The sequence below is a fragment of the Pseudomonas sp. P4795 genome (assembly GCF_048822895.1).
Taxonomy (GTDB): Bacteria; Pseudomonadota; Gammaproteobacteria; order Pseudomonadales; family Pseudomonadaceae; genus Aquipseudomonas.
Genome location: NZ_JBMFBT010000006.1, coordinates 115343 through 173013, shown reverse-complemented (window position 1 = coordinate 173013; position 57671 = coordinate 115343). Strand labels below are relative to the sequence as shown.

General features: G+C 60.9%; 46 protein-coding genes and 4 pseudogenes (2 of these 50 running past the window's edge). 23 read left to right on the top strand and 27 right to left on the bottom strand.

What is annotated here, in order from left to right; translation table 11 throughout:
* Positions 1-502, bottom strand: the 5' end (the start) of a protein-coding gene (locus ACOI8A_RS18760; RefSeq protein ID WP_420650161.1) for an AI-2E family transporter. The gene continues 563 nt to the left of window position 1, outside the view; only the first 502 of its 1065 coding nucleotides appear in the window; its start codon is at positions 500-502; its stop codon lies beyond the left edge, outside the window.
* Between the two features lie 156 nt (positions 503-658).
* On the opposite strand from ACOI8A_RS18760, the gene yegQ reads away from it, so the two are divergent.
* The gene (gene yegQ, locus ACOI8A_RS18755; protein ID WP_420650162.1) at positions 659-1987 is read left to right on the top strand and encodes a tRNA 5-hydroxyuridine modification protein YegQ; all 1329 of its coding nucleotides are present in this window, start codon (positions 659-661) and stop codon (positions 1985-1987) included.
* Positions 1988-2182: 195 nt separating this feature from the next.
* On the opposite strand, the gene ACOI8A_RS18750 is transcribed toward yegQ, so the two are convergent.
* Both ACOI8A_RS18750 and ACOI8A_RS18745 read right to left on the bottom strand, forming a co-directional pair.
* Entirely contained in the window at positions 2183-2413 is a 231-nt protein-coding gene (locus tag ACOI8A_RS18750; protein ID WP_420650163.1) for a hypothetical protein, read from the bottom strand.
* A 93-nt stretch (positions 2414-2506) separates the two neighbouring features.
* The gene (locus ACOI8A_RS18745; protein WP_420650164.1) at positions 2507-3220 is read right to left on the bottom strand and encodes a FadR/GntR family transcriptional regulator; all 714 of its coding nucleotides are present in this window, start codon (positions 3218-3220) and stop codon (positions 2507-2509) included.
* 363 nt (positions 3221-3583) lie between these two features.
* Here ACOI8A_RS18745 and ACOI8A_RS18740 point away from each other — a divergent pair, with 363 nt between their 5' ends.
* Both ACOI8A_RS18740 and gudD read left to right on the top strand, forming a co-directional pair.
* The gene (locus tag ACOI8A_RS18740; RefSeq protein ID WP_420650165.1) at positions 3584-4930 is read left to right on the top strand and encodes an MFS transporter; all 1347 of its coding nucleotides are present in this window, start codon (positions 3584-3586) and stop codon (positions 4928-4930) included.
* Between the two features lie 26 nt (positions 4931-4956).
* A complete protein-coding gene (gudD, locus tag ACOI8A_RS18735) occupies positions 4957-6300 on the top strand; it encodes a glucarate dehydratase (RefSeq protein ID WP_420650166.1) in 1344 nt (447 codons plus the stop codon).
* 608 nt (positions 6301-6908) lie between these two features.
* Here gudD and ACOI8A_RS18730 read toward each other — a convergent pair.
* On the bottom strand, positions 6909-7787 hold the full coding sequence (locus tag ACOI8A_RS18730) for a LysR family transcriptional regulator (protein ID WP_420650167.1): 879 nt from the start codon (positions 7785-7787) through the stop codon (positions 6909-6911).
* A 232-nt stretch (positions 7788-8019) separates the two neighbouring features.
* Between ACOI8A_RS18730 and ampC the strand changes: the two genes are divergently transcribed.
* The gene (ampC, locus tag ACOI8A_RS18725; protein WP_420650168.1) at positions 8020-9114 is read left to right on the top strand and encodes a class C beta-lactamase; all 1095 of its coding nucleotides are present in this window, start codon (positions 8020-8022) and stop codon (positions 9112-9114) included.
* A gap of 71 nt (positions 9115-9185) precedes the next feature.
* Here the strand turns inward: ampC and ACOI8A_RS18720 are convergent, their stop codons facing one another.
* The 5 genes and pseudogenes from ACOI8A_RS18720 to ACOI8A_RS18700 all read right to left on the bottom strand — a co-directional run bounded on the left by ACOI8A_RS18720 (position 9186) and on the right by ACOI8A_RS18700 (position 13188).
* Positions 9186-9752, bottom strand: coding sequence for a DUF4174 domain-containing protein (locus ACOI8A_RS18720; RefSeq protein ID WP_420651439.1), 567 nt, complete (start codon positions 9750-9752; stop codon positions 9186-9188).
* 186 nt (positions 9753-9938) lie between these two features.
* A complete protein-coding gene (locus ACOI8A_RS18715) occupies positions 9939-10262 on the bottom strand; it encodes a hypothetical protein (RefSeq protein WP_420650170.1) in 324 nt (107 codons plus the stop codon).
* 13 nt (positions 10263-10275) lie between these two features.
* A complete protein-coding gene (locus ACOI8A_RS18710; protein WP_420650171.1) occupies positions 10276-11061 on the bottom strand; it encodes a sulfite exporter TauE/SafE family protein in 786 nt (261 codons plus the stop codon).
* Positions 11062-11160: 99 nt separating this feature from the next.
* Positions 11161-12358 (bottom strand): annotated as a pseudogene (locus ACOI8A_RS18705) (MFS transporter).
* 80 nt (positions 12359-12438) lie between these two features.
* A complete protein-coding gene (locus ACOI8A_RS18700) occupies positions 12439-13188 on the bottom strand; it encodes a hypothetical protein (RefSeq protein ID WP_420650173.1) in 750 nt (249 codons plus the stop codon).
* Between the two features lie 246 nt (positions 13189-13434).
* Here ACOI8A_RS18700 and ACOI8A_RS18695 point away from each other — a divergent pair, with 246 nt between their 5' ends.
* The 3 genes from ACOI8A_RS18695 to ACOI8A_RS18685 all read left to right on the top strand — a co-directional run bounded on the left by ACOI8A_RS18695 (position 13435) and on the right by ACOI8A_RS18685 (position 16089).
* Positions 13435-14583 (top strand): aldose epimerase family protein, encoded by a 1149-nt coding sequence (locus ACOI8A_RS18695; protein ID WP_420650174.1) that lies wholly within the window; start codon positions 13435-13437, stop codon positions 14581-14583.
* 184 nt (positions 14584-14767) lie between these two features.
* Entirely contained in the window at positions 14768-15589 is an 822-nt protein-coding gene (locus ACOI8A_RS18690; protein ID WP_420650175.1) for an aldo/keto reductase, read from the top strand.
* A gap of 29 nt (positions 15590-15618) precedes the next feature.
* On the top strand, positions 15619-16089 hold the full coding sequence (locus tag ACOI8A_RS18685; protein WP_420650176.1) for a DUF1810 domain-containing protein: 471 nt from the start codon (positions 15619-15621) through the stop codon (positions 16087-16089).
* On the opposite strand, the gene ACOI8A_RS18680 is transcribed toward ACOI8A_RS18685, so the two are convergent.
* On the bottom strand, positions 16054-18414 hold the full coding sequence (locus ACOI8A_RS18680; RefSeq protein ID WP_420650177.1) for a DNA polymerase II: 2361 nt from the start codon (positions 18412-18414) through the stop codon (positions 16054-16056). The two genes, ACOI8A_RS18685 and ACOI8A_RS18680, sit on opposite strands and share 36 nt — an antisense overlap.
* Before the next feature lie 326 nt (positions 18415-18740).
* On the opposite strand from ACOI8A_RS18680, the gene ACOI8A_RS18675 reads away from it, so the two are divergent.
* Positions 18741-19181: a CBS domain-containing protein gene (locus tag ACOI8A_RS18675; protein WP_420650178.1), complete on the top strand. Its 441-nt coding sequence runs from the start codon at positions 18741-18743 to the stop codon at positions 19179-19181.
* Here ACOI8A_RS18675 and ACOI8A_RS18670 read toward each other — a convergent pair whose 3' ends face one another.
* A complete protein-coding gene (locus ACOI8A_RS18670) occupies positions 19182-19805 on the bottom strand; it encodes a glutathione S-transferase (RefSeq protein WP_420650179.1) in 624 nt (207 codons plus the stop codon).
* Positions 19806-20008: 203 nt separating this feature from the next.
* Here ACOI8A_RS18670 and ACOI8A_RS18665 point away from each other — a divergent pair, with 203 nt between their 5' ends.
* The 4 genes from ACOI8A_RS18665 to ACOI8A_RS18650 all read left to right on the top strand — a co-directional run bounded on the left by ACOI8A_RS18665 (position 20009) and on the right by ACOI8A_RS18650 (position 22215).
* Positions 20009-20530, top strand: coding sequence for a DUF3455 domain-containing protein (locus tag ACOI8A_RS18665; RefSeq protein WP_420650180.1), 522 nt, complete (start codon positions 20009-20011; stop codon positions 20528-20530).
* 97 nt (positions 20531-20627) lie between these two features.
* Complete coding sequence (locus ACOI8A_RS18660) at positions 20628-21161, top strand: sigma-70 family RNA polymerase sigma factor (protein ID WP_420650181.1); 534 nt, start codon at positions 20628-20630, stop codon at positions 21159-21161.
* A complete protein-coding gene (locus ACOI8A_RS18655) occupies positions 21158-21859 on the top strand; it encodes an anti-sigma factor (RefSeq protein ID WP_420650182.1) in 702 nt (233 codons plus the stop codon). Before ACOI8A_RS18660 ends, ACOI8A_RS18655 begins: the two co-directional genes overlap by 4 nt.
* Positions 21860-21972: 113 nt before the next feature.
* The gene (locus tag ACOI8A_RS18650; protein ID WP_420650183.1) at positions 21973-22215 is read left to right on the top strand and encodes a hypothetical protein; all 243 of its coding nucleotides are present in this window, start codon (positions 21973-21975) and stop codon (positions 22213-22215) included.
* A gap of 76 nt (positions 22216-22291) precedes the next feature.
* Here ACOI8A_RS18650 and ACOI8A_RS18645 read toward each other — a convergent pair whose 3' ends face one another.
* Entirely contained in the window at positions 22292-23380 is a 1089-nt protein-coding gene (locus ACOI8A_RS18645; RefSeq protein WP_420650184.1) for a DUF1615 domain-containing protein, read from the bottom strand.
* Positions 23381-23702: 322 nt separating this feature from the next.
* Here ACOI8A_RS18645 and ACOI8A_RS18640 point away from each other — a divergent pair, with 322 nt between their 5' ends.
* Positions 23703-25238: an FAD-dependent monooxygenase gene (locus ACOI8A_RS18640; RefSeq protein ID WP_420650185.1), complete on the top strand. Its 1536-nt coding sequence runs from the start codon at positions 23703-23705 to the stop codon at positions 25236-25238.
* 7 nt (positions 25239-25245) lie between these two features.
* On the opposite strand, the gene hemB is transcribed toward ACOI8A_RS18640, so the two are convergent.
* Together hemB and ACOI8A_RS18630 are read right to left on the bottom strand one after the other, a co-directional pair.
* Positions 25246-26220, bottom strand: coding sequence for a porphobilinogen synthase (gene hemB, locus ACOI8A_RS18635; protein ID WP_420650186.1), 975 nt, complete (start codon positions 26218-26220; stop codon positions 25246-25248).
* Between the two features lie 145 nt (positions 26221-26365).
* Positions 26366-27064 carry a glutathione binding-like protein gene (locus ACOI8A_RS18630; protein ID WP_420650187.1) on the bottom strand — a complete coding sequence of 233 codons (699 nt, stop codon included), beginning with the start codon at positions 27062-27064 and terminating at the stop codon, positions 26366-26368.
* Positions 27065-27388: 324 nt separating this feature from the next.
* Between ACOI8A_RS18630 and ACOI8A_RS18625 the strand changes: the two genes are divergently transcribed.
* Positions 27389-28063 (top strand): histidine phosphatase family protein, encoded by a 675-nt coding sequence (locus ACOI8A_RS18625; RefSeq protein WP_420650188.1) that lies wholly within the window; start codon positions 27389-27391, stop codon positions 28061-28063.
* Positions 28064-28196: 133 nt separating this feature from the next.
* Here ACOI8A_RS18625 and mnmH read toward each other — a convergent pair whose 3' ends face one another.
* The 3 genes from mnmH to ACOI8A_RS18610 form a co-directional block, all read right to left on the bottom strand.
* Positions 28197-29300: a tRNA 2-selenouridine(34) synthase MnmH gene (mnmH, locus tag ACOI8A_RS18620; protein WP_420650189.1), complete on the bottom strand. Its 1104-nt coding sequence runs from the start codon at positions 29298-29300 to the stop codon at positions 28197-28199.
* Complete coding sequence (gene selD, locus ACOI8A_RS18615) at positions 29300-30334, bottom strand: selenide, water dikinase SelD (RefSeq protein WP_420650190.1); 1035 nt, start codon at positions 30332-30334, stop codon at positions 29300-29302. Before selD ends, mnmH begins: the two co-directional genes overlap by 1 nt.
* Before the next feature lie 150 nt (positions 30335-30484).
* Positions 30485-41008, bottom strand: a complete 10524-nt coding sequence (locus ACOI8A_RS18610) for an autotransporter-associated beta strand repeat-containing protein (RefSeq protein ID WP_420657791.1) — start codon at positions 41006-41008, stop codon at positions 30485-30487.
* Positions 41009-41438: 430 nt separating this feature from the next.
* Between ACOI8A_RS18610 and ACOI8A_RS18605 the strand changes: the two genes are divergently transcribed.
* The 3 genes from ACOI8A_RS18605 (at position 41439) to ACOI8A_RS18595 (ending at position 43105) form a co-directional block, all read left to right on the top strand.
* Positions 41439-42398: a nucleoside-specific channel-forming protein Tsx gene (locus ACOI8A_RS18605; RefSeq protein WP_420650192.1), complete on the top strand. Its 960-nt coding sequence runs from the start codon at positions 41439-41441 to the stop codon at positions 42396-42398.
* 174 nt (positions 42399-42572) lie between these two features.
* Positions 42573-42800, top strand: a complete 228-nt coding sequence (locus ACOI8A_RS18600; protein ID WP_420651437.1) for a DUF6555 family protein — start codon at positions 42573-42575, stop codon at positions 42798-42800.
* 38 nt (positions 42801-42838) lie between these two features.
* The gene (locus ACOI8A_RS18595; protein WP_420650194.1) at positions 42839-43105 is read left to right on the top strand and encodes a hypothetical protein; all 267 of its coding nucleotides are present in this window, start codon (positions 42839-42841) and stop codon (positions 43103-43105) included.
* A 12-nt stretch (positions 43106-43117) separates the two neighbouring features.
* On the opposite strand, the gene ACOI8A_RS18590 is transcribed toward ACOI8A_RS18595, so the two are convergent.
* From ACOI8A_RS18590 to ACOI8A_RS18580, 3 genes are all read right to left on the bottom strand, one after another.
* Positions 43118-43279 (bottom strand): metallothionein, encoded by a 162-nt coding sequence (locus ACOI8A_RS18590; RefSeq protein ID WP_420650195.1) that lies wholly within the window; start codon positions 43277-43279, stop codon positions 43118-43120.
* A 911-nt stretch (positions 43280-44190) separates the two neighbouring features.
* Positions 44191-44646 carry a DMT family transporter gene (locus ACOI8A_RS18585; protein WP_420650196.1) on the bottom strand — a complete coding sequence of 152 codons (456 nt, stop codon included), beginning with the start codon at positions 44644-44646 and terminating at the stop codon, positions 44191-44193.
* Positions 44647-44648: 2 nt separating this feature from the next.
* Positions 44649-45134: a DMT family transporter gene (locus ACOI8A_RS18580; protein ID WP_420650197.1), complete on the bottom strand. Its 486-nt coding sequence runs from the start codon at positions 45132-45134 to the stop codon at positions 44649-44651.
* 111 nt (positions 45135-45245) lie between these two features.
* Here ACOI8A_RS18580 and ACOI8A_RS18575 point away from each other — a divergent pair, with 111 nt between their 5' ends.
* Positions 45246-46190 carry a LysR family transcriptional regulator gene (locus ACOI8A_RS18575; protein ID WP_420650198.1) on the top strand — a complete coding sequence of 315 codons (945 nt, stop codon included), beginning with the start codon at positions 45246-45248 and terminating at the stop codon, positions 46188-46190.
* Positions 46191-46389: 199 nt separating this feature from the next.
* On the opposite strand, the pseudogene ACOI8A_RS18570 reads toward ACOI8A_RS18575, so the two are convergent.
* The 3 genes and pseudogenes from ACOI8A_RS18570 to ACOI8A_RS18560 all read right to left on the bottom strand — a co-directional run.
* Positions 46390-46983: pseudogene (locus tag ACOI8A_RS18570) on the bottom strand (methyl-accepting chemotaxis protein); the annotation flags it as partial.
* A gap of 312 nt (positions 46984-47295) precedes the next feature.
* Positions 47296-48072, bottom strand: a pseudogene (locus tag ACOI8A_RS18565) (cache domain-containing protein); the annotation flags it as partial.
* 170 nt (positions 48073-48242) lie between these two features.
* Complete coding sequence (locus ACOI8A_RS18560; RefSeq protein WP_420650199.1) at positions 48243-49559, bottom strand: Na+/H+ antiporter family protein; 1317 nt, start codon at positions 49557-49559, stop codon at positions 48243-48245.
* A gap of 321 nt (positions 49560-49880) precedes the next feature.
* On the opposite strand from ACOI8A_RS18560, the pseudogene ACOI8A_RS18555 reads away from it, so the two are divergent.
* Both ACOI8A_RS18555 and ACOI8A_RS18550 read left to right on the top strand, forming a co-directional pair.
* Positions 49881-51170 (top strand): annotated as a pseudogene (locus ACOI8A_RS18555) (HAMP domain-containing protein); the annotation flags it as partial.
* A 102-nt stretch (positions 51171-51272) separates the two neighbouring features.
* On the top strand, positions 51273-52028 hold the full coding sequence (locus ACOI8A_RS18550) for a methyl-accepting chemotaxis protein (RefSeq protein WP_420650224.1): 756 nt from the start codon (positions 51273-51275) through the stop codon (positions 52026-52028).
* A gap of 199 nt (positions 52029-52227) precedes the next feature.
* Here ACOI8A_RS18550 and ACOI8A_RS18545 read toward each other — a convergent pair whose 3' ends face one another.
* From ACOI8A_RS18545 to ACOI8A_RS18530, 4 genes are read right to left on the bottom strand one after another with little or no spacing between them, the layout of a single operon-like run.
* Positions 52228-53541, bottom strand: coding sequence for a sensor histidine kinase (locus tag ACOI8A_RS18545; protein ID WP_420650200.1), 1314 nt, complete (start codon positions 53539-53541; stop codon positions 52228-52230).
* Positions 53538-54206, bottom strand: a complete 669-nt coding sequence (locus ACOI8A_RS18540; protein WP_420650201.1) for a response regulator transcription factor — start codon at positions 54204-54206, stop codon at positions 53538-53540. Before ACOI8A_RS18540 ends, ACOI8A_RS18545 begins: the two co-directional genes overlap by 4 nt.
* A gap of 3 nt (positions 54207-54209) precedes the next feature.
* A complete protein-coding gene (locus ACOI8A_RS18535; protein WP_420650202.1) occupies positions 54210-54536 on the bottom strand; it encodes a PepSY domain-containing protein in 327 nt (108 codons plus the stop codon).
* Complete coding sequence (locus ACOI8A_RS18530; protein WP_420650203.1) at positions 54536-54847, bottom strand: PepSY domain-containing protein; 312 nt, start codon at positions 54845-54847, stop codon at positions 54536-54538. Before ACOI8A_RS18530 ends, ACOI8A_RS18535 begins: the two co-directional genes overlap by 1 nt.
* A 156-nt stretch (positions 54848-55003) precedes the next feature.
* On the opposite strand from ACOI8A_RS18530, the gene ACOI8A_RS18525 reads away from it, so the two are divergent.
* The 3 genes from ACOI8A_RS18525 to codB all read left to right on the top strand — a co-directional run.
* Positions 55004-56083 carry a patatin-like phospholipase family protein gene (locus ACOI8A_RS18525; protein WP_420650204.1) on the top strand — a complete coding sequence of 360 codons (1080 nt, stop codon included), beginning with the start codon at positions 55004-55006 and terminating at the stop codon, positions 56081-56083.
* 95 nt (positions 56084-56178) lie between these two features.
* Positions 56179-56535, top strand: coding sequence for a 6-carboxytetrahydropterin synthase QueD (gene queD, locus ACOI8A_RS18520; protein WP_420650205.1), 357 nt, complete (start codon positions 56179-56181; stop codon positions 56533-56535).
* Positions 56536-56813: 278 nt separating this feature from the next.
* Positions 56814-57671: the 5' portion of a cytosine permease gene (gene codB, locus ACOI8A_RS18515; RefSeq protein WP_420650206.1), read on the top strand. It continues 414 nt past the right edge of the window; the window shows 858 of its 1272 coding nt (coding positions 1-858); the start codon lies at positions 56814-56816; its stop codon lies off the right edge, out of view.

Sequence of the window (57671 nt, the reverse complement as noted above, 5' to 3'; positions counted from 1 at the left end):
TGATGAAAAAACTCACCACAAACTCGAACGTGCCCTGGCCGAAACTGAACGCCTGAGTCGCCAGCACCTGACTGCCCTGCATTGCGCTTTTGACGATTTTCTCGCGCAAACCATTCAGCTCGCCCAAGCCGAATCGATCAAGCAGGTTCTGGAAGTACGGCGGCAGACTGTGCTTGAACTGCGCCAGATAGGCGCCAATGTCGAGTTTGCCGCTTTCGATGTTGTTGTAGACCGTGGCCCCTTCCTGCACCAGCAGCACGCTGATGACGATCACCGGCAAAATCGCAATCACCAGGCAGATGCTCAGGGTGCACAGTGACGTCAGGTTGCGCTGCCAGCCGAATTTGAACTGCAATTTGCGCTGCATCGGCGCAAACACGATGCCCAGAATTACCGCCCAGAACACCGCGCCGTAGAACGGCAGCAAGATCCAGATAAAGGCGACCGTCACCAGCACGAGCAGCACGGTGAGGGATTTGAATTGCAGACTCTTTTGGTTCATGTCCAGTCCATGTCAGTCAGGCGCCACACGCGCCCGCCCAACTTAGTCAGCCCGCGGCGGCCCAAGTGCCATCAATCTTTAATGAGCATAGATGCAGATCAATAAAGCCTTGGCCCAACTGCTCTACCCTGCCGCGCTTTTGCGATTGATACCGCCATGACGCCCTCCTTGACCCCGGAACTGCTGGCCCCCGCCGGCACCCTGAAAAACATGCGTTACGCCTTCGCCTACGGCGCCGATGCGGTTTACGCCGGCCAGCCGCGCTATAGCCTGCGCGTGCGCAACAACGAATTCGATCACGCCAACCTCGCCCTTGGCATTCAGGAGGCCCAGGCCCAGGGCAAGCGTTTCTATGTGGTGGTCAACATCGCCCCGCACAACGCCAAGCTGAAAACCTTCCTCAAGGATCTGGCGCCAGTGATCGAGATGGCGCCGGACGCGCTGATCATGTCCGACCCGGGCTTGATCATGCTGGTGCGCCGGCACTTCCCGCAGATGCCGATCCACCTTTCGGTGCAGGCCAACACGGTGAACTGGGCGAGCGTCGAGTTCTGGCAACAGCAAGGCCTGACCCGGATCATTCTGTCGCGGGAACTGTCGCTCGAGGAAATCAGCGAAATTCGCGAACAAGTGCCGGGCATGGAGCTGGAAGTGTTCGTGCATGGCGCGTTGTGCATGGCCTACTCCGGACACTGTTTGCTGTCGGGTTACATGAACAAGCGCGATGCCAATCAGGGCAGTTGCACCAATGCCTGCCGCTGGAAATATTCGGCGCAGGAGGCCACTGAGAATCAGCTCGGCGAGATCGTGCAGACCTGCGAACCACAGCCGACCCTCGGGATTGGCGCACCGACCGAGCAGGTGTTCCTGTTGCAGGAAGCCAATCGCCCCGACGAATCGATGCCAGCGTTCGAAGACGAACACGGCACTTACATCATGAACGCAAAGGACCTGCGCGCAGTGCAACACGTCGAGCGCTTGACCCGGATGGGCGTGCATTCATTGAAGATCGAGGGCCGTACCAAGTCGCACTTCTACTGCGCGCGCACCACGCAGGTGTATCGCCGGGCGATTGATGATGCAGTGGCCGGACGCGCATTTGATCGCAGCCTGATGACGGATCTGGAATCGTTGGCGCAACGCGGATACACCGAGGGTTTTCTGCGCCGGCATGTGCATGACGAATATCAGAACTATCAGAACGGCAGCTCGGTGTCGGAGCGTCAGCAGTTTGTCGGCGAGTTGACCGGGGAGCGGCGTGATGGCTTGGCTGAGGTCAAGGTAAAGAATCGTTTTGCGTTGGGCGACCATTTGGAGCTTATGACGCCGGTGGGCAATTTTCAGTTTGATCTGCAGCAGTTGCTGAGTGTGAAAGGTGAGGCGATCGAGGTAGCGCCGGGAGATGGGCATACGGTTTATTTGCGGGTGCCGGATGGGGTGGAGCTGCAGTTCGGGTTACTGATGCGGGATATCGGCGCCTGCTAGAAGGCCCTCACCCTAGCCCTCTCCCAAAGGGAGAGGGGACTGAATGGGAGATGCTTCAGATTAACGCCGACCTGATCAATCAGCTGTGAATCCATAATCGACGCGGCTTTTCAGGTCGATGTACCACGCCAGACACCTCGGTAGGCTCCCTCTCCCTCCGGGAGAGGGCTGGGGTGAGGGGCCGCTCTTTTACGATCAGCGTTGATCATCCGACAGCGGCGTAGGCTCATCCGCCGGTGGCATATCTTCGTCAGCCGGTGGATCTTGCCAGTCGTCCGGACGGTCGGCATCACTCAACGGATCGCGGCCGGGATTCATTCCTGGAGGCACATCGTGATCGGCCAGTGTCGGTTCGTCCATGCCGGGCATTGCGCGGGTTGGATCGGTCGGAGCAGTTCCACCCTGAAACAGCGTGTCGTCAGCCATGATGCACCTCACAAAAGGAGGCCCGGAACATCCGGGTCGTACACGTTGGAAATGTCCCCGCGCACAGCGTGCTATCGAACAGACCAACGGTGATCAACCCTGCGCAGAAAACCGGTCACGGCTGTTGGTCAGGTGCAGCCACATCGCGGCACGGGCCGCATCCGCGTCCTGACGCTTGATCGCATTGAGGATCGCCTCGTGCTCCAGATTGGCCAGTTGCCCGAGCTTGCTTAAATCGGTCGCGCCGCGTTCAGCAGCATTCACCCGAGTACGAGGAATCATTGCGCTGCCCAGGTGCTGCATGATTTCGGTGAAGCACACGTTACCGGTAGCCTCGGCGATCAATAGATGAAAGCGCCGGTCAGCCTCGACACAACTGTCGTTGTTGGCCAGCAGCCGCTGATAGTCATCGAGTGCCTGACGCATCTGCAGCAGTTGCTGCTCGCTACGGCGATGCGCAGCCAGCGCCGCTGCCTGTGTTTCCAGCCCCATGCGCAATTCAAGAATGCTGCGCACCCCCAGCGCGGTGTCGACATTCAGGCGCAGGCCCTGCTCCGGCGCGCGCTCGATCACAAAGGTGCCGATGCCGTGGCGCGTTTCCACCAGACCGGACGCCTGCAACTTGGAAATCGCCTCGCGCACCACGGTGCGGCTGACCCCGTATTCCTGAACGATCGAGTTCTCCGACGGCAACTTGTCACCGGGCAGCATCTGGCCGAGCAGGATGCTCTGCGTGAGTTTCTCCACCAGATCGTGGGCCAGGTTGTGCGCGCGTTTGCGGGTGGGAGCGTCGAGGTCTTCGTGCATGGTCGATTCCGGTGTCGGGGCTTGTGGATCGTAGCACTGTGGTGCTGAGGGCCTGAGCAAAATCTTCCATAAACGCTGCCATACTTGTATGACAACACTCATTCTATCTGGTTATTAATTCATCCCTAGGAAGCGCAACAGCCTCCAGACTGGGTTCATGAGATCGAAAAATCCGGTCCAAAAACGCCGATAAACCCAATAGATACGGAAACCGCATTGAATAAAAGGCATAAAAAATTTTTTAAAAGATGATTTTGATTGCTTGCCGCACTTGTAGGACAAAAAAATCTAGTTGTATGATGTCTATCAACAAGCAACGTCCAGCAACACCCCGCATAAAAATAACGAGTGGGAGAAAATCCAGTGAAAACATCCATCGCCGGGATGCATGAGGGCGCCGATTCAGTGCTGTCCTCAGCCATTTCCAAAGTCAAACGCCACGTCCTGCCGCTGTTCGTGATCATGTTCATCGTCAATTACATTGATCGGGTGAACATCGGTTTCGTGCGCACGCACATGGAACACGATCTGGGCATCGGTGCCGCCGCTTACGGTTTCGGTGCCGGGCTGTTCTTCATCGGCTACGCGCTGTTCGAAGTCCCGTCGAACATGCTTCTGCAAAAAGTCGGCGCACGAATCTGGCTGACCCGCATCATGTTCACCTGGGGCCTGGTCGCCGCCGGCATGGCGTTCATCCAGAACGAAACCCACTTCTATATCCTCAGATTTCTGCTCGGCGTGGCCGAAGCCGGATTCTTCCCAGGCGTGATTTACTACTTCACCCGCTGGCTGCCGGGCGCCGAGCGCGGCAAGGCGATTGCGATTTTCCTCAGCGGTTCGGCCGTGGCCTCGCTGATCTCCGGCCCATTGTCCGGCCTGCTGCTGCAAATCAACGGCTTGGGAATGCACGGCTGGCAGTGGATGTATTTCATTGAAGGGATGTTCTCGGTCGGGCTGTGCGTGTTCGTCTGGTTCTGGCTCGACGCCAAACCCCATGACGCCAAATGGCTGAGCCGCGCCGAACAGGACGCGCTGGTCAAAGCCATCGACGACGAGCAACTGGCCCGCGAAGCGGCGACGCCGATCAAACCGTCACTGGGCAAATTGCTCAAGGACCGGCAGATCATTCTGTTCTGCCTGATCTACTTCTTCATCCAGTTGACGATCTACGCCGCGACGTTCTGGCTGCCAAGCATCATCAAAAAAATGGGCGAGATGAGTGACCTGCAGGTCGGCCTGTTCAACTCGATTCCGTGGTTGCTGTCGATCATCGGAATGTACGCCTTCGCGACTTTCTCGGCCAAGTGGAAGCACCAACAGGCTTGGGTTGCCACGGCGTTGTTGATTGCCGCAGCGGGGATGTTCATGTCCACCACCGGCGGGCCGATCTTCGCATTCGTCGCGATTTGCTTTGCCGCGCTCGGCTTCAAGTCTGCGTCGTCGCTGTTCTGGCCGATTCCCCAGGCTTATCTCGATGCGCGCATCGCGGCGGCGGTGATCGCGTTGATCAACTCGGTCGGCAATCTCGGCGGCTTCGTCGCACCGACCACGTTCGGCCTGCTCGAAGAACACACCGGTTCGATCCAGGGCGGCCTGTATGGCCTGGCCGCGACTTCGATCATCGCAGCGATCATCGTGTTCTTCGCCCGAACCCAACCGAAATCCGTAGCTGATGCCGGCGCACAAATTTCCACGCCGAAGCACGCCTGAATTCTGCATTTATAAGGACAACAAAAATGACCGCACACGACATCGCCAAAGCCCCGATCATCACCGACATGCAAGTCATCCCGGTGGCCGGCCACGACGGCATGCTGCTCAACCTGAGCGGCGCGCACGGGCCGTTTTTCACCCGCAACATCGTCATTCTGAAAGACAACGCCGGCCACACCGGCGTCGGTGAAGTGCCGGGCGGCGAACGGATCCGCCAGACCCTCGAAGACGCGCGCAGCCTGGTGATCGGCAGCCCGATCGGCACTTATCAGAAGATCCTCAACCAGGTTCGCCAGACCTTTGCCGACCGCGACGCTGGCGGCCGTGGCCTGCAGACCTTCGATCTGCGCATCACCATCCACGCTGTCACGGGCCTTGAAGCCGCCCTGCTCGACCTGCTCGGCCAGCATCTCGACATACCGGTGGCCGCATTGCTCGGTGAAGGTCAGCAGCGTGATCAAGTGAAGATGCTCGGCTATCTGTTTTATGTCGGTGATCAGCGCGAAACCGACCTCGCTTACCGCAGCGAGCCGGATGCCGACAACGACTGGTTCCGCGTACGTCACGAAAAAGCCATGACCGCCGAGGCCGTGGTGCGCCTCGCAGAAGCGGCGCATCAGCGCTACGGCTTCAAGGATTTCAAACTCAAGGGCGGCGTACTCAGCGGCGATGCGGAAATAGAAGCCGTCACTGCACTGGCCGAACGCTTCCCCGATGCGCGCATCACCCTCGATCCGAACGGCGCGTGGTCACTCAAGGAAGCCATCCGTCTGTGCCGCGATCAGCATCATGTACTCGCATACGCCGAAGATCCGTGCGGCGCAGAGAACGGCTATTCGGGCCGTGAAGTGATGGCCGAATTCCGCCGCGCCACCGGGCTGAAAACCGCGACCAACATGATCGCCACCGACTGGCGCGAGATGGGCCACGCGATTCAGTTGCAATCGGTCGACATCCCGCTGGCCGACCCGCACTTCTGGACCATGCAGGGTTCGGTGCGCGTGGCGCAAATGTGCCACGAATGGGGCCTGACCTGGGGCTCGCACTCGAACAATCACTTCGACATTTCGCTGGCGATGTTCACCCACGTCGCCGCCGCTGCGCCGGGCGACATCACCGCCATCGACACCCACTGGATCTGGCAGGACGGCCAGCGCCTGACCAAAGCGCCGCTGCAAATCGTCGACGGTTGCGTGCAAGTGCCGCAGAAACCGGGGCTGGGCGTGGAGCTGGACATGGATCAGCTGGCCAAGGCGCACGAACTGTATAAAGGCATGGGACTCGGCGCGCGCGATGACAGCGTGGCGATGCAGTTTCTGATTCCGGGATGGAAATTCGATAACAAGCGGCCGTGTCTGGTGCGCTGACCCTGTACTGAAAACACCACAAAACCTGTGAGAGCCGGGCTTGCCCGCGATGACGTCCGGTCAGTCGAAGCAAATGTTGACTGTGCCGGCCTCATCGCTGGCAAGTCGAATCGTCGCACCGCAGCTCCCACAGTTTTGATATCCACCCGAGAACCGCACTTCGCTTCCAACCACTCAACCCGATGAGCGTTAGCTCGAGTGCAGCTCTTGATCGCAAGCGCCCGTCGGCAGGCTGAGTGGAGGGATTGATCCGGGGAGGGAGCGAAGCGACGTTTGGCGCAGCCAAACACATCGAGAGGAGGTGCAGCGCAGCAAACCGGAGGCGATGCCCCCGGAACAATCCCGGAGCGAAGGAACCCGAGCCTAAGCGAGGGCCGAACGTCAGGGTAAAGCCTTTTTGGTTACTTTTTCGGCGTCTGGAAAAAGTGACCCGCCGTCAGGGCGGAACCCCAAGAAGCCGTTATCGCAGCAACGGATATGTACACCGCAAAAAAACCATCGCCTGCCCCGACGCCATCGCTGGCAAGCCAGCTCCCACAGGTTTTGAGTACTTCCGCAACAGCATCAGCGCCTCAGAGATAGCCATCACCAGCAGGCTCCCACAGGATTCAGTGTTGATCCGAGGCTTGCAGCAACCAGTTTTTGAACGCCATCATCGCGGCCGACTCCTGTCGCGATTGCAACCGCGTCAGCCAGTAACTGCCCGTGGTGATCTCAATCGCAAACGGCTGGCGAATCAAGTCTGCCGCCAGTTGCCGGGCAAACATCAGCGGCGGCGCCAACGCGACTCCACTGCCCTGCAACGCCGCCTCCATCATCGCCAATGACGAATCGAAAACGATGCTCTGCGGCGGCGCGGCATGGGTCGCCAGTCCTGCGGCGTGAAACCATTCCGGCCACTCATCGGTGCGATATGAACGCAACAAGCGCTGCTGAAGAAGATCTCCCGGCGTGTGCAATTGCCGAGCGATTTCCGGAACGCACAACACCGACAACGGCGCATCGAGCACGCGGGTCGCCTCAATGCCGTGCCACGCCCCGGCGCCAAAACGAATCGCGTAATCCAGGCCCTCAGCCGCCACATCCACCCGGTTGTTGTTAGTCGACAGCCGTAAATCTATTAGCGGATGTTTCGCCTGAAAGTCTGCCAACCTCGGCAGCAGCCAGCCGACAGCAAAAGTACCCACCGCGCCAACCGTCAACGTGTCGCGATATTGCCCGCCCGCCAGACGCTCGAGCATCTGCGCGATATGATCGAACGAAGTGGTGAGCACCGGCAGCAGGGTTTCGCCTTCACTGGTCAGCATCAGCCCACGGGGCAGGCGTTTGAACAGGGTGACATTGAGTTGCGCTTCGAGGCTTTTCACCTGATGGCTGACGGCTGCCTGCGTCACGCACAATTCCACGGCGGCGCGGGTGAAGCTTAGATGTCGGGCAGACGCTTCGAAGGCGCGCAGCGCATTGAGGGGTAATTGTGGTCGGATCATGCCCAGTCCCAAATTTTTCTAATGGCTCGTGCGAGATTTCATCGTTTGCCGGCAGGCGCCGAACTGCCTAGATTGGCGGCGCTGCTCGGCAGGCCAGTGGCGAAATTGCCCGCAGTCTAGCGGGATAAGACAATCAGCACTCATGGAGAGTGGTTCATTTATGTTTCCAATTAATCTGCAGAATGTGGCTGTTTGCAGCGCTTTCGGACTTTTTTTCAGTGCAGCAAACTGCATGGCTGCGCCGTCGTCCGACGATCAACTGCAAGCGCTGGTCAAGAATGCCGTCACGCCCGTGATGCAGCAACAGAACATCCACGGCTTGGCGGTGGCAATCACCATTGATGGCCAGCCGCATTACTTTAACTACGGCGTCGCCGACCAGAGCACCGGTCAGACCGTCAGCGAAAACACCCTGTTTGAAATCGGCTCGGTAAGCAAAACCTACACCGCCACCCTCGGCGGCTACGCACAGGCCAGCGGCAAACTGGATTTTTCCGCGAAGGCGAGCAAGGTCTGGCCCGAATTGCGCGCCAGTGCGTTCGACACCATCAGCGTGCTGCAACTGGGCACCTACAGCGCTGGCGGACTGCCGCTGCAATTCCCGGATGCTGCAGATTCTTCCGACAAGATGCTCGGCTATTTCCAACAGTGGAAACCGACTTATCCGGCCGGCAACCATCGCCAATATTCCAACCCGAGTATTGGACTGTTCGGCTATCTGGCAGCAAAAAGCCTCGGCCAGCCGTTCGATCAGGCCATGACCGAAACCCTGCTACCGAAATTCGGACTCAAGCACACCTTCCTTTCGGTCCCCGCGTCTGAGGAGAAGCTGTACGCCCAAGGCTATGACAAGAACAACCAAGCGGTGCACGTCAGCCCCGGCGCACTGGATGCGGAAGCCTATGGCGTGAAGACCAGCGCCGCAGATCTGCTCAAATTTGTCGACGCCAACCTGAACTCCGCGCCACTCGAAGCCCCCCTGCAAAAAGCCATCGCCCTCACCCACACCGGCTACTACAGCGTCGGCGACATGACCCAGGGCCTGGGCTGGGAACGCTACACCTACCCGATCAGCCTCGAGCGCCTGCTGGCCGGCAACTCCACGGCGATGGTCATGGAAGCGCACAAGGTCAAATGGCTTAATCCGCCGCAGCCTGCATCGACGGATATGTTGCTGAACAAGACGGGCTCGACCGGTGGCTTCGGTGCTTATGTTGCGTTCGTGCCGGCGAAGAAGGTCGGCATCGTGATTCTGGCGAACAAGAATTACCCGAATGCCGAACGGGTGAAGATTGCGCATGGGATTTTGGCTGAGCTGACCAAGTAATCGGGCAATAAAAAATGGCGAACGCTTTAAACCGTTCGCCATTTTTTTCAACTCAGCCCCGCAGCCGCCAATCAATCATCCGGCATTTCCGGTGGCTTGCTCGGTTTGGCAGGCTTCACCGGTTTGCTGCCCTTGGCACCTTTGGCCGGCGCCGGTTCAGTCGCTGCTGGCGGAGTCACAACCGCTGCCGCAGCTTCTTTTTCAGCCATCGGCATGGCATCGATCGTGTCGAAGATTTTCTTCAGGTCCACCGCCTTCGCTTCATCACCCGAGGCTGCCAATTTGGTCTCGCCGTCCTTGCCCACCAGGAAGATTTTCGGATAAGCCCCGGCGCCGAGTTTCAGCGAACGCAGCAGCGCCATGGTGTCTTGCTGGCCCAGATCCTTGCCGTCGAGTTGACCGGACATGCTCAGGATGGTGTAGACCTTGAGCTTGCGGTCGGCGATGCCTTGCTTGTTGGCCGGGTCCTCCAGCGACTTTTTCAGGCCGACCCAGACCGGGTCCACCGTACTGTTGGCGATCACGATCAAAGGGCGGTAGTTGCCTTTGTCGACGTCCAGCGGTGAATCGTTGTCGCCAGCGAACGAGGGGCCGGCAATCGCCAGCAAGAGTGTCAGGGTCAGTGACCTGATGAGCATGCGCATCTCCTTTTGATATCCACGCTCTAATGATTGCGCATCGCGGCGATTGTTCCGGGGGCTGCCCGGCAAATGTGCGTCGCCTTGCCCAAAGCTTAGGTCAGGGCCGTCATTGCGCAACCGGGGTTGGACGTGTTGTCAGTGACAGTGATGAAGCGCGCTCCTGGAATAAGAGTCCTTCAGGACTTAGCGCAAAGCCGCGTCGAGAGCTGACTCCAGCATTGCGGGATCCACGCACCGCCCCTCAAGCCTGAGCAGTCCGTCATCGAGCCTGATGCTCAACATTACAGGTTGTCGATCACCGGGATACTTGCGCAGCAGCAGCGTAATTTCACCGGGCGTATCGTCTGTAATAGTAATCAGATCCCACAAGCTGTCGCTCAGGTCCACCAGCGTCCGCTGCTGCTGATCCACTACCCGCGGCGCGTACAGCCAATGGCTCATGCGCATTTCGCGGGGTTCGACGGTGATGGCTATGCGGCCATCGCAGTGATAAGTGGTTTCGCTCATGGCCGTCTGCGGCTCAAAAAGCCAACTTATAACCAATCAACACCAGCATCGTCGCCAGGCACGGGCGCAGCACTTCATCGGAGATGCGTCCGGTCAGGTGGCTGCCGAGCCAGATCCCCGGCAGCGAGCCGATCAGCAGGAAACCCAGCACGCCCCAATCCATGTTGCCCATGCTCGCGTGGCCGAGGCCGGCGACCAGGGTCAGCGGTACGGCGTGAGCGATTTCGGTGCCGACCAAGCGGCGGGTGGGCAGCAGCGGATAGAGGATGAACAGTGCGACAGTGCCGAGGGCGCCGGCGCCAATGGAGGTCAGGGCAACCATGGTGCCGAGGATAAGACCGGTGAGCACGGTCATGGCATTCAGGCGCGGACCGCTGGGGTTGTAGTTGCCGCCGGCACGTTTGTGGGCGAAATCCAGCAGGCGTTTCTTGAAGAAAATCGCCAGCGCCGTGGCGAACAGCACGAAGCCCAGCGCTTGCTTGATGATCGCGTTCATTGCATCTGGTGCGGTGTGCAGCGTGCTGAGGAACCACAACGTCATCGCCACCGCCGGCACGCTGCCGAGGGTCAGCCATCCGGTGATGGCCCAGTCGATGTTGTTGTTTTTGCGGTGCACCAGCACGCCACTGGATTTGGTGATGGCGGCGTATAGCAGGTCAGTGCCCACCGCCGTGGCCGGGTTGATGCCGAACCAGAGCAGGATCGGCGTCATCAACGAACCGCCGCCGACACCGGTCATGCCGACAATAAAACCCACCACCAGCCCGGCGATCACCAGGCCGAAATTTGCCAATTCCATTAAGACGTCCAGAAAAACGACAGGAAAAACTGGCCCGCAGCATAGCGATTTTTCTTATAACCTCCTATATCGATCCGATCTATCGTTATGCCTTTGCGCTCAATGCAGACGACGTCCCGGCTTGAAACTGTGATTGCTGTTGAGCCACACCGTCGCCAGAGCAATCAACGACAAGATCAGCAGCGCCCACGGAAACGACATCGCCCCGGCCCGATCCAGCAGCAACCCGCCGAACAATCCGCCGCCGGCAATTGCCACGTTCCACGAAGTGGTAAGCATTGCCTGCACCACGTCGACATGCTCACCCGCCGAGTCCGCCGCCGCGGTCAGCAACAACGTCGCCGAGCCGCCGAACGACAAGCCCCAGACCGCCATGCACACGTAGATCAGCCATGGCGAGGTCGTGGCCAGCGCCAGCACCAGGGCGGTCACGGCGAACACCGCGAGGCTGATCAGCGTCAGCCAGCGCAACCAGCGATCCACCAGCATGCCGATGATCCAGATCCCCACCAGCGAACACAGACCGAACACCAGCAGCACCAGATCGACGCGCTCAGCCAGCCCGGCCTGCATCAGGAACGGTGAGATATAGGTGTAGAGAATGTTGTGGCCGAGCATCCACGTCAGCACCACGAACAACACCGGGCGCACGCCGGGCATGCGCAACGCATGCAGCAGCGGCAGGCGTTCAGCGCTGGCCTGGCCGGGGCGATCCGGCACGGCGACGACAATCCACGCGGCGAGCACCAGCGCCAGCGCCGACATGATGCCGAACGACGCACGCCAGCCGATCAGATGACCCAGCCAGGTGCCGGCCGGCGTGCCCAGCGACAGCGCCACCGGCGTGCCGAGCATGGCAATCGCCAGCGCCCGGCCTTGCAGATGCACCGGCACAATCCCGCGCGCATACCCGGCCATGATCCCCCACGACAGCCCCGCCGCCATCCCGGCGAGAAACCGCGAGGCCAGAGTCAGTCCGTAATGGCCGGAAAACGTGGTGATGGTGTTGAACAACAGAAACCCGCCCACCGTCATCAGCAGCACACGCTTGCGTCCCCAGCCACGGGTGGCGACGGTCAGCGGAATCGCCGCGACAATCGAGCCCAGCGCATACAGCCAGCACTTCGCTGACGTTCAGCCCGGCGCTGATCTGTGGCAACAGTCCAGCTGGCAGAGTCTCGGTAAGGATCGCGATGAAGCCGGTCATGGCGAACGCCAGCAGCGCGGCGTAGGGCAATTTGTCTGTGCGGGTGGCACGCTCGAGGCTGGCGAAATCGGCGCTTGCGGGGTCGATCATGACGGGTGCAGCTCCCTTTGAGTCAATATGACGGCGGATTGTATACAAACCTCGCCGTCGGCCACTCTACCTGAGCGGGCTCACTGCACCGGTAAAAAATTCAAAAACAGCAGACTTTGTGCGTAATTCAGGCCAATTCTTCGATAGCGCTCGTCGAGCATTTGCGTCAGCAGATCGAGGCGCGCGACGACTTTGCCGAACTCGGTGGCGAAACTCAGGTTGCTGCCCTCCTCCGAGATTTCATTGGAGAACAGCAGCGGCTGGCCTTCCTTGTTCTGCCGCTGCGCGAGAATCCACGTGGCTTTTTCGATGTTGCGCGCGGCGTTGTTGACGAAGGTCGGGTCGATGGCATCGGTCATGTAGAACTCGGTGCGATTGCCGTGGGCAGTCACCAGCATGCTGCCGATAGCGTAGATGAACGCGCCAACACGGTCGCCGAGGAACTCCGGGCTCATGGCGTAGCTCAGCGCCGCCAGATCTTTTTTGCCACCCAATTGCGGCAAGGGTTGCTGCTGCTCGATGGCCAGGCGCACCTGTTTGACCGCTGTGTTGACGTTGAGGAACCCCGACTTGCGCAGCTCGTCTGGATTGCGCAAGTACAGTTTGCCCATCAACCGATAGAGGCTGTCGAGGTTGTCGCGCATCGCCAGAGTCGCCATACGGTCGACGCTGGTCTGCAGGAATTCCTGCGGCCGGCCCTCGCGCATCTGATTGAAAAAATTATTGCCTTCCTGATGGCTGCAGCCACCGAGCAACAACGTCGACAGACACGCCAGCAACAGGCACGGGCGGTAAATGAAAGCAGCGATCTGGCGGAAAACTCTCGGCATGTATGTTTGACGGACACGTTCCTGTGCGACGGGAGTCACCGCAACCTTGGCCATGGATAGAGCCAAAGATTGCGAAAAAGTGCAGTGTCGGGCGCACACAGCCGACCTTCGGCGCATCGCCCACTGCAAATTAGTCCGACTTTATCTTTGCAATAAACCTTTAATCCGCTATAAATTTTCACTCAAGCATCAATTAGCATGACTATTTGTCGATTCTGAAAACAACAACAAAAAGGAAAGTCAACCATGCTTCAATCCCGACACCTGCTCTCCGGCCTCGGACTGTCTCTGATGATCGCCACCCTCTCCGCTCAAGCCGCTGGCCTGACCAGCGAACACAAAGCTTTCGGCAAGACCAATGACGGCACGCCTGTCGAGCAATACATCCTGCGCAACAGCCACGGCATGCAAGCCACGGTCATCACCTACGGCGGCACCCTGCAATCGCTGCTGGTGCCGGACAAGAACGGCAAACTCGACGACATCGTGCTCGGCTTCGACGATGTGCAGGGGTACCAGAAAGGCACCGCGTACTTCGGTGCGACCATAGGTCGCTTCGGCAATCGTCTGGCGGACGGTGCGTTCGAACTCGACGGCAAGCGCTATCAAGTGCCGCAGAACGACAAGAGCAACGCCTTGCACGGCGGCACGCAGGGTTTCGACAAGAAGGTCTGGAAAGCCCAGGAAACCAAGGACGCAGACTCGGTCGGCGTGACCCTGAGTTATCTGTCGACGGACGGTGAAATGGGTTTCCCCGGCAACCTCACTACAGAGGTCACCTATCGCCTCACCGACAACAACGAGCTGCGCATCGACTACAAGGCCAGCACCGACAAGCCGACCGTGCTCAATCTGACCAACCACAGCTACTTCAACCTGGCCGGCGCCGGCAATGGCGACATCCTCAAGCAAGTCGCGACGCTGCACGCCAGCCATTACACCCCGGTCACCGCCAAACTGATTCCGACCGGCGAGCTGGCCCCGGTAGCCGGCACGCCGATGGATTTCACCAAACCGACCGCCATCGGCCAGCACATCAAGGCTGATCATCCGCAGCTGAAATTTGCCGAAGAAAAACACGGTGGTTTCGATTTCAACTGGGCGCTGGACGCCAAGGGTGATGCGAGCAAACTGGCGGCTGAAGTCAGCGATCCACATTCCGGACGGCATTTGCAGTTGTTCACCAGCGAGCCGGGGGTGCAGTTCTACACCAGCAACTTCCTCGACGGCACGGTCAAGGGCAAGGGCGGCAAGGTGTATCCGCACTGGGGCGCGTTCACTCTGGAGACGCAGCACTATCCGGATTCGCCGAACCAGAAAAACTTCCCGAGCACGCGCCTGGATCCTGGGCAGACCTATACCCAGAGCGTGCTGCTGAAATTCACCGCGAAATAACAAAATTAAGATCAAGAGATCGCAGCCTTCGGCAGCTCCTACAGGGGATCGCATTCCTTTGTAGGAGCTGCCGAAGGCTCGGGCCGCGATCGGACGATCTTTTGCTTTTATAAGACTCACGGAACCCACGGGCTATTTTGCTGCCCACTGAAAAGGTATCGACGATTTCGCAGAGGAGGATTGGATGCGTACCCTTGAACTGGCAGGCGTACAGGTTCCGGTGATTGGCCAAGGCACTTGGCGCATGGGCGAAGACCGCTCGGCGCATAAGCGTGAAGTGGCGGCGCTGCGCAGCGGCATCGAACTGGGCATGAGCCTGATCGACACGGCGGAAATGTACGCCGAGGGCGGCGCCGAAACTGTAGTCGGCGAAGCCATCGCCGGGCTACGCGATCAAGTGTTTCTGGTGAGCAAGGTCTATCCGCACAACGCCAGTCGCACAGGTATCCCTCAGGCCTGCGAGCGCAGTTTGCGCCGGCTCGGCACCGATTACATCGACCTGTATTTATTGCATTGGCGCGGCCAGTATCCGCTGGAAGAAACCGTCGAGGCCTTTGAACGGCTGCGCGAGGACGGCAAGATCGGCCGCTGGGGCGTGTCGAATTTCGATGTCGACGACCTCGAAGAGCTCTCCAACCCGGCCTGCGCGACCAATCAGGTGCTGTACAACCTCGAAGAGCGCGGCGTCGAATTCGACCTGCTGCCGTGGTGCCAGCGACAGCGCATGCCGCTGATGGCTTACTGTCCGATCGGCCAAGGCGGCGCGCTGCTCGCCGACCCGGTGCTAAAACAGATTGCCGCTCGTCACAACGTGACCCCGGCACAGGTGTCTCTGGCGTGGATTGTGCGTCAGGATGGGGTTATTGCGATTCCCAAAGCGGTGCGCCCGGAACACGTGCAACTCAATGCACAAGCGGCGCAATTGCAGCTGGATGCCGGGGATCTCGCGGCGCTGGAGCAGGCGTTCCCCGCGCCACAACGCAAGCAGCGGCTGGCCATGGTCTGAGCCACCGTCCGCTGTAGAGGGCTTTTCCCATGAGAAGCACTGATCCGCATAACGGCTTCAACCTGCAACGTTTCGTTCAGGCCCAGGACCCGGTGTTCGAACGCGTGCAACGCGAACTCGAAGAAGGCCATAAACGCAGCCACTGGATGTGGTTTATCTTCCCGCAGTTCGCCGGACTGGGCGGCAGTGAAATGTCGCGCCATTTCGCCATTCAATCGGCCGAGGAAACCCAGGCCTATCTGGCGCACGAACTGCTTGGCGCCCGTTTGCGCACATGCACGCGAATGGTGCTCAACGTACGCCAGCGCTCGATTGCCGAGATCTTCGGGCATCCGGATGACTTGAAGTTTCATTCTTCGATGACGCTGTTTGGCCAGTTCACAGCGGCGGACAGCCCGTTCAACCAAGCGCTGGATCGGTTTTTCCACGGCATTCCGGACGACTGGACGCTGCAACTGCTTGACTCAAAACAGGCCCAGTTGCCCACCGATCAGGGTTGAAAAATCGTCGTCGATAAACGGCAGTATCGCATCCGCTACCGGTTGTAATTGCCGGGTGATGTAGTGGTCGTAATCGATCGCCGCACGCCGCACTTCCAGCGGCTCCGGCCCGGCCAGCGTGATCACGTAGCTGATCCAGCCGCCATTCTGATACTGGCGTGGCCGCCCCTGCTGCGCGTTGTATTCGTCAGCCAGGCGCGCGGCGCGCACATGCGGTGGCACATTGCGTTCGTAGTCATCGAGGGTGCGGCGCAGGCGCTTGCGATAGATCAGACGCTCGTCGAATTCGCCGGCCAAGGTCTTGCGCACATAGTCGCGCACATACTCTTGATACGGCTTGCGCTGGAAAATCCGCTCGTACAACTCCTGTTGAAATTGCCGCGCCAGCAGCGACCAGTCGGTACGTACGGTTTCCAGGCCTTTGTAGACCATCTCATCGCTGCCGTCGGCGCGGGTTACCAGACCGGCGTAGCGTTTTTTACTGCCCTCCTCGGCGCCACGAATGGTCGGCATCAGAAAGCGTTTGTAGTGAATTTCGAACTGCAATTCGAGCGCACTTTCCAGCCCGTACTGTTCGCGCACATGCGCGCGCCACCAGTCGTTGACGTGCTCGACCAGTGCCCGACCGATCTGCGCCGCCTCCTCCTGATCGTGGGAGCGGCGTAGCCAGACGAAGGTCGAGTCGGTGTCGCCATAGATCACCGCGTGCCCCTGCGCTTCGATCAACTGCCGGGTACGCAGCATGATTTCGTGGCCGCGCAGGGTGATCGACGACGCCAGCCGCGTGTCGAAAAACCGGCAGCCGCTGGAACCGAGCACGCCATAGAAAGCGTTCATGATGATCTTCAAGGCTTGCGACAGCGGCGCGTTGTGTTCGCGCTTGGCGGTCTCGCGACCTTCGGCCACCCGCGCCACGATCGACGGCAGACAATGCCGGGTGCGCGAGAAGCGTGCGCCACGAAAACCCGGCACTGACTCGGCGTCGTCCGGGTGCTGCAAACCTTCGATCAGCCCCACCGGATCGATCAGAAAGGTGCGGATGATCGACGGGTACAGACTCTTGTAGTCGAGCACCAATACCGATTCGTACAGCCCCGGTTGCGAGTCCATGACGAACCCGCCGGGGCTGGCCTGCGGTGGATTGGTGCCAAGGTTTGGCGCGACGAAACCTTTACGGTGCATCAGGGGCATATACAGATGGGTGAACGCCGCGACCGAGCCGCCGCTGCGATCTGCCGGCAGCCCGGTGACACTCGCGCGTTCGAGCAAAAACGTCAGCAGTTCGGTCTTGGCGAAAATCCGCGTGACCAGCTCGCAGTCTTTGAGGTTGTACTTGGCCAGCGCCGGTTTGTCCTCGGCGAACATGCGGTTGATTTCGTCCATGCGCTGGTACGGGTTGTTGATCGCCTTGCCTTCGCCGAGCAAGGTCTGCGCGACGTTTTCCAGGCTGAACGAAGGAAAGCTCCAGGTCGCCGAGCGCAGGGATTCGATGCCGTCGATGATCAAACGTCCCGCTGCCGAGGCGAAGTAATGGTTGCGGCTGCCGTGTTCGCGCCACTGCATTTCCTCGCCACCACGCCCGAGCTTGAGCGGTACACCGAGGCGCCGCGCGTGTTCGTGGAGGATGCGCAGGTCGAACTGAATGACGTTCCAGCCGATGATCGCGTCGGGATCGTGACGGGCGAACCAGTCGTTGAGTTTCTTCAGGATCAGCGTGCGTGAGTCGCAGTATTCGAGGTCGAAGTCGACAATGCTGTCGTCACCGTTGGGCGCGCCGAGCATATACACCTGGCGTTCGCCGCAGCCTTCCAGCGCGATGGAATACAGATCGCCCTGCTCGGTGGTTTCGATATCCAGCGAGACCAGGCGCAGTTTCGGCCGGTAGTCCGGGGCGGGTTTGAGCTGGGCGTCGAGCAGCAGACCGTCGGCATCCGGGGTGCCGCTGAACCAGACGGGCGCGGTGATGAAGCGCTCCATCAGATAGCGCTCGGGCGGGCGCACGTCGGCTTCGAACACGTCAATGCTGTGACGGTTGAGCGCGGTCTCCAGCCGCATCAACTGGCCGTGCTGCTGGCAATACAGGCCAAGCACCGGGCGGTGCTCGAAATCCAGCAGGGCCAGCGGGCGCAGTTCGACGTTTTTTTCATCCGCCAAAACGCGCTCAGCCTGCTCGCGCTGGACAGCGGGTATAAACGCCACCGACGGCTGATGTGGCAAACGCAAACGGCGCGGCCCGGCGTCGGTCGCCAGCCAGAACTCGACTTCAGTGCCAGCCGGTGTATCGCGCCAATGCCGGGTCAGGACGAAGCCCTGCTGTAAATCCACCACTGCGACCTCAGGAATTGAATCAGACCGGCATTCTACGCGGCATTAGTTCGGATCACTCCATACCCTGTGGCGAGGGGATTTATCCCCGTTCGAGTGCGCAGCACTCGCAAACCTGCAACCGCAGTTTGTCTGAAGGAAAGCGTTCGCCGGTATGGGGCTGCTGCGCAGCCCAACGGGGATAAATCCCCTCGCCACAGGGTTAGAGGTGAGCCAAAAAATGAGCAAATGACGTTTTTTGCGTGCTATCTGCCGTTTTGCGCCCTTGCTCTACGGGCCAGCGTCTACGATGCTTGGATAACAACGACAACACCTGAGTAATCACCATGAAAACCGTCGCCCAACTGCTCAAGCTCAAAGATCAGAAAAATCAGGAAGTGCACCAGATCAAACCCGATCACATGGTGCTCGAAGCCTTGATGAAAATGGCCGAGAAGAATGTCGGCGCCTTGCTGGTGGTGGAAGACGACCAGGTCGTGGGGATCATCAGCGAACGCGACTACGCGCGCAAACTGGTGCTGCACGGGCGCTCATCGGTTGGCACGCCGGTGCGCGACATCATGGTGGCCAACGTGATCACCGTGGACACGCATCAGACCGTCGACACCTGCTTGGGCATCATGTCCGACAAACGCCTGCGTCACTTGCCTGTGGTGGAGAACGGTAAGCTGATCGGCCTGCTGTCGATTGGTGACCTGGTAAAAGAGGCCATCGCCGAACAGGCCGAGTTGATCAAACAGCTGGAGCAGTACATTCGCGGCGATTGATCACTCGGGCCAATGCCGCGCAAAGACCGGCGCCAGCACCGGGTGGCGGTCGATACGCTGCAACCACGCAGAAAATCCCGGGCGGCTCTGGCGCAGGTGTTCGCGGGTGCTGGCCCAGCGCGTGACCACCGCCGCCAACACATCCAGCGCGCCCGGCGTTTCGTCGTCCAGATACAGCTCGGCGGAGAATTGGTCGGCGAATACTTCCCAACTCCAGTGCAAACGCTCGCGGGCGCCCGTCATCAGATTCTGCCGCGTGGCTTCATCCGGCATCGCCAGCCAGCGCTCGGGATAATCGATGACGCCGATTGCGCTGTAGCAGTTGCTGACAATGAACACCAGCCCGCGAATCGCCTGATCGCGCTCGGCAGGCTCGCTCGGCAACAGACCGGAGTCAGGAAACGTCAGCCCAAGGTGAATCAGGATCGCCGCGCTTTCGGTCAGTGCATTGCCATCGGGCAGTTGCAAGGTCGGGATCTGCTTGAGCGGATTGAGCCTGGCCAATGCTTCGGCCGCCTCGCCGCTGGCCTCGACGTCGATGAAGCGGTAAGCGACCTGGCACAGTTCCAGCGCGGCCTCGATAGCCGCCGCGCCTGAATTGCGATGTCCGTAGAGCTGATACATAACCCCTCCTCAATCCCGACAGGCATCTTTAGTAGCCCTATTTATAGCTGGTGTATCGGATTTGGCACGCTATGCGCGTTCATCCGCAGGCTCGCGCCAGATTTTATTTTTCGGGCAGTGCATCCAAACGCGTCCGTCACGGGTAGTCCTTGTAACAGCCCGATTCGGCTGTCAGCGGTTTACCCCCATTCGGAGAAACACTGATGAACACCACCCAACTGATTTGCCTCGCCGGTCTGTTCGCCGCCACTTCAACTGCATTCGCGCAAACCGCTCTGCCGGAGAGCATCAAAGTGCCGGACGGGCACAAGGTCGCGATGGAAACCACCGGGGTCGGCGAGATCACTTACGAATGCCGCGACAAGGCCAACGCCGCCGGGCAGACCGAGTGGGTGTTTGTCGGCCCGAAAGCCGTGCTCAATGACCGCAGCGGCAAACAGGTCGGCACCTACTTCGGCCCACCAGCCACCTGGCAGGCCAAGGACGGTTCGAAAGTCACCGGCACGCAATTGGCGGTAGCGCCGTCGAGTCCGGGCAACCTGCCCTATCAACTGGTCAAGGCCAACCCGGCTGAAGGCAAAGGCGCGATGAGCGGCGTCAGCTACATCCAGCGTGTGGCGCTCAAGGGCGGCGTCGCGCCGGGCAGCGAATGCACGGCGGCGAACAAGGGCAAGCAGGAAGTGGTGAAGTATCAGGCTGACTACATTTTCTGGGCGGCGAACTGAGTTTCGCGCAGCGAGAATGAGCTGTGGGAGCAGATCTGCTCCCACAGTTGCACTGAGATGTCTGGATGTTTTGCCGATGTTTGCTAGATTGCAGGACATGTCCTTACCCGAAACCGCTTTTGATTACGAAGCCCGTTTGGCCGCCTGTGCGCGTGGCGAGCGTCAGGCCCTGCGCGATTTGTATGTGCAGGAGAGCCCGCGCCTGCTCGGCGTGGCCCGGCGGCTGGTGCGCGACACGGCGTTGGCCGAGGACATCGTGCATGACGCATTTATCAAGATCTGGGCCGGCGCGGCGGGGTTTGATCCGGCAAGAGGTTCAGCGCGCGGCTGGATGTTCACGGTAACCCGGCATCTGGCGTTGAATGTGTTGCGCAATCACAGCCGCGAAACACCGTTGCTCGACGATGAGGAAGACCTGCACATCGATGACGCCTTCGACGCGCAGGACCACTCGGCGCGCATCCACCACTGCCTGGAACAACTCGATCCGCAACGCCGGCGCTGCATCCTGCACGCCTACGTCGACGGCTACAGCCACGGGCAGATCGCCCAACGCCTCGACACGCCGCTGGGCACCGTCAAAGCCTGGATCAAACGCAGCCTGAATGCGTTGCGGGAGTGCATGGGATGACCATCGAATCGGCGCAGGATCGTGATGAACTGGCCAGCGAGTATGTGCTCGGTACGCTGCCCACCGAGCAACGCGCAGAAGTGCAAAAACGCCTGCCGAATGAGCCTGAGCTGCGTGCGGCGGTGGATGCCTGGGAGCGGCGTCTGCTGGAGCTGACTGATCTGGCGCCGGCGCAGCAACCGTCGGCGCAGTTGTGGCAGCGGATTGAACGCAGTGTCGAACGGCTGACGCACAAGGCGCCGCTGGCTGAGAACACCTCGTGGTGGAATCTACTGCCGCTGTGGCGCGGTTTGAGTGCTGCCGGGCTGGCGGCGACCTTGCTGCTCGGGTCAATCCTGCTGACGCAGACGACGCCGAAACCGAGTTTTCTGGTGGTGCTGGTGGCGCCACAGGACAAGGCGCCGGGTTGGGTGATTCAAGCGAGCAATTCGCGGGAGATCCAGTTGATTCCGCTGGGGGTGGTCGAAGTGCCGGCGGATAAAGCACTGGAATTCTGGACCAAGGCTGATGGCTGGCAAGGGCCGGTGTCGCTCGGGCTGGTGAAACCGGGGCAAGCGCTGTCGGTGCCGCTGGACAAGTTGCCGCCGCTGCAACCGAACCAGTTGTTCGAGCTGACGCTGGAGGGCGCCAACGGTTCGCCGATCGGCAAACCAACCGGGCCGATTCAAGCCATCGGGCGGGCGGTGAAGGTGTTGTGAACAATCATCATCGGCGTCGATGTTCACCATCACGTCAATGAAGTTCTCATAAAAAATCCCCGGCGTAACATCTGCTCCATACCAACCAATAAACACCCCCGGAGCAAACAATCATGAAACGCCAAATCCTTCTCAGCATCGCTTTCTCGGTTTTCGCACTGAACGCTTTTGCCGCCCCGACTCACAGCATGATCGCCGCCGATGGCTCGGATCGCCTGCACGGCCAAACCGTTGCTGCCGACGGCTCGGATCGTCTGCAAGGCAACACCGTCGCTGCCGATGGCTCGGATCGCCTGCAAGGCAACACCGTTGCCGAAGGTGGTTCGGATCGTTTGATCGAACGTCGCGCGGTCTGAATGAATGGTTGTACCGCAGCAAATCAGAAAAAACCCGGCTTATCCCAGCCGGGTTTTTTTATGGCTTTTTTTACAGTCAGCCCTTGGCCATGCAACGTCGATAGCGTTCGTCCACACGTTTGGCGAACCACGCGGTGGTCAATTTGCGGGTGATTTTCGGGCTTTGCAGCACGATCCCCGGCAGCACTGCACGAGGCAGGGTTTTGCCTTCGGCCTTCTCCGCCAGTTCAAAGACTCGTTGATAGAGTTTGGTTTCCTCGAACTCCAGCGTATTGCCCTTCTCCAGTTGATCGCGAATCTGCGGATTGCGCATGCCCAATGACTTGCCGAGGGTGCGCACCGCCAGTTCGGTGGTGCCGGGCATGATCGCGTCATAGCGAATCAAGTCGCCATCCAGCGCCAGTGGAATGCCCGACGCGCGGCTGACGGCATTCTGAAACGCCGCATTGCGGCTGGCGTACCAACCGGCGTTGAAGTCGGCGAAACGGTACAGCGGTTCACGATAGCTCACCGGATAACCGAGCAAATGCGCGATGCCGAAATACATGCCACCGCGTCGGCTGAACACTTCGCGGCGAATCGTGCCATCCACCGGGTACGGATAATCCTTGGCGTGCTGCTCGGCGAATTCGATGCTGACCTGCATCGGCCCGCCGGTGTGCACCGGGTTGAAACCGCTGAATAGCGTGCGGCCCATCGGTACCGAGCCAATGAAGTCATCGAAAATCGCGCTGAGTTCTTTTTCGCTGCGCGCCGCGCTCAGGCGTTCGCTGTAGCTCTTGCCGTTGGGTGAGCGCACTTGCAGCGCGCCGCTGACCAGCAGGCTGGGGATGTGCACTTTAGCGGCGCGGCGGTCGATTTCGTCACGGGCAATCTTGCCCAGACCGGGCACCTGCGGATCGACCTGAAACGTCGATTCCTGCTCGGCCACGGCCAGTACCGAACACAGATTCTGCGTAGTCGGGCTGATGTCCTGCGCGGCGAACGCGGCGTAGATGTCGGTGGCCCAGCCCTGGCGGTCGACGGTTTTCGCCGGCAGCAGCTTGACGATCTGCGCCTTAACCTCGGCGGGCGGGCGTGGCGCCGGTTCGTCACTGCGCTGACCGGCGCAACCGGCCAATACCAGCAGTGCGGCGAGGCTGATGAATAATCGAGGGGTGTGCATGAAGCGTCTTCCAGTCCGTTAAGCCGGGGTCACCATACGATCAATCGCCTGGCGCAGGCTAGGACTCCGTGGGGAGGGGACTGACCAAGTAACTCTTTGGAGTTACATTGACCTGAAATTTCGAGTCGAACTCAGGCTTGAGAAGCATGATGATCAGCTCCCTTTCCCCCCCTCCCATTGGGAGAGGGCTGGGGTGAGGGAAGCCGAATACATAAAAGGCCTCGCAGCCAATCAACCGGGGCCTTTTTTCCGTCCGGCAGACCGACTGGCCGCCCTGCCCGCCTGATCCATACTTGCTCCACCCCCAAGCGGAGCGCAGCCCATGAACCGCAGCGACGTTCTGATCATCGGCGCAGGGCCGACCGGACTGGTGCTGGCCCTGTGGCTGAGCAAACTGGCGATCCGCGTGCGCATCATCGACAAGACCTCCATGCCCGGCACCACCTCGCGGGCGCTGGCGGTGCAGGCGCGCACGCTTGAGCTGTACCGGCAACTGGACCTGGCCGAGACCATCGTGCGCAACGGCCACCGCGTTGCTGCGGCGAATTTCTGGGTTAAAGGCAAAGCCGTGGCGCGGTTGCCGCTGGATCGCATCGGCGAAGGTCTGACGCCGTATGCCTTTCTGAAAATCTTCCCGCAGGATCAGCATGAGCAACTGCTGATCGAACGCCTCGAAGACTACGGCGTGACGGTCGAGCGCAACACTACGCTTGAGAGTTTCGAGGAACACGGCGACGGCCTTACTGCGCATTTGCGCCTGGCCGATGGCGAGCAGGAAATCTGTCAGTCGTGCTACATCGCCGGTTGCGACGGCGCCCGTTCGGTGGTGCGCAAAACGCTGGACAGCGGTTTCCCCGGCGGCACTTACCAGCAGATTTTCTACGTCGCCGACGTGCAGGCCAGCGGCCCGGCGTTGAATGGCGAGCTGCATCTGGATCTGGACGAGGCGGACTTTCTTGCGGTGTTCCCGCTGGCCGGCGAAGGTCGCGCGCGGCTGATCGGCACGGTGCGCGATGAGCGTGCGGCACGCGCCGAAACGCTGGAGTTCTCGGATGTCAGCAGCCGTGCAATCGAGCATTTGAAAGTGCACATCGACGACGTCAACTGGTTCTCGAGCTACCGCGTGCATCACCGAGTGGCCGAGCACTTTCGCAGCGGCCGCGCGTTCTTGCTCGGCGACGCGGCGCACGTGCACAGCCCCGCCGGTGGCCAAGGCATGAACACCGGCATCGGCGATGCGATCAATCTGGCATGGAAACTCGCGGCGGTGCTCAGCGGCGCCGCCACGCCGACATTACTCGACAGCTACGAACCGGAACGCATCGCCTTCGCCCGGCGACTGGTGTCGACCACCGACAAAGTCTTCAGCTTCGTCACTGCCGAAGGGCGCATGGCGGATTTGTTGCGCACGCGATTGGCGCCGTTTCTGATTCCGAAAATGGCCGCGTTCGAGAGCAGCCGCGAATTTATGTTTCGCACCATTTCCCAGATCACCATCAACTATCGCGGGATGACCCTGAGCGAAGGCGCGGCAGGCCACGTGCACGGTGGCGACCGTCTGCCGTGGGCGCATGATGGTGAGGGGGATAATTACGAACCGCTGCGCCAGCCGTGCTGGCAGGTGCATGTGTACGGCGACACCAGCGACGAAATGATCGCCTGGTGCAACGAACATCATTTACCGCTGCATGTGTTTGACTGGCGCCCGGCGTTCGAAGCGGCAGGACTGGGGCGCAACGGGTTTTACCTGCTGCGCCCGGATACCTATGTGGCGATTGCCGATAACAGCGCCGATCCGAAAGTGATCGAGCGCTATTTTCGCGATCACGGGATCAGACCTTTCTTTTCCTGTCCCTGAACCCCGGTCAGATCCCGGCCAGAGCCAGATCCATCGCAAAGTAGGTGAAGATCAGATCCGCACCCGCGCGTTTGATCGCGCCAAGGCTTTCCCGCACCACGCGATCTTCATCAATCGCTCCGGCCTGCGCGCCGAACTTGATCATCGCGTACTCGCCGCTGACCTGATACGCCGCCAGCGGCAGGTTCGACGCTTCGCGGATGTCGCGGATGATGTCGAGGTAGGCGCCTGCCGGTTTGACCATCAGCGCATCGGCACCTTCCTGCTCGTCGAGCAACGACTCACGCAGCGCTTCGCGGCGGTTCATCGGGTTCATCTGATAGCTTTTGCGATCGCCCTTGAGCGCGCTGCCACCGGCCTCGCGGAACGGGCCATACAACGCCGAAGCGAATTTGGTCGAATAGGCCATGATCGGAATCTGGGTGAAACCGGCCTCATCCAGCGCACGGCGAATCGCCCGCACCTGGCCGTCCATCGCGGCCGACGGTGCGATCACATCGGCACCGGCACGCGCTGCTGCCACCGCTTGTTTGCCGAGGTTGATCAGGGTCTGGTCGTTGTCGACTTCATGATTGTGCATCACGCCGCAATGGCCGTGATCGGTGTACTCGCAGAAGCAGGTGTCGGACATCACGATCATTTCCGGCACTGTGTCTTTGATGGTGCGCGACATGCGCGACACCAGACCGTTTTCGCGCCAGGTGTCACTGCCAGTGGCGTCCAGATGATGCGACACGCCGAAGGTCATCACCGACTTGATGCCGGCGCGGGCATAGCGCTCGATCTCGCCCGCCAGTTTGCGCTCGGGAATGCGTGCCACGCCGGGCATGCTGTTGATCGGCACGAAATCGTCGATCTCTTCTTCAACGAAGATCGGCAACACCAGATCGTTGAGCGAAAACTCGGTTTCCTGGAACAGGCTGCGCAGGCTCGCATTGCGGCGCAGACGGCGTGGACGTGCTTCGGGGAACTGACTGGACATGGATCTTCCTGAAAAACGGCGGATGAGACGAAAGTCGTAGGGCGCGCAGCTTATGCCTTGCGGGCGCGCAGGTACAAACCTGGATCAATCAATAGTGCATTACTGCCAACGCAATAATCCTCCGCGCCCACGTTTATTGCGCGGGTTATGAGGGGATGGTCAACCCACGCATCACCGCCGGGCGCGCGACAAAGCGCTCGAGCACCCGGGTCACGTTAGGGAAATTCTTGATCCCGACCAGATCACCCGCTTCATAAAAACCGATCAGATTACGCACCCACGGAAAGGTCGCGATGTCGGCAATGGTGTAGCGCTCGCCCATGATCCAGTCGCGACCTTGAAGACGGGTTTCGAGTACGCCGAGCAGGCGTTTGCTTTCTTCGACGTAGCGATCACGCGGACGTTTGTCTTCGTAATCCTTGCCGGCGAACTTATTGAAGAAACCCAACTGACCGAACATCGGGCCGATGCCGCCCATCTGGAACATCAGCCACTGAATGGTTTCGTAGCGGGACGCGCCTTCCTGAGCCAGTAACTGGCCGCTTTTGTCGGCGAGGTAGATCAAAATCGCGCCGGATTCGAACAACGGCAGCGGCTGATCATCCGGCCCGTGCGGATCGAGGATCGCCGGGATTTTGTTGTTCGGGTTCAGCGACAGAAACTCCGGCGACATCTGATCCTGAGTGTCGAAGCCCACGCGGTGCGCCTCGTAGGGCAGGCCGATTTCTTCGAGCATGATCGAGACTTTGACGCCGTTGGGGGTCGGCAACGAGTACAGCTGAATCCAGTCTGGGTACTGCGCCGGCCACTTCTGGGTGATCGGGAACGCGGACAGATCGGTCATGGGAAGCATCCAGTCACAAATTGAGTACTGATCATAATGTAGGAGCTGCCGCAGGCTGCGATCTTTTGATCTTGACGGCTCGCGGCTGCTTAAAAGATCGCAGCCTGCGGTAGCGCCTACACGAACCGTAACATCCTGTCGCTAACCTGCGCTAAAGCCATCCCCCGGATGCCGCTAGAGTGCCGCGCACGACCCGGATCGAACCAAATGGGCCGCAGGGCACTCAAAGGATGCGCTTCACGACAAGGAACACACCCGGTGCTGGGAGCCCGTGGTGTCAAGGTTTGTCAGCCTTAACCGAAACTGCTGAAGAACTTCTATTCAATGACGAACTTGATGAAAGTCGCCAAACGCTTCAAACATCGCGCCTACGTGGCCCTGCCCTCCCTGTTGGTGGCCAGTGCGCTGTGTTTGTCGCTCGAGTCCAGCGAAAGCCGCGCGCAAACGGCTGACGGCACGCAAACCCTGGTATTCCTGCGTCATGCGGAGAAACCCGAAGGTGGTCTGGGCCAGCTCAACTGCCAGGGTCTGAACCGTGCGATCGATCTGTCGACGCTATTGCCGGAAAAATTCGGCAAGGCCGACTATGTGTTCGCCGCCAATCCAACGCGCAATGTCGAGGAAGGCGAGCTGGACAATTCCTACAGCTATATTCGCCCCCTGATGACCATCAGCCCCGCCGCGATCAAACTCGGGCTGCCGGTGAATATCGAGTTTTCCGCCAACGACACCAGCGACCTCGCTCGTGAATTGACCGACGACAAGTACCACAACGCAACCATCTACACGGCCTGGTCGCACGGCTATCTGCCGGAACTGATCAACAAGGTCGCGGGCAACGCGGTGGGCGGCAAGCAGAAGATCACCGAGGATTGGGAGTCGGGCGACTACGATTCGCTGTATGTACTGACATTGACCTGGCACAACGGCAAGGCCAGTTTGCAGAGTCACAGCTACAAGCAGGGACTGGATAACGGCCAGACAACTTGCCCGACCTGATCTTTGTATTGCCTGTTATGGCCCCATCGCTGGCAAGTCAGCTCCCACAGGGATTGTCGACACACTGTAATCCACTGTGGGAGCTGCGGTGCGACGATTCGACTTGCCAGCGATGAGGCCATTAAAACCACCATCAATCTCTCTGACTCGCCCGCTCGCGCAAATATTCAATAACCGCCCCCCGCGCCCCCGCAAACTCAATCCGCCCGCCTTTCTTCTCCCGCTGAAACGCATACATCGGATCGTAATACTCGCGCAGCAACCCCTCGATCCAGCCGCGATGCAGATCCACCGCCCCGCTACGCCCCTGCTCCGCCAGCGCATCTTCCATCAGAATCAACAACCGCCGATGGCGCTCGCCGCCCAGGCGTTTCTGCACATTGTTCAGGCTCGCCAACAGCCGTTCCGAGAACAGCACAAAGCCTTCTTCGCCATGCACCGCGCTGAACTCGGCAGCCAGATCGACCACGTAATCGCGCAGGATCCGCTCTACCCGATCCGCAAAACTGTCTTCCAGCCAAACCATCGGGTATTGCTGCATGCCCTGATACAGCGGCAACGGCAACGCACAACTGCCGACCACCCGGCTCTCGTCTTCCAGCACAAACTGCTCGATGCCGCTGGCACGTTTCTTCAGGAAGTCGATCGCCAGACGGTTTTCGAAGTCGATGTTCGACGGCTGACCCGTGGCGCGTTTGCCGAAACTGGAGCCTCGGTGATTGGCATGTCCTTCCAGATCCACAGCGTTGCGCAATTGCACCAGCGCCTCGGTTTTGCCGGTGCCGGTCATCCCACCGAGCAACACGAAATCACACTGAGCCACCGCGTCTTGCAGGGTGTCGATCAGGAAAGTACGCATGGCTTTGTAGCCACCGCCGACGCGCGGGTAGTCAATGCCGGCCTCGTCGCGCAGCCATTGCTGGGTGATCTGCGAGCGCAGACCACCGCGAAAGCAATACAACAAACCATCGGGATGGCTGCGGGCAAAATCTGCCCAAGCCTGAATGCGCTCGGCCTTGACTGCGCCGGACACCAGTTGATGGCCCAACTCGATGGCCGCTTGCTGGCCGTGCTGTTTGTAGCAGGTGCCGATACGCTGGCGTTCGCTGTCGTTCATCAGCGGCAGATTGACCACGCCGGGGAACGCGCCTTTGTGAAACTCGATCGGCGCACGTGCGTCCATCAACGGCCGGTCGTTGAGGAAAATGTCGCGGTAATCGGTGCAGTCGACGGACATCAAATCACCTCGACCGCATTGCTCTGTCGCTCAACCAGTTCGCCGACTGGCTCAAGTTTCAGGCCGAGTTCGGCCGCTACGGCGAGGAATTCGGCGTCGCCCTCGGGAGTCACGGCAATCAGCAGTCCGCCGCTGGTCTGCGGGTCGCACAGCACGCGTTTGTGCAACTCTTGCACGCGTCCGACCTTGCTCGAATAACTGTCGAAGTTGCGCAAAGTGCCGCCCGGCACGCAGCCCTGATCGAGGTAGTACTCGATGCTGGCCAGACGCGGCACGCTCTCATAAGTAATGCGCGCGGTGAGCTTGCTGCCATCGGCCATTTCCACCAGATGCCCGAGCAAGCCGAAACCGGTGACATCGGTCATCGCCGTGACACCGGCAAGCTTGCCGAAGCGGCTGCCGGGTTTGTTCAGCGTACACATCCAGTCGCGGGCTACGCCGACGTCGGACGGACGCAACTTGCCCTTCTTCTCCGCGGTGGTGAGGATGCCGATGCCCAGCGGCTTGGTCAGGTACAGCAGGCAACCGGCGGTGGCGGTGTCGTTGCGTTTCATGTGGCGCTTTTCCACCAGTCCGGTCACGGCCAGGCCGAAAATCGGCTCCGGCGCATCGATCGAGTGCCCGCCGGCCAAGGTAATTCCCGCTTCATCACACACCGCGCGCCCGCCGCGAATCACTTCGCGCGCCACTTCCGGCGCCAGCACATTCACTGGCCAACCGAGTATGGCAATCGCCATCAACGGATCACCGCCCATGGCGTAGATATCGCTGATCGCATTGGTCGCAGCGATCCGGCCGAAGTCGAACGGGTCATCGACAATCGGCATGAAAAAGTCGGTGGTCGACACCACCCCGCGTTCGGCATCGATCTCATACACCGCCGCATCATCACGCGAGGCATTGCCCACCCACAGTTTCGGATCAAGATTCTGCGCCCCGCTGCCGGCCAGAATCACCTCCAGCACCTGCGGCGAAATCTTGCAACCGCAACCGGCGCCGTGGCTGTACTGGGTCAGACGAATCGGTTCGCTCATGGGGGGCAGTCTCTGGAGGGGAATGCGGCGGATTTTAGCAGAGGCCTTGGGAAGAAATGTTTCGAGGAATTCTGATCAAAAAAAAACCGCCCTTACGGGCGGTCAAGGTCCTTCGCTCCTGTATTCCGTTCCTGTTCTCCGCTCCTGTTATCAGAAGCCGAGGCTAAAGCTGACAGTCATCGCATGGTCATTGCTTTCGTTCGACAGTTGCCCCGAATAGCCGATGCCGAGTTTGCCGGTGGGGCTGACCTGGAAGTCCACGCCCGCCTCGACCACTGCGCTGTCCTTGGCGATTGGCACACCTTGGGTGCTGAACGCGGCGCCGCCGTCGATGAAGCTCAGGTCGGCGTCGGGTTTAGTGTCGCCGAACGCATGCCGCCAGCCGAGCGACGCGCGCGGGGTGAATTGCCCGCCGTTGGCCAGGGTGATGACTTTGCCGGCGCGCACCCCGAGGGTGGAGAAGGTGATGTCCTGATCGGCTTCGGCTTTCAGGCGCCCTACGCCGCCCTTCTCCTTGGCTTTGTCGCTGTCGTAGTTGACGTAGGCGAGACCGGCGAACGGTTCCAGCGCGATGCCGGCGGCTTCGACGGTGTAGCCGACTTCGCCGAACACCTGGGCACTACGCGCATCGTAATTGGCCTCCAGACGATCGTTGTAGGCGCCGACGCTGACGTCGCGTTTGGTCTCGATGTCGTGCCAGCTGTAAGCCGCGCCGAGGCGCACCGCCAGTGCATCGAACTGCGAGTTGAGGTACGCCGCCAAGTGGTAGCTTTCGACCGTGGCATCCGAACGACGCTCGTGGGCATCGAGGTCGCTGCGGGTGTAACCAGCGGCCATGCCCACGCGCCATTGGTCGTCGAGTTGCTTGTCGGTGCCGAGCATGAAGCCGCTGAGGTTGTGATCGAGTTTGGCGCTGTTGCTGTCGCCGTCCGACTCGCCCCATGCACCGAGTGCGCGCGCCCAGCCGACCATTTCGCCGTGGCAGCCGTTGCTGCTCAGCTGATTGTCGCTTGGCGCCAAGGCGCGCCGTGGATCATCCGGCGCGCTGCACGACGGCTGGCGCATCCGGTCATTCACGGCTTCACGCACGTAGCGCGAATCCTCAAGCATCGCACTGGCAGTACTCGCATGAATCTCCCCGGACAGGCTGTCGAAGGCATTGCGTGCACCGGTCACGCTCAGGTTGATGATTTCATTCTGCAACGCTGCACCGGCCGGGCCATTACGCATCAACGCCGAAGCGGTGCTGCGCTGGTTGCCAGTGGCGGCGACGTCGACGAAGGAGTTGCCGTTGCGACTGACCACCAGGTTCACTGCGTTGGCGTCATACACCAGCGCCGAGTCGAGGAACGCGTACTGCGGCAGATCCGCCGCGCTGAACGTTCCGACCACACCGCCGCCGGCAGTGATCAGCGAGTAGACGGTGTTGCCGGTGAATGGCGCGAGGCTGTTGACTTGCAGACCGCCGCCCAGGGTTGCCGTGCCGCCGACTGCCAATGGTGTAGCGGTTGGCGAGCTGACGGTCAGCGCCAGTACACCGCCGGATGCGTTGGTCAGGTTGCCCGCGACACTCAGGGTGCCGGCCTCCGCTCCGGATTGCACCACCCCGTTGTTGACCACCGAACCGACACTGCCATTACCGCTCAACACGGCGCCGTTGGCGACAGTCACTTGCCCACCGAGCGATGCCCTTGCCGAGCGGCTGCCGACTTGCAGCACGCCTTGATCGACTGCGACGGTGCCGCTGAACGGATTATCACCGGTCAACAGCAAGGTGCCGGAACCGCGTTTGAGCATCGCACCCAGTCCGCGCAGCGACCCGTTGAATTGACCATTGAAGTTCTGCACGAACAACAGCGAAGCATTGTTCAGAATATTGCCTTGCAGACTGGTGGTATTACCGACCAGCGTACCGCCGCTGACGGTGGTTCCGCCGCTGTAAGTATTAGCACCACTCAAGACCAAGGTACCGGAATCGAGTTTTTCAATCCCGCCCGTGCCCACCAGCGGAACGGAAATTTCCGCAGTGCCACCGGCATTCACCCGCACGGGCGCCAGACTGCCGTCGGGACCGTTTACCGGAGTTAGCGTGCCGCCCGCACCCGGCGTCAGGCTGTAGCCGCTGGCGAGAAATTGCAGGCCGGTGAAGCTTTGGTTGCCAACCACACTGACCGTACCGCCCTGCCCGCCGAACACGGCGAATTGACCATTGGAGCCTAGCGCCTGAGTGCCGGTCGGATCCGTCCAGTTAGTACCCGGCCCCCACACGCCGCTGCCGCCACCGATGCTGCCGTCCGGATTGGTTTTGCCACCGTTCCAGAACTGCACTTCGCCCGGTGTGTTTTGCACCAGCAGGTTGACCTGATTGGCAATCGCGGTTTGCAGCGTCAGATTGGCCGCCGCAACTGGCAGGCTGCCGTAGACCAGACCGTTGTCGGTCAGGCCACCGCCGTAGCTGAACAGTTGATAGACCCCAGTGCCGAAGCCACCGGCATTCGTGATGTTCAGCGTACCGTCGAGGGTCAGATTGCCTGCCACATTCATCACCGTGGTCGAACTGGTGGCCGAGCCGAGGCTGAAGTCCAGACTGGTTCCCGAGGACAACGCCAGTGCACCGACCGACAGCGGTGTCGCAGCACCGCCGCCGAGCAGGGTCGCGCCGTTAGCCAGTTGCAACGCGCCGCCGAGTTGGCCGCTACCGCCGAGTTTGGCACCGCTCGCCACATTCACGCTGGCACTATTGAGCACTCCGTTGACGTTGAGCGTACCGGCCTGCACATCGGTGTTGCCGGTGAAGCTGTTATTGCCGGTCAGCAGTAACGCGCCAGTGCCGGTTTTATTCAACGTGCCGGCGCCGGTGAGGTTGCCGGTGTAGCTGCCGTCGCTGTTTTGCGCGAAGGTCAGCGCCGCGTTGTTGACGATTGCGCCTTGCAGGCTGCTGGTATCGCCTTGGGTGCTGCCGCCGTTCAACGTGGTGCCGCCGCTGTAGGTGTTGGCGCCGCTGAGTACGAGATCGCCACTGCCGTTTTTCAACAGGCTGCCGCTGCCGGTGATCGCGCCAATCAGGGTGGTGTTCTGGTTACCGGCGAGGGTCAGTTGCGCACCCAGATTGATCGCGTTGGACAGTTGCAAGGTCGAGGCGCTGTCGAGGGTGCCGTTGCCCAGCACACTGAGCGCACCGCTGCTGATGGCGCTGTTGTTGCCCAGGGTCAGCGTGCCGCCGCTGAACTGGGTAGCGCCGCTGTAAGTGTTGCTGCCATTGAGGGTCAGATTGGCCGCGCCGGTCTTGATCAGGCTGCCAGTGCCGCTGACCACACCGCCAAGGGTCAAAGCGTTGGAACCGGTGACGTTCAAGCCACCATTGAGAACCACAGCGTTGGCCAGGCTGACGGCGGCGTTGCCGTCCAGCGCAGTGCCATCGGCGGCGGTCAATACGCCAGTGCCAAGCGCCGCATTGTTGCCGACCACGATCTTGCCGCCATTCAGCGCGGTGCCGCCGCTGTAGCCGTTGGCGGCGTTCAGCACCAAAGTGCTGGTGTCATATTTGCCCAGAGTACCGGCGCCGTTGAGCGCGACGCCAATGGTCGCGGTGGCGTTCGGATCGACCCGCACCGAGGCGTTGCCCATCGAACCATTGACCAGATTCAGCGACCCCGCGGTGCCGTTCTGCAAGCTATAGCCATCGGTAACGAACTGCATGCCGGTGATGCTTTGCGCGCCGTTGACGGTGACCGTGCCCGCCGTGCCCTGGAACACAGCAAAGTTGTTGGTCCAGGCCTGATTGGTCGTGCCGTTGACGTCGGTCCAGTTGGTGGTACCCGTGCCCCAGGTGCCGCTACCGCCCTCCACCGAGCCGTTGGCGACGAGTTGGTTGCCGTCCCAGAATTGCACGGTGACGCCTGGAGCCGTGACCAACAGATTGATCTGGTTGGCGAGTGCGGTTTGCAGGGTCAGATCGCCCGGGGTGACGCTGCCCGGCAGCGTGCCGATCAGCATGCCGTTGTCGGTCAGGCCGCCGGTGTAGTTGAGCAGGCGATATACGCCGCTGCCGAAGCCACCGATATCGCTGACGTTCAGAGTGCCATCGAGGGTCAGGTTGCCGCCGACGTTGACCAGTGCGTTGCCACCACCCGAGACCGGTGCGCCGAGGCCGACGTCGAAATTCGAGTTGCCGTTGAACACCAGCGAGCCCACCGACAAAGTGCTGCCAGTGGCACCCGCCAGACGACCGCCATCAGCCACGGTCACAGCGCTGGTCAGAGTGCCGCTGCCGCCGAGGGTGCCGCCACTGTTGACCAGCACGTTGGCGCTGGCCAGCGAACCGTTGACCTGCAAGGTGCCGGCGTTGACGTTGGTGTCGCCGGTCAAGTCGCTGATGCCACTCAGGGACAGGATCCCGGTGCCGAGTTTGGTCAACCCGCCATCACCGCTGAGAATACCGGCGAAGGTGCTGCTGAGGTTGCCGCCGCCGAGGCTCAGCGTATTGCCGGTACCGATCAGCGCGGTGCCGCTGCCGGTCAGGCTGGCGAGGCTGCCGGATGCGCCGAGGTTGAGCGCCGCACCGCTGGCGAGGCTGACGGTGGCGTTGTTGCCCAGCGCTGTACCGCTCAGGGTGGTAAGGCTGCCGGACAACACATCGAAGGTGCCGCCGAAGGTGTTGTTGCCGCTCAACGTCAGGTCGGCCAGACCGTTTTTAGTCAAGGTCCCTGCCCCGGCAATCACGCCGCCGAGGGTCAGGTTGTTGTTGCCGGCCAGTGTCAGATTGGCATTGACGTTGAGGTTGTTGGCGAGCACCAGCGGCGAGCTGTTGTCTAGGGTCGAGGCACCGGCCACGGTGACTGCGCCGGAGCCCAGAGCGGCGCCGCTGCCGAGGGTCACCTTACCGGCATTCAGCGTGGTGCCGCCGGTGAAGGTGTTGACTCCATTGAGCGTCAGGTTCGACGCGCCGTTCTTGATCAACCCGCCCGCCCCACTGACGACACCGGCGAGGGTCAGGTCGCTGCTGCCGGTGTTGCTCAGGTTGGCGTTGAGCACCACGTTATTGCCCAGGCTCAGCGCACTGTTGCTGTCCAGCGATGAAGCGCCGGCCACGGTGAGGTTGCCCAGACCCAGTGCCGAGTTGCTGCCGACGGTCAGGGTGCCGGCATTCAGCGTCGTGCCGCCGAGGAAGTTGTTGTTGCCGCTCAGGGTCAGGTTGGCTGCGCCGTTTTTGCTCAGGCTGCCGGCGCCATTGATCGTGCCGGCAAGCGTCAGATTCGCCGTGCCGCCGATGCCCAGATTGCCGGCCAGGTTGACCGCGTTGTTCACCGCCACTGCGGTGTTCGCATCGAGCGTGGTGCCGCCCGCCGCGTTCAGAGTGCCGGAACCGAGCGCCGAGTTCGACGCCAGAATCAACCCGCCCGCGTTCAGCGCCACCGGCCCGAGGAAGGCGTTATTGCCGCCGAGGGTCAGGTTGGCTGCGCCGGTTTTGATCAAGCCACCCGTGCCGCCGATCACTCCGTTGAGGGTCAGCGCATTGCTGCCGACCACGGTCAGGTTGCCGTTGAGTGTTGCTGCGTTAGCGAGGGTCACCGCTGCGTTGCTGTCGAGTTGCGTGCCGGCGTTGGCGATAAGGGTGCCGCTACCGAGCGCGGTGTTGCTGCCGACGATAATCTTGCCGCCGTCCAGTTGCGTGCCGCCGCTGTAGGTATTGGCGCCACTGAGCACCAGGGTGCCAGTGTCGAGTTTATTGAGAATTCCGCCGCCATCGATATTGACGCCGATGGTCGCAGTCACGCCCGGATCAACCCGCAGCGCCGTAGTCCCGCCAGTGCCATTGACGGCGGTAAGTTGTCCCGCCGTACCGTTGACCAGGTTGTAGCCATCGGTGAGAAATTGCTGGCCGGTGAACAGCTGCGTGCCGTTGACCGTCACGGTGCCCGCCGTGCCCTGGAACACCGCGAAGTCGCCGGCCCATGGCTGATTGACCAGACCGTTGGCGTCGGTCCAGTTGGTGCCGACCGCATTCCAGGTGCCGCTGCCGCCATCGACGACGCCGTTGGCAATGGTCTGGCTGCCGTCCCAGTAACGAATGTTGACGTTCGGCGCCGAGACTTGAATGTTGATCTGATTCGCCACACCGGTCTGCACGATCAAATCGCCAAGGCCATAGCCGACCGGCACGCTGGCGACATCCAGCCCCAGATTGGTCAGCGCACCGGTGTAGTTGAACAGCCGGTACACACCGACGCCGAAGCCGCCGGCATCAGTCACGTTGAGATTACCGTTGAGGGTGACGTTGCCACCGATGTTCATCAGCGATGCGGTCGAGGGTGTACCCAGCGCCACATCGACATTACTGCCAGCCGCGAGCGTCAGTGCACCGGCCGACAGTTGGTTACCCGACGACAACGCCAGATGCCCGCCGCTGTTGACGTTGATGGCCCCGAGTGCCGAACCGGTGCCCGTTAGCGTACCGCCGGTATTGACGTTGACCTGCGCGCTGCCCAGCGAACCACTGAGATCGACCGTACCGCCATTGATCGCGGTATTGCCGGTAATGCCGTTGATCCCAGTCAGGTTCAAGGTGCCGGTGCCGACCTTGACCAGGCCGCCGCTGCCGCTGAGATCACCGTCGAAAGTGCTGGTGACGTTGCCACTGCCGACGGTCAGGGTGTTGCTGCCGGTGAGTTGCACACTGCCGCTGCCGGTCAGTGCGCCGAGGCTGGCGTCGCTGCCCAGATTCAGCCCCGCGCCGGCGCTGATGTTGACGCCGGCGGTATTCCCCAGCGCATTGGTGTTGAGCGTGGTGACGCTGCCGGAGAGGATATTCAGCGCGCCAGTGAAGGTATTGTTGCCGGCCAGAGTCAGGTCTGACAGACCGTTTTTAGTCAGACTGCCAGCGCCGTCGATAATGCCGTTGAGGCTCAGGTCGTTGTTGCCTGCAACGGTCAAACCGGCATTGAGCGTGATCGCGTTACCGATGCCGAACGAAGCGCTGTTATCCAGCGTCGCCGCGCCGCCGACGATCAGCGCGCCACTGCCCAGGCCGCTGGCATTGCCCAGGGTCAGGGTGCCGCCGTTGAGCGTGGTGCCGCCGCTGAAGGTGTTGTTGCCGTTAAGCGTCAGGTTGGCCGCGCCATTCTTGATCAACTGGCCAGTACCGCTGGTAACGCCACCGAGCGTCAGGTTTTGCGTACCGCCAACCGTCAGCGCGGCATTCAGCGCTACGCCGTTGTTCAGCGAAACCAGTGGTGAATTGCTGTCCAGCGTCGCCGCGCCGGCGACGGTCAACGCCCCACTGCCCAGCGCCGAACTGTTGCCGACAGTCAGAGTGCCGGCGTTGAGGGTGGTGCCGCCGAGGTAGTTGTTCGCTGCGTTGAGAATCAGATTCGCCGCACCGTCTTTCACCAGACTGCCAGCGCCGCTGACCAGACCGGTCAGAGTCAGATTGGCGCTGCCGCCGACATTCAGTGCACCAGCCAAGACTACTGCGTTGTTCAGGCTTACCGCGGTATTGGCGTCCAGCGTGGTGTTGGCTGCCGCGTTCAACGTCCCGGCACCGAGCGCGGTGTTGCTGCCGACGATCAGTTTGCCGGTATTCAGTGCAGTGTTACCGAAATAGGTGTTGGCGCCGTTGAGGGTCAGGTCGGCGGCGCCGTTTTTGATCAGTCCACCGATCCCGGCGACCACGCCACCGAGGGTCAGCGTATTGGTTCCGCCGACGGTCAGGGTGCCGCCGAGGTTGAGGTTATTGGCCAGGGTTGCGGCGGTATTGGCGTCCAGTGTGGTGCCGTTGGCTGCGTTCAGCGCGCCCGTGCCCAGCGCGGTGTTGGAGCCGACGATCAGCGAACCGGCGTTCAGAGCGGTAGTGCCGGTGTAGGTGTTGTTGCCGTTGAGCGTCAGGCTCGACGCGCCGGTCTTGATCAGGCCGTTGCCGCCACTGATCACGCCGCCGAGGGTCAGCGCGTTGGCGTCGCCGGCGGTGAGGTTGGCGTTAAGGGTGATCGCATTGTTCAGTGTCAGCGCCGAACTGTTGTTGAGGGTGCCCGCCCCGGCCACGGTGAGTGCGCCAGTGCCGAGTGCCGCGCCGTTGCCGACCGTCAGGCTGCCGGCGTTCAGCGTGGTGCCGCCGCTGAAGGTGTTGGCGCCGTTGAGGGTCAGGTTGGCCGCGCCGTTCTTGATCAACTGGCTGGCGCCGCTAAGCACACCGCCGAGGGTCAGGCCGTTGCTGCCGCCGATGCTCAGCGCATTGTCGAGGATGACGTTGTTGGTCAGCGTCACCGCCGCGCTGCTGTCGAGCGTCGCGGCGCCGCCAACGGTGATGTTGCCACTGCCCAGCGCAGCGTTGGCGCCCGCGGTGATGGTACCCGCGTTCAATGCGACCGCCCCGAGGAACGTGTTGGCTCCGTTGAGAATCAGGTTGGCCGCACCATTTTTGGTCAAGCCGCCGCTGCCACTGACAATGCCGCCAAGGGTCAGGTTGGCGCTGCCGCCGATGTTCAGGTTGCCGCCGAGACTGACGGCGTTGGTCAGCGCAACTGCGGTGCTGGCGTCCAGCGTTGTGCCCGCGGCGGTGGTCAATGCGCCGGTGCCCAGCGCGGTGTTGGAGCCGACGATCAGCGTCCCGGCATTCAGCGCCGTACCGCCGGAGAAGGTGTTGTTGCCGCTGAGGGACAGGTTCGCGGTGCCATTCTTGATCAGGTTGCCCGCACCGCTGATCACACCACTCAAGCCCAGCGCCTGAGTGCCGCCGATGGTCAGATCAGCCGCCAGTGCGACGGCGTTGGCCAGCGTGACTGCCGCCGTTGCATCCAGCGTGGTGCCGGCCGCTGCGTTCAAGGCGCCCGTACCAAGCGCGGTGTTGCTGCCGACCAGCAGGCTGCCGGCGTTGAGCGCGGTGGTGCCGGAGTGGGTGTTGCTGCCGGTCAGGGTCAAGCTCGCGGTGCCGCTTTTGGTGATGCCGCCCGTGCCGGACAGGATCCCGCCGAGGGTCAATGCATTGCTGCCGAGCACATTGAGCGCGCCAGTCATCCCGATGTTATTGGCGAGCGTCACGTTAGCGGTGCTGTCGAGGCTGGTGCCCGCAGCGGTATTCAGCGCGCCGCTACCCAATGAGTTGTTGTTGGTCACCAGCAAGCTGCCGGCGCTCAGGGTGGTTGTGCCGGTGTAACCCGTATTGACGCCGCTGAGGGTCAGGCTGCCGCTGCCGGTCTTGGTGATGCCGCTGCTGCCCGTGATCAAGCCGCCAAGGGTCAGTGCACCGGCGCCGGTGGCGGTCATCGTGCCGCCAAGGCTGATCGCGTTGCTCAGATTGACCGTGCCCGGTGCCGACAGACTGGTGGCGCCGGTGAAGTTGAGCGTGCCGGTGCTCAGCGCCAGGTTGTTGCCCAATTGCACCGTACCGCCATTGAGCGTGGTATCGCCGGTATAGGTATTGGCCGCGCTGAGGTTCAACTGGCCGGTGCCGGTCTTGGTCAGGCCGCCGCTGCCCGACAACACGCCACTGAAGGTTGTGGCGTTGGCGCCCTGCACTGTCAGACCGCTTGCGCCAAGACTGATCAGGTTGGCGAGGTTCAAACCGGCATTGCTGGCCTGCAAAATCCCGCCATTGGACGTCAGCACGCCGCTGCCGAACGTGGCGTTGTTGTTGAATAGCGCAACACCGCCATTGAGCGTGGTCGCGCCGCTGACCAACGGTCCCTGCAAGGTCCAGGTGCCGCTGTTGAGAGTGAGATTGTTGAAGTTGACGTAGCTGGCGCTCGACGCCGTACCCGCACCGGTCGTACCGCCGCCGACGCCCAGGGTATTTTGCAGAATCAGGCTGTTGGTGCCACCGGCACCGCCATCGATCGTTCCGGTGGGGGCGAAGGTCAGGTTGATACCGATCAGGCCGCCGAGGCCGACACTGACCTGTATGCCGTCGCCAACGTTGACCGAGGATCCGGTCACTGCCGTAAAAGTGTTGGTGCTCGCCGTGCCCATCGACACACTGCCGGTGATCGAGCCGGCGTTGGTAAAGGTATTGCCCGCCGCCGAGGTTTCGAAGGCGACCCGGCCATTGATCACGCCGGTGCTGCTGTTGGTCATGTTGACTTGCGAACCGCCGTAGACACCGACTACCGGCGTATCGGCCAGGGTGATCCCACCGATCGACAGCCCGGTGGAGGTGATGGTGCCGTTGTTGATGATGCTGGTGGTGCCGGCCGCCGCGTTGTTCACGGCAATACCCAGGCCGTCGAGGCTGGTCAGGTTGAGGCCGAGCAACATGCCGGTGCCGCGAATGATGCCACTGGCGTTGTTCAGCACACTGACGGTACTCGTCGCGCCAGTGCCGATGAACGCCCCGCCGCTCAACACCGAGACCAGACCCAGCAGCGCCGGGTCAAGGGTGCCGGAGTTGTTCAGGGTGATGTTGACACCAGTGAGGTTCATCACGCGGCCGCCGAGCGTGGCGTTCATCTGCGCGCCGGCGTTGACGTTGACCGTCAACCCGTTAGTGGCGCTGTTGAAGTTGTTCAGAAACAGCGGCAGGCTCGGCACGCCGGTACAGGTCACCGTCGAGCCGATCGTGGAGCACGTGGCCAGCGCCGGAGTGCTCATCCCGCCGAACAACAGTCCGGCGACGCTCAGGTGCACAGCAAGGGAAAGTGGGGAAAAGCGCGAGACGAGGGCAACACCAAACCTTGCTTCCACGGGCAACTCCTTTCGTGGCCAATTTCATCCTTGAAGGCGTGCGACAGCAGGCACATCCGACACGCGAACAAAGCGTATGACGGTCATCAGATAACCGTCTCATTCCAGACACACGCTAGTAGATGCCCCGCGATGGGGCAGGAAAAGATGGTGTTAATACTTTGGTGCTAGAGGTCTCTGGACCAAGGCTTTCAGCCCGCAAACACGAGGAACTCGACCCCTGTAGGAGCTGCGGCACGCTGCGATCTTTTGATCTTGATCTTTAAAAGCAAAATCAAAAGATCGCAGCGTGCCGCAGCTCCTACAAGGTCACCGGGATCGACTTGGTATGAGTTGTGCAAACGTTTGCTAATCGTCAATACCGCCACTTTCGCGACTAAAACCGTACAGGCCCGCAGTGTCGGGCCTTGATCCGTAAAAAGGACTTTGAATGCACCTGTCTTCTTGCCGCCGCCCGTGGGGCGCGCGCACTTTTGCTGTTTCCTTGCTACTGGCCGGCGTTACCGGAATTCTCAGTCTCAGCGCATTGGCGCAACCCGCCGCCAAGGATGAGTCGGCCCAAGGTGAAGCCCTCAGCCCGGAGGCCAGTCCGCCGAAAAAAGGTGAATATTTGTCGGACTGGTTCAATCAGGACCTGATGATCATCGGCAGCAAGGACATCAGCTTCGGCCCGCAACCGTCCGACGACATCTACCTCGAATATGAATACTTCGGGCGCAAGGGGCCGTTCGAGTTGTACGGCTACGTCGACATCCCGAAGATCTTCGACATCGGCAACAGCCACGACAAAGGCGTGTGGGATCACGGCTCGCCGCTGTTCATGGAACACGAACCGCGGATCTCCATCGACTACCTCGCCGGCCGCAGTCTGGCCATCGGCCCGTTCAAGGAATGGTACGTAGCCTTCGACTGGATCTACGACCACGGCAGCCGCAAAGAGAACCGCGCCAACACGTTGTACAGCGGCTTCGGCACCGACATCGACACCCACTCGCGGGTCAACCTGTCGGCCAACCTGTACGGGCGTTATCAGTGGGAAAACTATGGTGCGAGCAATGAATATTCGTGGGACGGCTACCGCGCCCAGCTCAAATACATCGTGCCGATCAGCAGCTTCAGCAACGGCGCGTCACTGACCTACATCGGCTTCACCAACTTCGACTTTGGCTCGGACATGCACAAGGACAACCCGGCCCGTACCGCCAACGCGACGGTGGCGACCAACGTGTTTCTGTACTCGTTCACCCATTTGCGCTTCATGCTGGTGGGGCGGTATTTCCACAACGGCGGCAACTGGGAGGACGGCAGCGAGCTGAACTTCGGCGAAGGCAACTTCCGCGCGCGCTCGAATGGCTGGGGGTATTACGCGGGGGTCGGCTATCAGTTCTGAGCAATAGCCGTAACCTTTGGCCAAGGGAACGGCAGCATTCATGGGGGTTGCTGCAAGCGCAATCCCGGCCAGCCCCCAACGCTGCTGCCAACAACCGCTACCGTCGGACAATCCGACTGAATTTTCCCGGCGCAGCGCGATCCTTCTATTACCACAGGGAGGAAGATGGGCTTTATGAACAACGCAAAACTCTACGTCATCGAATACACCCTTCACGGCACGCCCAAGTCCTTCATTATCCGCTCGGACAAGATGGACAACGCCGAGGCTTGGCACTGGGCGAGCTGCGATGCCGGGGTAGGCCGAATTCCGCGCTTCGGCCGGGAAAAGGTGCAAAAGACCAGCAAGCCGATGGCAGAAAAATTCGGCGTGGAAAACGTTCTCTGGCGACCGGCAAGCTAAGCTTGAGCAACAGCGGGGACGACTTCGGGGGAACACACATGACGACCAGTGCGGCGCACCTGGAGTACGGCCTGGACAGCGCGTCCGGCCGCATCAGCAAAAGCGTCGAATGCCAGGTCGACCTGGAAGCTGTCGAAGACGATCCTTACTGCTTTGCGCTGCTGGTGTATGAACCGTTGCCGGAAGACCTGGATCAAGCGATCACCGTGGTCGTTTTCGTCGAAGGCAGGCGACTGCAGGGCAGCGTCCGGCGCATCGAATTGCTGGACGACGACAGTCTGAAACTGGAAGTGGAGCCTGATTAGGCTCCACTTTTTTTATTTAGCATGGGCGCATTTGCAGCCTTCGGTGGAACACTCTTTGCCGTCCTCGTGATGATGCGCACAAGCCTCGCAACAGAAATGCTTGCCGTGGCGAACGATGGGATGCTCACCGAGCTTGCAGTTGCACTTTGGGCAGTCACAGGTTTTGTCGGGCATGGGACAGACTCCTTGGGGGGTGGTTGTCTGGGGCTTGCGGGGCAGGCCGTGATACCAGTGTAGGAGGCTGACGAGGGTTGTGGGTTTGTGAGCATATCCGTTGCTGCGGTGATGGCTGCTTAGGGTTCCGCCCTGACGGCGGGTCACCTTTTCCAAACGCCGAAAAGGTAACCCAAAAGGCTTCTCCCTAGCGTACGGCACTTCGCCTAGGCTCAGTGTTCCCTCGCTACGGCGCCCATCAGGGGGCATCGCCTCCGGTTTGCTTCGCTGCACCTCCTCTCGATGTATGCGGCTTCGCCGCACGGCGCTACGCGCCTGCCCCTGATGGACACCTACGCTCGGCCTGCCGATGGGGCTTGAGATCAAAAACCACATCAAAAGCCACATCAAAAGCCGGATCAAGAGCCCCTCACCCTAGCCCTCTCCCAGAGGGAGAGGGAACTGACCGAGTGGTTTGGCAGAAGTACGCCGACGTGAAATACCGAGTCGAACTCAGGCTATGAAAAGACCACAAATCGGCTCCCTCTCCTCGAGGAGAGGGCTGGGGTGAGGGGTGAATCCACCGCAAAACCAAAGCCGAACACCCGCCCCTCACCACTCAACACAATGAGCGTTAGCTCGAGTACCGCTTTTGATCTCGAGCGCCCGTCGGCAGGCTGAGTGGAGGGATTGATCCGGGGGTGGGAGCGAAGCGACGTTTGGCGCAGCCAAACACATCGAGAGGAGGTGCAGCGCAGCAAACCGGAGGCGATGCCCCCGGATCAATCCCGGAGCGAAGGAACCCGAGCCACAGCGAGGGCCGAACGTCAGGGTAAAGCCTTTTTGGTTACTTTTTCGGCGTCTGGAAAAAGTGACCCGCCGTCAGGGCGGAACCCTAATCCGCCATCACCAAAAAACCGGATAAACCCCAATCAATCCAAAGAACGCACAGAACTCCGATACATAAACACCAACGCCAACCCCAAACAAACCATAGCCAAAATCCGCGATCCAGAAAGCTCAATCGCCGGATTCCCCAGCCAGCCAAAATTATCAATCAACATCCCCATCCCCAACTGCCCGACAATCACCGCCACCGTCGCCACCGCCGTGCCAACCCGGGGCACCGCACCCACCATCACAATCATATAAACCACCCCAAACAACGCCCCACTCAATTGCCATTTCGGGACGTCAAGCAAACTCACCGCATGCGCCGGCTCAAAAAACACAATCAACAAACCAGTGACCAACGCACCCACGGCAAATGTCAGCAAACTACTGCGCAAAACCCCGACGGTTTCACCCAGACGCCCATTGATCGCCGCCTGCACACTCAACACCGCACCGGCCAGAACCACCACCGCCAACAAAATAACCAGACTCATCTTCAACCCCGCGCAATCAAAACAAGTGCCGCGACAATCAGCAGCAGCGCGAGCCAACGCTCACCGTTGACCTTTTTACGCACCGCGCCGAACCAGCCGAAGTGGTCGATCAATACACTCTTGCCAACCTGCCCGGAGAGGATCGCGATCATGGTCATGGCAATGCCGATGTGCGGCGTCGCCAGCGTCAGCACCACCACGTAAATCGGCCCGAGCACACCCCCGATCAACTGCCAGCGTGGCAACGTGTTCAACGCAGGTCCTTGTTGCGGGCCACTGAACAACAGCAGCAAAAACAGAATCGCCGAACCGACCCCGAAGATGCTCAACGTCGCCCACAGATGCCCGACCTGCGCACCCAACGGCCCGAGCAACCCGGCCTCCACCGACAAGCCCATGCCCGCCAGAATCACCAACGGCAGTAACAACAGGCGCAACACCGGTTTAGTCACCGGTGGCGCAACACTCACTTCTTCCAACGTCTGCATGACAACAACCTGATCCAGTAATCGATGGCGCGGATTATCGGCTGGCGCCGCTGTGCGATAAATGGGAGCATCCTGACAACACTTTTGCGCAACTTGCACAGCAGGATAATCATGCACGGGCTCAACGATCTGGGATTCAAGGCGCTACGGCTGTTTGTGGCGGTGCTCGATCACGGCAGTTTTTCCGAAGTCGCACGTCGCGAGGGCGTGGCGCCCTCCTCGATTTCGCGACAGATTCAGTTGATGGAACAGGCGTTGAACCAGCAATTACTGTATCGCCACACCCGTGCGGTGACGCCAACCGAAGCCGGGCGCATGCTCGGTCACCATGCGCGATTGGTGCTGGTGCAGCTGGAAGAAGCCGAGCAGGCGTTACAGGAGCAGCAAAGCGAGCCCACTGGCCTGGTACGGATCAACGCGCCAGTGGTATTCGGCCAGCGCCATCTGACACCGTGGCTCGGTCAGTTGTGCGCGCGCTATCCGAAGCTGCAACTGGACATTCAGCAGACCGACCATTACGTCGATCCGTTGCAGGAAGGCACCGACCTGTTGTTTCGCATCGGCGCGCTGCACGACTCGAGCATGCAGGCGCGGATTCTGGCGCCGCACCGGTTTCAGGTGGCGGCGAGTCCCGCGTATCTCAAACGCCACGGTACACCGCAACATCCGGATGATCTGGCGCAGCACCAGTGCCTGGCCTACAAAGGCGCGACCGGTCAGCAGCGTTGGTTCTTTCGTCGTGACGGGCAGGAGTGGACGCCTTACTCGGTTCGAGGCAAGATCACGGGCAACCACGCGGACACCCTGACTCAGGCCGCTGTGCAGGGTTTGGGGCTGGTGATGTTTCCGTCGTGGCTGATTGGCGAGGCCGTGCGTGAGGGCACGCTGGTGCCGGTGTTGAGCGAGTATCAGGTGTCGAACAGTCTGGAGCCACAGCAGATTGCCGTGCTGTGGCCGGGGAGCCGGAGGTTGTCGGTGAAGGTGCGTACGGTGATTGATTTCTTCGTCGAATGCTTCGGCGAAGTGCCTTATTGGGACAGGCCCCTGAGCGGCTGAAGATCAACAGCCCCTCACCCTAACCCTCTCCCCGGGGGAGAGGGAACCGATTGGGGGATATTGGATAAATACGCCGACTTGAACGATGTGCTTTGAATCCATAATCGACTCCATCTTTCAGGTCGATGTAGGACGACGCACACCTCGGTCAGTCCCCTCTCCCTCTGGGAGAGGGTTAGGGTGAGGGGCTTTTCAGGCTTCAGATGCGAAACTGCCCCACCAGTTTGCCCAACCGCTGACCCAAATCTGCAAGGCTCCGCGAAGTCTGCGCCCCCAGCTGCGTCTCATCCGCCACGCTGTCCACCGCCACCGCAATCTGATGCACGCTGCGGTTGATCTCTTCCGCCACCGCCGTCTGCTCTTCAGCAGCCGACGCAATCTGCGCGTTCATCGAATTGATCGTGGCGATCAACTCGGCCATCGCGTCCAGCGAAGCACCGGCCTGATTGGCCTGCGCGGATGTCCCGTCACCCGCCTCGCTCGACCGGCGCATCGCTTCGACCGCCGACTGCGTGCCGGCCTGCAAGCGATCAATCATGCCCTGAATTTCCTGAGTGCTGATCTGCGTACGACTGGCCAGCGCGCGCACTTCATCCGCCACCACCGCAAAGCCGCGCCCGGCTTCACCGGCCCGCGCTGCTTCAATCGCTGCGTTGAGCGCCAAGAGGTTGGTCTGCTCGGCAATCGAGCGGATCACCCCAAGCACGCCGACAATCGACGATACGTCCTGTTGCAAGTTGTCGAGGGACACGCCGCTGCTGCGAATGTCATCGACCAACGCATGAATCTGCTTGATGCTGCCAGCCACCACGCGTTTGGCGGTCTGGCCTTCTTCGTCGGTCTGCTGCGCCGCGACCGCAGCGTTCTGCGCGCTCTTGGCGACTTCCATGGCGGCGGCGGACATCTCGTTGATGGCCGTGGCGACTTGATCGGTTTCGTGACGTTGACGCTCCATCGCCTGATCCGAACGCTGGGCCTGATCCGACACCTGCGTCACCAGCCCGGTCAGTTGCGACGTCATCTCGGTGATCTGCCGCACCAGGCCATGGATCTTGTCGACGAAACGGTTGAACGAGCCGGCCAGTTCGCCGAGTTCGTCCTGGCTGGTGATGGTCAGACGCCGCGTCAGATCGCCCTCGCCCGCCGCGATGTCATCGAGATTGGCTTTCATCAGAGTCAATGGGCGCAGGATCGCGTTGGCCAGCAACAGCCCCGCCACCGCGATCACCAACAGCACGATCACGGCCACGCCGACGATGCTCAGAATCACGCCTTGCATGCGCTCTTGAATCTGCGCTTCAACCAACGCCACTTGCGCTTCGATTCCGTCGAGGTTGACGGAGGTGCCGACCGCCATGTCCCACTTCGGCAGGTATTCGGTGTAGCCAAGTTTCGGCACCAGCACTTGCGCATTGCCCGGCAGCGCCGAGCTGTATTGCAGATAGTGGGTGCCGTCCTTCGCGACTTTCACCAGATCGCGGTTGACGTAGACACCGTTTGGATCGCGGTTGTCCTTGAAGCTTTTGCCCACGCCCTCGGGATCACTGGCCTTGAACAGGCGCACGGTCTCGGAGTCGTAGCCGAAGAAGTAGCCGTCCTTGCCGTACTTGATGCTCGACAGCAACTTGACCACCTGCGCGCGCGCCGCGTCATCGCCCGGGGCGGCAGCGTCGTACAACGGTTTGATGGTGGTCATGGCCACGGCGACGTAGCTGGCCAGCGTGGCCTTGGCGTCGGCGAGCAGGCGCTCGCGGGTCTGGGTGACTTCGTTGCGCGCCTGTTCCTGCAGGATGAACAGCGTGGTCAGGCTGATCACCAGCGCAAAGAGCAGCACCGGCAGGACGGCGAGGGACAGGACTTTAGCCTTGAGGCTCAGACGCATGGTGGCTCACTCTTTTGGTTTTGTTGGCGTGGTTAAAGGCTTTAACGGCACCCCAAGACAAAAGTTGAACCCACAAAAAAGATCGCAGCCTGCGGCAGCTCCTACATTGACCGTGTGTGAACCCGATCCTGTAGGAGCTGCCGCAGGCTGCGATCTTTTGATCTTCTAAATCAAAGGACCATCGCGGCAATCCAGCCAAACACCAGCAGCGGCAGGTTGTAGTGCAGGAACGTCGGTACTACGGTGTCCCAGATATGGTGATGCTGGCCGTCGATGTTCAGACCGGAGGTCGGGCCCAGCGTCGAGTCCGAAGCGGGCGAACCGGCGTCACCCAACGCACCCGCCGTACCGACGATGCACACGATGGCAATCGGGCTGAAACCCAGCTGCACGCACAACGGCACAAAAATCACCGCGAGGATCGGCACCGTGGAAAACGACGAGCCGATACCCATGGTCACCAGCAGGCCCACCAGCAACATCATCAGCGCGCCGACGGCTTTGCTGTGATCGATCCACGCCGCCGACGTCTCGACCAGCGTCTGCACCTCACCCGTGGCCTTGATCACTTCGCCGAAACCCGAGGAGGCGATCATGATGAAGCCGATCATCGCCATCATCTTCATGCCTTCGGTGAACAAATCATCAGTCTCGCGCCACTTGACGATGCCCGACGCCGAGAAGATCAGAAACCCGGCCAGTGCGCCGATAATCATCGAATCCAGCAACAGCTGAATAATGAACGCCGCCGCAATCGCCACACCGGCAATCATCAGGCTCATCGGGTTGTATCGCACCGCGACTTGCTCGACCTGCTCGATCTTCGCCAGATCGTAGACGCGCTTCTTGCGGTAGCTGATAAAGGCAATGCCCAGCCCCACCAACATGCCCAGCGCCGGAATGCCCATGGCATGCGTGACGTTGATGCCGCTGATATCGACGCCGCTACGGGCGACGTTGGCCAGCAGGATTTCGTTGAGGAAGATGTTGCCGAAACCCACCGGCAGGAACATGTACGGGGTGATCAGGCCGAAAGTCATCACGCAGGCGATCAAGCGCCGGTCGAGTTGCAGCTTGGTCAGCACGTAGAGCAGCGGCGGCACCAGCAACGGAATGAAGGCGATATGGATCGGCAGGATGTTCTGCGAGGCAATTGCCACCACCCACAGCAGGCCGATCAGCAGCCATTTGACGTTACCGCCGCCGGTTGCGTGCTGCCGATCAACCATCGCCAGGGCCTTGTCGGCCAAGGCATGCGCCAGGCCGGACTTGGCAATCGCCACCGCGAAAGCGCCGAGCAACGCGTAGGACAACGCCACCGTCGCCCCGCCGCCCAAGCCGCTGTTGAACGCCTTGAGCGTGGCTTCGATGCCCAGCCCACCGGTCAGGCCACCGACCAGCGCGCCGACGATCAAGGCGATCACAACATGCACCCGGGACAGGCTGAGGATCAGCATGACGCCGACCGCAGCAATCACTGCATTCATTTCATTACCTCAAAAAACACTGCGGTGAGCCGTCACCGCCAGACAGAATGAGTCCGCCCGGCACTGCCCGAGGGCTGCCAGCGGGTTGCAAAGAGGGTCTTATTAGAAGGGCGCGCACTGTGCCGCAGAGTGGCCGCAGTGTCAAAGCAACTGACCGGTTTGCGATGTAACAACCGACAGAGCTCCCGGCGAATGAACGCATTCCTGTGGTGAGGGCAGCAAGTGCGGCAATTCGCCATATTGTGTTTCAGCCATAAAGAAAGCCGAAACGCGGCCGCTACAGTGCAAAGTCTCAGATATTTATCGAATAAGGACGTCTCCATGTCACTCAGACAACTTTCCATTCAATGGAAAATCACCCTGCTCGCCGGGCTGTGCCTGGCCGGCATCGTGACCCTGCTGGTGGGTCTTTCGCTGTATCGCATGGAGCACAGCTCCGCGCTGGTGAAGGCTTCGAGCATGGAGATGCTCACCGATTCGGCGCAGGCGCGCATCGAGTCCCAAGGCGAAGTTCAGGCGCTGGGGATTCGTCAGCAATTCATGGACGCCTATCAGTACGGGCATGGTTTCTCGCGGCAGGTGCTGTTCCTGCGTGAACAGGCCGAGAAGCGTTTCCTCGACGCCTTCGATCTGCGCGAAGACATGACTCGCCAGGTCAAATCGGCGTTGCAAGCCAACCCGGATCTGCTCGGCCTGTCGCTGGTGTTCGAAGCCAATGCGCTGGACGGCAAGGACGAACTGTTTGCCGGTCAGGCTGAATTGGGCAGCAACGACAAGGGCCGATTCGCGCTGTACTGGTCGCAACCGACCCCGGGTAAAGTCACCTCGATGGCCCTGCCGGAAAGCGACATGGCCGACACCAGCACCGGCCCCAGCGGTCAGGCCGCCAATGCCTGGTTCACCTGCCCGCGCACCACGCTCAAACCGTGCGTGATCGAACCGTACTTCTATGTGATCGACGGCCAGAAAGTGCTGATGACCAGCATCGTGTTCCCGCTGATGGTCAACGGCAAAGTCATCGCCTCGCTGTCGGTGGACATCAACCTCAACAGCCTGCAAGCGATCAGCCAGGGCGCGAGCAAAAAACTCTACGACGGCCAGACAGCCGTGAGCATCATCAGCCCGGCCGGCCTGCTCGCCGGTTACAGCCCGGACGCCGGCAAGCTCAGCCAGCGCCTCGATGCAGTCGACACTACCAGCGGCGCCGAACTGCTGCGCTTGCTCGCTTCACGCAACAGCGTGAGCAGCCTGCACGCCAATGACAAACTCAAAGTGCTGTCGCCGTTCCAGCCGATTCCTGGTGGTCCGTCGTGGGGCGTGCTGCTTGATGTGCCGGAGAAAGTGCTGGTCGGCCCGGCCGAAGCGCTCAAGCAACAACTGGATGCGAGCAACTCTGCGGGCGCCATGGTCGAACTCGGCCTCGGCGCTCTCGCCGCATTGGTCGGTCTGTTGCTGGTGTGGCTGATGGCGCGCAGCGTGACCAAACCGATTCTCGGCGTGGCGCACATGCTCGAAGACATCGCCAGCGGCGAAGGCGACCTGACCCGGCGTCTGGCCTATGACAAGCAGGATGAACTCGGTCAACTGGCCGGCTGGTTCAACCGCTTCCTCGACAAGCTGCAGCCGATCATTGCCGAAGTGAAACGCTCGGTGCAGGACGCGCGCAACACCGCCGATCAGTCCTCGGCCATCGCCACCCAGACCAGCGCTGGCATGGAGCAGCAATACCGCCAGGTCGATCAAGTCGCCACCGCATCGCACGAAATGAGCGCCACCGCGCAAGACGTTGCCCGCAGCGCCGCGCAAGCCGCCGAAGCCGCCAAGGACGCCGACCGCGCGACCCGTCAGGGCCTGACCGTGATCGACCGCACCACCGCCAGCATCGACACCCTCGCCTCGGACATGAGCGCGGCGATGATTCAGGTGGAAGGCCTGGCCGCCAACAGCGAGAAGATCGGCACCGTGCTGGAAACCATCCGCGCCATCGCCGAACAGACCAACCTGCTGGCGCTGAACGCCGCCATTGAAGCAGCGCGCGCCGGTGAAGCCGGACGTGGTTTTGCCGTGGTCGCCGATGAGGTGCGTAACCTCGCCCGCCGCACTCAGGAATCGGTGGAAGAAACCCGTCTGGTGATCGAGCAATTGCAGAGCGGCACTCAAGACGTAGTTGGCTCGATGAACAACAGCCATCGTCAGGCTCAGGGCAGCGTCGAACAGGTCGGCCAGGCTGTAACCGCGCTGCGCCAGATCGGCGATGCGGTGACGGTGATCAGCGACATGAACCTGCAAATCGCCAGCGCGGCGGAGGAACAGAGCGCGGTGGCCGAGGAGATCAACAGCAACGTGGCGACAATTCGTGATGTGACGGAATCGCTGTCGGAGCAGGCGAATGAATCGGCGCGGGTGAGTCAGTCGCTGAATAGCCTGGCGAATCAGCAGCAGAGTTTGATGGATCAGTTTCGCGTTTGATTTGGATTGCTGAAAGTCAAAAGCTTACCCCCTCACCCCAGCCCTCTCCCCCAAGGGGTAGAGGGGAAAGGGAGCAGATTTTCATGCTTTTCAAAACCTGAGTTCGACTCGATATTTCAGGTCGATGTACCTCGAGCATCCAACTCGGTCAGTCCCCTCTCCCACCGGGAGAGGGTTAGGGTGAGGGGCTTCTGAAGGTTCACCGCCGAGGTAATTGAATCAAAACCCGCAACCCGCCCCACTCACTCTCGCCCAACACCATCTCCCCGCCCCACGTATCAACAATATCGCGCACAATCCCCAACCCCAATCCATGCCCGAGAGTCTGCTCATCCAGTCGCGCGCCCCGGCTGAACACCTGAGCGCGCTGCGCCTCGGGAATCCCCGGCCCGTCATCCTCAACGCTCAGCGCAAATCCTTCAGCCGTCTCGACCACGCTCAGCCGCACCTCGGCATCCGCCCATTTGCAGGCGTTATCCAGCAGATTACCCAGCAGCTCGAGCAAGTCCTCACGGTCCCACGGCAACTGCAGCCCCGCTGGCGCCACGTAGCTCAGCGCCAGATGCTCGCCGTGGATCATGTTCAACGTCGCGAGCAACCCCGGCAGTTCTGCATCGCAATCAAACAGCGCGCCGGGCAGCGCATCACCGGACAAGCGTGCACGATTCAGCTCGCGGTTGAGCCGCTGCTGAACCTGCTCCAGTTGCTGCTGAAGGATTTTTCTCAGCTCGGGATGCGCATCGAGTTTTTCGTTCGACGCCAGACTCAACAGCACCGCCAGCGGGGTTTTCAGCGCGTGCCCGAGGTTGCCCAGTGCGTTACGCGAGCGCTTGAGGCTGTCTTCAGTGTGCGCGAGCAAATGGTTGATCTGCGCCACCAGCGGCTCGAGTTCTTCCGGCACTTGCTCATCGAGTTGCGAGCGCTGGCCCTGTTGCAATTGGGCGATTTGCTCACGCGCCCTTTCCAGCGGACGCAAGGCGCGGCGCACGGTGATTCTTTGCAGGATCAGGATCAGCAACAAACCGGCCAGCCCAAGGCCAAATCCGATCTGGCGCATGCGCTGGAAACTCTCGCGCACCGGTGTGTAGTCCTGGGCGACGCTGATCGAGATCGACTGACCCAGCCGTCGATAATCCGAACGCAGCACCAGCAACTGCTGCCCCTCCGGCCCCAGTTGCAGATTGCTGTGCAGGCCGGGGCGTTCGAGGACCGGCAGCTCCTGATCCCACAACGAACGCGAGCGCCAGTGGCTGTCGGCGAAATCGATACGGAAGTAATGCCCGGAAAACGGTCGCAGGTAGGCCGGTGACAGGTGCCGTTCATCCAGCTGCAAACCCTGCGGGCCGCGCACCATTGCGACCAACAGACTCTCGCTGTCATTGCGCAGGCCGGCTTCGAGATAACGCTGCAAACCCGCTTCGAATAACCACAGACTGACTTGCGCCAGCACCACGCCGACGATCACCAGCACACTGATCAGGCCCAGGCTCAAACGGCGCTGGATCGATCTCACGACGCTTGACCGCCGAACAGATAACCCTGGCCGCGGCGGGTTTCGATCACGCTTTTGCCGAGCTTGCGCCGCAGGTGATTGACGTGGACTTCGAGGACGTTGGAATCGCGCTCGGTTTCACCGTCGTAGAGGTGTTCGGCGAGGTGGCTTTTCGAGAGGATCTGTTCCGGGTGCAGCATGAAGTAGCGCAGCAGACGGAATTCGGCAGCGGTCAGTTGAATGTCAGCGCCATCGCGCACCACGCACTGGCGGCCCTCATCCAGATGCAGGCCAGCAGATTTGAGCGTCGGTTGATTGGCCTGGCCCTTGGAGCGACGCAGCAGCGATTGAATGCGCAGATGCAGCTCTTCCGGGTGAAACGGTTTGGTCAGGTAATCGTCGGCACCGGCCTTCAGGCCTTCGATGCGCTCGGCCCATGAATCGCGTGCGGTGAGGATCAACACTGGAATCGCCAGACCGGCCGCGCGCCACTGCGCCAGCACATCCAGCCCCGGTACACCGGGCAAACCGAGGTCGAGGATGATCAGGTCGTAAGGCTCGCTGCTGCCCTGATAGACCGCGTCACGCCCGTCCGCCAGCCAGTCGACCGCATAGCCCTGACGATTGAGGCCGGCGAGCAATTCATCGGCCAGCGGCACGTGGTCTTCCACCAAAAGCAAACGCATCGGTCAATCTTCCTTGTCTTTGAGCAGCCGGCCGGTGGCGGCTTCCAGGTGCAGCTCGCGCGCGACACCTTCGAGCGTCAGCAACTCGACTTCATAAATGTACACGTCGTGCTTTTCTTCCAGCTCGGCTTCCAGCAGTTTCGCGCCGGGATACAGATCCAGCGCCTGCTTGAGCAACTGCTCGAGCGGCATGATCACCCCTTGCTGACGCAGGCGCAGGGCTTCGTCCTGGTCGAGGTCGCGGGCCATGCTCACCGAACAGAATGCCACCAGCACCAGAGCCAGACGGCCCACGGTGCGCGCGGGTGAACGAGGTAAAAACGCTTTCATTAGATGTCCTGATGATCCTTGCGCAACAACCCGTCGGTTGCGTCCAGTTCCAGCTCCCACTCCACACCTTGCGGGTCGCGCAACTCGATCTGATAAAGGTAGATGCCATACCTTTTTTCCAGCTCGATTTCGATGACGGTCGAACCCGGATGCCGCGCCATAGCCGTGGCCTGCACGGCGTCGATCGGCACAATGGTACCAGCGTCGACCAGTTTACGGGCTTCCTCGGGGCGCAAGTCGCAGGTGTGAGCGAAGGTGGACGACAGCCCGAACAGTACAAGTGCGATGAACAGGGCAGTCAGGGTTTTCATGGGGTCTCCGTATTTTATGTCTAGCTACGGGGCGCCACCCTAGCGGTTTGAACTTAACTGAAACTGAATTGCCATCATCGAATGCTGGCACCGCGCTCCTGCATGGCCCGGCATCATGTGCTTATAATCTTTCGCTTGCTAACGATCGAGACCGGTATGACTGCCATTCACATCAAGTTCCCCGCTCTTACCCTCAAGGCCGGCCCAAGGGCGATGGTGCGGATTCGTGCCCAAGGCCTCAGCGCTGCGGACGTCGGCACCCTGCCCGGCGCCGCTGGCGGGCCAAAGGCATTGGGGATTCAGGGGCTGGATCTGGCGCTGTTCGGCGAATGGCTGCCAGCCGCGCCGCGTGAACGCTCGCTGATTGGTGCGTCAGTCGGTTCCTGGCGCTTCGCCAGCGCCTGTCTGCCGGACGCGGCCGAAGGCATCCGACGCCTCGGCGAGCTGTACACCGAGCAGAATTTCAACAAAGGCGTGAGCATGGCCGAGATCAGCCAGAGCTCGCAGCGCATGCTCGATGACCTGCTCGACGGCCGCGACGCGCAACTGCTCGCCAACCCGGATTACCGCTTGAACATCATGGTGGTCAAAAGTCACGGTCGGCTGGCGGATGATCATCGCGGCCGGCTCGGGCTGGCACTGGGGTCGGTGATCGCCGACAACCTGCGCGGGCGGGCGCGCCTGTCGCGGCACTTTGAACGGCTGATCATCCACGATCCGCGCCTGGCGCCACCGCTGCATGCGCTGAATGACTTTCCGTCACGCTTCGTCGCGCTCAACTCCGGCAACCTGCGTCAGGCGCTATTGGCCTCGGGTTCGATCCCGATGGTCATGCAAGGCGTGCGCGATCTGCCGGGTGCTGGCGTCGGAACGTTCCGCGACGGCGGTTTGCTCGACTATCACCTCGATCTGCCCTACAGCGGCGACGGCATCGTCCTGTATCCGCATTTCACCGACCGGGTGATCCCCGGCTGGTTCGACAAGACCCTGCCGTGGCGCAAAGCCTCGGTTGAACGCTTGCAGGACGTGCTGTTGCTCGCGCCCTCGAAGGAATATCTGGCGCGCCTACCGTTCGGCAAACTGCCCGACCGTAACGACTTCAAACGTTTCATGGGCGATGCACCGGCGCGGCAGAAATACTGGCGCGCGGCGATGGATGAGAGCCGTCGTCTGGGTGACGAGTTTCTCGAACTCAGCGCCAACGGTCGCCTCGCCGAGCGCTTGCTGACCCTTTAGTCAGTGTTTTGCCGCATCGCCAAACACAAGCTGGTAAACTCGCCGCCTGCCCGAATCGCTGCGGCGAACGCCACCTGAACAGAGCCGAAAATACTGTGGAAATCTTCAAGGAATTTACTTTCGAATCCGCCCACCGCCTGCCGCACGTACCGGACGGCCACAAGTGCGGGCGTCTGCACGGTCACTCGTTCAAAGTGGCGCTGCACCTGAGCGGCGATCTCGATCCGCACACTGGCTGGATCCGCGATTTCTCCGAGATCAAAGCGATTTTCAAGCCGCTGTACGAGCGCCTGGATCACAACTACCTGAACGACATTCCAGGCCTGGAAAACCCGACCAGCGAAGTGCTGGCGCAATTCATCTGGAAAGAGATGAAGCCATTGCTGCCGGAACTCAGCGCGATTCGCATCCACGAGACCTGCACCAGCGGTTGCATCTATCGCGGCGAGTAAATCGCGCGATACAAACAAACCACCGAACCCGGTGGTTTTTTATGCACAAGAAAACGCTCCGCAAGCCATCGCCGCCGCCCCGCCCCTCCTCTCCCCCACCCCAATCCCCTGTAGGAGCTGCCGCAGGCTGCGATCTTTTGATCTGGCTTGTAAGGCTGAAGATCAAAAGATCGCAGCCTTCGGCAGCTCCTACAGGTTCCGTTAGCGCGCACTTTCGACTTGGCACGACCACTGCATCTTCTCCCGCGTCCTCCTCATTTCCAGCAAGGAACGCCCACATGACGCAGAACGATCCCGGCAACGATTACCCCCTCAGCGAAGTCCCGATGCATGCGCGCAAAGGCCTGGCCTCCACGGCGATGGTGTTACTTGGGTTCACGTTTTTCACCGCAACCATGTTTGCCGGCGGCAAGCTCGGTGTGGCGTTCAGTTTTGGCGAGATGCTCGCAGTGATCGCGGTCGGCAATTTGCTGCTCGGTTTGTATGCCGCAGGCTTGGGGTACATCGCTTTCAAAAGCGGACTGAATTCGGTGCTGATGGGGCGTTTCTGTTTCGGCGAAATCGGCAGCAAGCTCAGCGACCTGATCCTCGGTTTCACCCAGATCGGCTGGTACGCCTGGGGCACCGCGACTGCTGCGGTGGTCCTGGGGAAATACTTCGATCTGGACCAAGGCACGGTGCTCGGGCTGATGGTGCTGTTCGGTCTGCTGTTCTGCGCCACGGCGTACGTCGGTTATCGCGGGCTGGAGATTCTGTCGTACATCGCGGTGCCGGCGATGATGTTGCTGCTGATGCTGTCGATGTGGGTGGCCACGGTCAAGGTCGGCGGACTTGAAGGGTTGCTCAGCGTGGTGCCCAGTGGTTCGCTGGACTGGTCGACCGCCATCACGCTGGTGTTCGGCACCTTCGTCAGCGGTGCGACGCAAGCCACCAACTGGACACGATTCTCGCGTTCGGCGCGGGTTGCGGTGCTGGCGAGCCTGATCGGCTTCTTTATCGGCAATGGTCTGATGGTGTTGATCGGCGCCTACGGTGCGATCGTCTATCAGCAGCCTGACGTGGTTGAAGTGCTGCTGTTGCAGGGTTTCGCCATGGCCGCGATGGCGATGTTGCTGCTGAACATCTGGAGCACTCAG

Excerpts from the sequence above, each read along its gene's own strand:
- gudD (WP_420650166.1), top strand. The coding sequence starts at position 4,957 with ATGACCGCACACGACATCGCCAAAGCCCCGATCATCACCGACATGCAA.
- ampC (WP_420650168.1), top strand. The coding sequence starts at position 8,020 with ATGGCTGCGCCGTCGTCCGACGATCAACTGCAAGCGCTGGTCAAGAAT.
- ACOI8A_RS18650 (WP_420650183.1), top strand. The coding sequence starts at position 21,973 with ATGAAACGCCAAATCCTTCTCAGCATCGCTTTCTCGGTTTTCGCACTG.
- ACOI8A_RS18585 (WP_420650196.1), bottom strand. The coding sequence starts at position 44,646 with ATGAGTCTGGTTATTTTGTTGGCGGTGGTGGTTCTGGCCGGTGCGGTG.
- ACOI8A_RS18660 (WP_420650181.1), top strand. The coding sequence starts at position 20,628 with ATGTCCTTACCCGAAACCGCTTTTGATTACGAAGCCCGTTTGGCCGCC.
- ACOI8A_RS18690 (WP_420650175.1), top strand. The coding sequence starts at position 14,768 with ATGCGTACCCTTGAACTGGCAGGCGTACAGGTTCCGGTGATTGGCCAA.
- ACOI8A_RS18710 (WP_420650171.1), bottom strand. The coding sequence starts at position 11,061 with ATGGAATTGGCAAATTTCGGCCTGGTGATCGCCGGGCTGGTGGTGGGT.
- ACOI8A_RS18675 (WP_420650178.1), top strand. The coding sequence starts at position 18,741 with ATGAAAACCGTCGCCCAACTGCTCAAGCTCAAAGATCAGAAAAATCAG.
- ACOI8A_RS18715 (WP_420650170.1), bottom strand. The coding sequence starts at position 10,262 with ATGAGCGAAACCACTTATCACTGCGATGGCCGCATAGCCATCACCGTC.
- selD (WP_420650190.1), bottom strand. The coding sequence starts at position 30,334 with ATGAGCGAACCGATTCGTCTGACCCAGTACAGCCACGGCGCCGGTTGC.
- ACOI8A_RS18655 (WP_420650182.1), top strand. The coding sequence starts at position 21,158 with ATGACCATCGAATCGGCGCAGGATCGTGATGAACTGGCCAGCGAGTAT.
- ACOI8A_RS18540 (WP_420650201.1), bottom strand. The coding sequence starts at position 54,206 with ATGCGTTTGCTTTTGGTGGAAGACCACGTGCCGCTGGCCGATGAATTG.
- hemB (WP_420650186.1), bottom strand. The coding sequence starts at position 26,220 with ATGTCCAGTCAGTTCCCCGAAGCACGTCCACGCCGTCTGCGCCGCAAT.
- ACOI8A_RS18720 (WP_420651439.1), bottom strand. The coding sequence starts at position 9,752 with ATGCTCATCAGGTCACTGACCCTGACACTCTTGCTGGCGATTGCCGGC.
- ACOI8A_RS18550 (WP_420650224.1), top strand. The coding sequence starts at position 51,273 with ATGGAGCAGCAATACCGCCAGGTCGATCAAGTCGCCACCGCATCGCAC.
- ACOI8A_RS18640 (WP_420650185.1), top strand. The coding sequence starts at position 23,703 with ATGAACCGCAGCGACGTTCTGATCATCGGCGCAGGGCCGACCGGACTG.
- ACOI8A_RS18580 (WP_420650197.1), bottom strand. The coding sequence starts at position 45,134 with ATGCAGACGTTGGAAGAAGTGAGTGTTGCGCCACCGGTGACTAAACCG.
- ACOI8A_RS18535 (WP_420650202.1), bottom strand. The coding sequence starts at position 54,536 with ATGAAAGCGTTTTTACCTCGTTCACCCGCGCGCACCGTGGGCCGTCTG.
- ACOI8A_RS18625 (WP_420650188.1), top strand. The coding sequence starts at position 27,389 with ATGACGAACTTGATGAAAGTCGCCAAACGCTTCAAACATCGCGCCTAC.
- ACOI8A_RS18700 (WP_420650173.1), bottom strand. The coding sequence starts at position 13,188 with ATGCCGAGAGTTTTCCGCCAGATCGCTGCTTTCATTTACCGCCCGTGC.
- ACOI8A_RS18600 (WP_420651437.1), top strand. The coding sequence starts at position 42,573 with ATGAACAACGCAAAACTCTACGTCATCGAATACACCCTTCACGGCACG.
- ACOI8A_RS18750 (WP_420650163.1), bottom strand. The coding sequence starts at position 2,413 with ATGGCTGACGACACGCTGTTTCAGGGTGGAACTGCTCCGACCGATCCA.
- ACOI8A_RS18575 (WP_420650198.1), top strand. The coding sequence starts at position 45,246 with ATGCACGGGCTCAACGATCTGGGATTCAAGGCGCTACGGCTGTTTGTG.
- ACOI8A_RS18560 (WP_420650199.1), bottom strand. The coding sequence starts at position 49,559 with ATGAATGCAGTGATTGCTGCGGTCGGCGTCATGCTGATCCTCAGCCTG.
- ACOI8A_RS18630 (WP_420650187.1), bottom strand. The coding sequence starts at position 27,064 with ATGACCGATCTGTCCGCGTTCCCGATCACCCAGAAGTGGCCGGCGCAG.
- ACOI8A_RS18590 (WP_420650195.1), bottom strand. The coding sequence starts at position 43,279 with ATGCCCGACAAAACCTGTGACTGCCCAAAGTGCAACTGCAAGCTCGGT.
- ACOI8A_RS18745 (WP_420650164.1), bottom strand. The coding sequence starts at position 3,220 with ATGCACGAAGACCTCGACGCTCCCACCCGCAAACGCGCGCACAACCTG.
- ACOI8A_RS18685 (WP_420650176.1), top strand. The coding sequence starts at position 15,619 with ATGAGAAGCACTGATCCGCATAACGGCTTCAACCTGCAACGTTTCGTT.
- ACOI8A_RS18645 (WP_420650184.1), bottom strand. The coding sequence starts at position 23,380 with ATGCACACCCCTCGATTATTCATCAGCCTCGCCGCACTGCTGGTATTG.
- ACOI8A_RS18665 (WP_420650180.1), top strand. The coding sequence starts at position 20,009 with ATGAACACCACCCAACTGATTTGCCTCGCCGGTCTGTTCGCCGCCACT.
- ACOI8A_RS18530 (WP_420650203.1), bottom strand. The coding sequence starts at position 54,847 with ATGAAAACCCTGACTGCCCTGTTCATCGCACTTGTACTGTTCGGGCTG.
- ACOI8A_RS18730 (WP_420650167.1), bottom strand. The coding sequence starts at position 7,787 with ATGATCCGACCACAATTACCCCTCAATGCGCTGCGCGCCTTCGAAGCG.
- ACOI8A_RS18525 (WP_420650204.1), top strand. The coding sequence starts at position 55,004 with ATGACTGCCATTCACATCAAGTTCCCCGCTCTTACCCTCAAGGCCGGC.
- ACOI8A_RS18605 (WP_420650192.1), top strand. The coding sequence starts at position 41,439 with ATGCACCTGTCTTCTTGCCGCCGCCCGTGGGGCGCGCGCACTTTTGCT.
- ACOI8A_RS18670 (WP_420650179.1), bottom strand. The coding sequence starts at position 19,805 with ATGTATCAGCTCTACGGACATCGCAATTCAGGCGCGGCGGCTATCGAG.
- ACOI8A_RS18595 (WP_420650194.1), top strand. The coding sequence starts at position 42,839 with ATGACGACCAGTGCGGCGCACCTGGAGTACGGCCTGGACAGCGCGTCC.
- mnmH (WP_420650189.1), bottom strand. The coding sequence starts at position 29,300 with ATGTCCGTCGACTGCACCGATTACCGCGACATTTTCCTCAACGACCGG.
- ACOI8A_RS18695 (WP_420650174.1), top strand. The coding sequence starts at position 13,435 with ATGCTTCAATCCCGACACCTGCTCTCCGGCCTCGGACTGTCTCTGATG.
- yegQ (WP_420650162.1), top strand. The coding sequence starts at position 659 with ATGACGCCCTCCTTGACCCCGGAACTGCTGGCCCCCGCCGGCACCCTG.